The 57,066-nt window shown below is 45.2% G+C and carries 52 protein-coding genes (1 of these 52 running past the window's edge); 11 read left to right on the forward strand and 41 right to left on the reverse strand.

Annotated features, from left to right (window positions below; genetic code table 11):
• The 3 genes in view from BM210_RS00975 to BM210_RS00985 are tightly spaced (at most 38 nt apart) and all read left to right on the forward strand, a layout consistent with a single transcriptional unit that may run on beyond the window.
• Positions 1–1,001: the 3' portion of an ROK family protein gene (locus BM210_RS00975; protein WP_091164638.1), read on the forward strand. 211 nt of this gene lie to the left of the window's left edge; 1,001 of the gene's 1,212 nt are visible here — the last part of the coding sequence; its start codon lies off the left edge, out of view; it ends in the stop codon at positions 999–1,001.
• A gap of 33 nt (positions 1,002–1,034) precedes the next feature.
• Complete coding sequence (locus BM210_RS00980) at positions 1,035–2,069, forward strand: formylglycine-generating enzyme family protein (RefSeq protein WP_091163644.1); 1,035 nt, start codon at positions 1,035–1,037, stop codon at positions 2,067–2,069.
• Positions 2,070–2,107: 38 nt separating this feature from the next.
• Entirely contained in the window at positions 2,108–4,138 is a 2,031-nt protein-coding gene (locus tag BM210_RS00985) for a Na+/H+ antiporter (protein ID WP_091163645.1), read from the forward strand.
• Positions 4,139–4,401: 263 nt separating this feature from the next.
• Here the strand turns inward: BM210_RS00985 and BM210_RS00990 are convergent, their stop codons facing one another.
• The 4 genes from BM210_RS00990 to BM210_RS01005 all read right to left on the reverse strand — a co-directional run bounded on the left by BM210_RS00990 (position 4,402) and on the right by BM210_RS01005 (position 8,738).
• Positions 4,402–5,574, reverse strand: coding sequence for a DNA sulfur modification protein DndB (locus BM210_RS00990; protein WP_091163647.1), 1,173 nt, complete (start codon positions 5,572–5,574; stop codon positions 4,402–4,404).
• Positions 5,574–6,731 (reverse strand): DGQHR domain-containing protein, encoded by a 1,158-nt coding sequence (locus BM210_RS00995; RefSeq protein ID WP_091163649.1) that lies wholly within the window; start codon positions 6,729–6,731, stop codon positions 5,574–5,576. The genes BM210_RS00990 and BM210_RS00995 overlap by 1 nt, the downstream gene beginning before the upstream one ends.
• Positions 6,732–6,958: 227 nt before the next feature.
• Positions 6,959–7,846: a non-homologous end-joining DNA ligase gene (ligD, locus tag BM210_RS01000; RefSeq protein ID WP_091163650.1), complete on the reverse strand. Its 888-nt coding sequence runs from the start codon at positions 7,844–7,846 to the stop codon at positions 6,959–6,961.
• 61 nt (positions 7,847–7,907) lie between these two features.
• Positions 7,908–8,738, reverse strand: coding sequence for a non-homologous end joining protein Ku (locus BM210_RS01005; protein WP_091163651.1), 831 nt, complete (start codon positions 8,736–8,738; stop codon positions 7,908–7,910).
• A 175-nt stretch (positions 8,739–8,913) separates the two neighbouring features.
• Here BM210_RS01005 and BM210_RS01010 point away from each other — a divergent pair, with 175 nt between their 5' ends.
• Positions 8,914–9,855: an ATP-dependent DNA ligase gene (locus BM210_RS01010; RefSeq protein ID WP_091163652.1), complete on the forward strand. Its 942-nt coding sequence runs from the start codon at positions 8,914–8,916 to the stop codon at positions 9,853–9,855.
• A gap of 12 nt (positions 9,856–9,867) precedes the next feature.
• Positions 9,868–10,695, forward strand: a complete 828-nt coding sequence (locus tag BM210_RS01015; protein WP_091163654.1) for a deoxyribonuclease IV — start codon at positions 9,868–9,870, stop codon at positions 10,693–10,695.
• 98 nt (positions 10,696–10,793) lie between these two features.
• Here the strand turns inward: BM210_RS01015 and BM210_RS35520 are convergent, their stop codons facing one another.
• The 4 genes from BM210_RS35520 to BM210_RS01035 all read right to left on the reverse strand — a co-directional run bounded on the left by BM210_RS35520 (position 10,794) and on the right by BM210_RS01035 (position 14,799).
• The gene (locus tag BM210_RS35520) at positions 10,794–11,057 is read right to left on the reverse strand and encodes a hypothetical protein (protein WP_091163656.1); all 264 of its coding nucleotides are present in this window, start codon (positions 11,055–11,057) and stop codon (positions 10,794–10,796) included.
• Between the two features lie 111 nt (positions 11,058–11,168).
• The gene (locus BM210_RS01025) at positions 11,169–13,301 is read right to left on the reverse strand and encodes a TIM-barrel domain-containing protein (RefSeq protein ID WP_091163657.1); all 2,133 of its coding nucleotides are present in this window, start codon (positions 13,299–13,301) and stop codon (positions 11,169–11,171) included.
• Positions 13,302–13,335: 34 nt separating this feature from the next.
• A complete protein-coding gene (locus BM210_RS01030) occupies positions 13,336–14,298 on the reverse strand; it encodes a Gfo/Idh/MocA family protein (protein ID WP_091163659.1) in 963 nt (320 codons plus the stop codon).
• A 141-nt stretch (positions 14,299–14,439) separates the two neighbouring features.
• Positions 14,440–14,799, reverse strand: a complete 360-nt coding sequence (locus BM210_RS01035; protein ID WP_091163660.1) for a cupin domain-containing protein — start codon at positions 14,797–14,799, stop codon at positions 14,440–14,442.
• 451 nt (positions 14,800–15,250) lie between these two features.
• Here BM210_RS01035 and BM210_RS01040 point away from each other — a divergent pair, with 451 nt between their 5' ends.
• Together BM210_RS01040 and BM210_RS01045 are read left to right on the forward strand one after the other, a co-directional pair.
• Positions 15,251–15,430, forward strand: a complete 180-nt coding sequence (locus tag BM210_RS01040) for an H-type small acid-soluble spore protein (protein WP_091164640.1) — start codon at positions 15,251–15,253, stop codon at positions 15,428–15,430.
• A gap of 260 nt (positions 15,431–15,690) precedes the next feature.
• Positions 15,691–16,131, forward strand: a complete 441-nt coding sequence (locus tag BM210_RS01045; protein ID WP_177237569.1) for a GNAT family N-acetyltransferase — start codon at positions 15,691–15,693, stop codon at positions 16,129–16,131.
• Between the two features lie 102 nt (positions 16,132–16,233).
• Here BM210_RS01045 and BM210_RS01050 read toward each other — a convergent pair whose 3' ends face one another.
• Genes BM210_RS01050 through BM210_RS01060 form a run of 3 tightly spaced genes read right to left on the reverse strand, consistent with a single transcriptional unit; the run spans position 16,234 to position 18,691 of the window.
• Positions 16,234–16,440 carry a twin-arginine translocase TatA/TatE family subunit gene (locus BM210_RS01050; protein ID WP_091163663.1) on the reverse strand — a complete coding sequence of 69 codons (207 nt, stop codon included), beginning with the start codon at positions 16,438–16,440 and terminating at the stop codon, positions 16,234–16,236.
• 32 nt (positions 16,441–16,472) lie between these two features.
• A complete protein-coding gene (locus BM210_RS01055; RefSeq protein ID WP_091163665.1) occupies positions 16,473–17,033 on the reverse strand; it encodes a RidA family protein in 561 nt (186 codons plus the stop codon).
• 50 nt (positions 17,034–17,083) lie between these two features.
• Positions 17,084–18,691 (reverse strand): flavin monoamine oxidase family protein, encoded by a 1,608-nt coding sequence (locus tag BM210_RS01060; RefSeq protein WP_091163666.1) that lies wholly within the window; start codon positions 18,689–18,691, stop codon positions 17,084–17,086.
• Positions 18,692–18,959: 268 nt separating this feature from the next.
• On the opposite strand from BM210_RS01060, the gene BM210_RS01065 reads away from it, so the two are divergent.
• Positions 18,960–19,211, forward strand: coding sequence for a MerR family transcriptional regulator (locus BM210_RS01065; protein WP_091163668.1), 252 nt, complete (start codon positions 18,960–18,962; stop codon positions 19,209–19,211).
• Between the two features lie 14 nt (positions 19,212–19,225).
• Complete coding sequence (gene tatC / locus BM210_RS01070) at positions 19,226–19,960, forward strand: twin-arginine translocase subunit TatC (protein ID WP_091163669.1); 735 nt, start codon at positions 19,226–19,228, stop codon at positions 19,958–19,960.
• Between the two features lie 208 nt (positions 19,961–20,168).
• Here the strand turns inward: tatC and BM210_RS01075 are convergent, their stop codons facing one another.
• The 29 genes from BM210_RS01075 to BM210_RS01215 all read right to left on the reverse strand — a co-directional run bounded on the left by BM210_RS01075 (position 20,169) and on the right by BM210_RS01215 (position 53,811).
• Entirely contained in the window at positions 20,169–20,393 is a 225-nt protein-coding gene (locus BM210_RS01075) for a helix-turn-helix domain-containing protein (protein ID WP_076236846.1), read from the reverse strand.
• A gap of 326 nt (positions 20,394–20,719) precedes the next feature.
• Entirely contained in the window at positions 20,720–21,436 is a 717-nt protein-coding gene (locus tag BM210_RS01080) for a glycerophosphodiester phosphodiesterase (RefSeq protein WP_091163671.1), read from the reverse strand.
• Positions 21,437–21,498: 62 nt separating this feature from the next.
• On the reverse strand, positions 21,499–22,545 hold the full coding sequence (locus BM210_RS01085) for a LacI family DNA-binding transcriptional regulator (RefSeq protein WP_091163672.1): 1,047 nt from the start codon (positions 22,543–22,545) through the stop codon (positions 21,499–21,501).
• 408 nt (positions 22,546–22,953) lie between these two features.
• Complete coding sequence (locus BM210_RS01090; protein WP_091163674.1) at positions 22,954–24,249, reverse strand: hypothetical protein; 1,296 nt, start codon at positions 24,247–24,249, stop codon at positions 22,954–22,956.
• Entirely contained in the window at positions 24,246–24,785 is a 540-nt protein-coding gene (locus tag BM210_RS01095) for an RNA polymerase sigma factor (RefSeq protein WP_177237618.1), read from the reverse strand. Before BM210_RS01095 ends, BM210_RS01090 begins: the two co-directional genes overlap by 4 nt.
• Before the next feature lie 128 nt (positions 24,786–24,913).
• Positions 24,914–25,888, reverse strand: coding sequence for a polysaccharide deacetylase family protein (locus BM210_RS01100; protein WP_091163677.1), 975 nt, complete (start codon positions 25,886–25,888; stop codon positions 24,914–24,916).
• A gap of 215 nt (positions 25,889–26,103) precedes the next feature.
• A complete protein-coding gene (locus BM210_RS01105; RefSeq protein ID WP_091163679.1) occupies positions 26,104–27,237 on the reverse strand; it encodes an alginate lyase family protein in 1,134 nt (377 codons plus the stop codon).
• Positions 27,238–27,266: 29 nt separating this feature from the next.
• Entirely contained in the window at positions 27,267–28,304 is a 1,038-nt protein-coding gene (locus BM210_RS01110) for a zinc-dependent alcohol dehydrogenase (protein ID WP_091163680.1), read from the reverse strand.
• Positions 28,305–28,457: 153 nt separating this feature from the next.
• Positions 28,458–29,324: an AraC family transcriptional regulator gene (locus tag BM210_RS01115; RefSeq protein WP_091163682.1), complete on the reverse strand. Its 867-nt coding sequence runs from the start codon at positions 29,322–29,324 to the stop codon at positions 28,458–28,460.
• A gap of 63 nt (positions 29,325–29,387) precedes the next feature.
• Positions 29,388–29,864, reverse strand: coding sequence for a large-conductance mechanosensitive channel protein MscL (gene mscL, locus BM210_RS01120; RefSeq protein WP_177237619.1), 477 nt, complete (start codon positions 29,862–29,864; stop codon positions 29,388–29,390).
• Between the two features lie 380 nt (positions 29,865–30,244).
• Positions 30,245–30,898 (reverse strand): YcnI family copper-binding membrane protein, encoded by a 654-nt coding sequence (locus BM210_RS01125; RefSeq protein WP_091164643.1) that lies wholly within the window; start codon positions 30,896–30,898, stop codon positions 30,245–30,247.
• 82 nt (positions 30,899–30,980) lie between these two features.
• Positions 30,981–31,652 (reverse strand): response regulator, encoded by a 672-nt coding sequence (locus tag BM210_RS01130; RefSeq protein ID WP_091163686.1) that lies wholly within the window; start codon positions 31,650–31,652, stop codon positions 30,981–30,983.
• A complete protein-coding gene (locus tag BM210_RS01135) occupies positions 31,649–32,488 on the reverse strand; it encodes a sensor histidine kinase (protein WP_091163687.1) in 840 nt (279 codons plus the stop codon). The genes BM210_RS01130 and BM210_RS01135 overlap by 4 nt, the downstream gene beginning before the upstream one ends.
• Before the next feature lie 88 nt (positions 32,489–32,576).
• A complete protein-coding gene (locus BM210_RS01140; protein WP_177237570.1) occupies positions 32,577–34,559 on the reverse strand; it encodes an adenylate/guanylate cyclase domain-containing protein in 1,983 nt (660 codons plus the stop codon).
• 122 nt (positions 34,560–34,681) lie between these two features.
• Positions 34,682–38,737, reverse strand: coding sequence for a glycoside hydrolase family 78 protein (locus BM210_RS01145; protein ID WP_091163690.1), 4,056 nt, complete (start codon positions 38,735–38,737; stop codon positions 34,682–34,684).
• Positions 38,738–38,795: 58 nt separating this feature from the next.
• Entirely contained in the window at positions 38,796–41,483 is a 2,688-nt protein-coding gene (locus tag BM210_RS01150) for a CARDB domain-containing protein (protein ID WP_091163692.1), read from the reverse strand.
• Positions 41,480–42,724 carry an S-layer homology domain-containing protein gene (locus BM210_RS01155; protein WP_091163694.1) on the reverse strand — a complete coding sequence of 415 codons (1,245 nt, stop codon included), beginning with the start codon at positions 42,722–42,724 and terminating at the stop codon, positions 41,480–41,482. Before BM210_RS01155 ends, BM210_RS01150 begins: the two co-directional genes overlap by 4 nt.
• Positions 42,725–42,787: 63 nt before the next feature.
• Positions 42,788–43,843 carry an S-layer homology domain-containing protein gene (locus tag BM210_RS01160; protein ID WP_091163696.1) on the reverse strand — a complete coding sequence of 352 codons (1,056 nt, stop codon included), beginning with the start codon at positions 43,841–43,843 and terminating at the stop codon, positions 42,788–42,790.
• 196 nt (positions 43,844–44,039) lie between these two features.
• Entirely contained in the window at positions 44,040–44,444 is a 405-nt protein-coding gene (locus BM210_RS01165; protein WP_143100971.1) for a hypothetical protein, read from the reverse strand.
• A gap of 19 nt (positions 44,445–44,463) precedes the next feature.
• Positions 44,464–44,829 (reverse strand): hypothetical protein, encoded by a 366-nt coding sequence (locus BM210_RS01170; RefSeq protein WP_091163700.1) that lies wholly within the window; start codon positions 44,827–44,829, stop codon positions 44,464–44,466.
• The gene (locus BM210_RS01175) at positions 44,826–45,176 is read right to left on the reverse strand and encodes an alpha-helical endospore appendage domain-containing protein (protein ID WP_091163702.1); all 351 of its coding nucleotides are present in this window, start codon (positions 45,174–45,176) and stop codon (positions 44,826–44,828) included. The genes BM210_RS01170 and BM210_RS01175 overlap by 4 nt, the downstream gene beginning before the upstream one ends.
• Positions 45,177–45,226: 50 nt before the next feature.
• On the reverse strand, positions 45,227–45,517 hold the full coding sequence (locus BM210_RS01180; protein ID WP_091164646.1) for a hypothetical protein: 291 nt from the start codon (positions 45,515–45,517) through the stop codon (positions 45,227–45,229).
• A gap of 223 nt (positions 45,518–45,740) precedes the next feature.
• On the reverse strand, positions 45,741–47,309 hold the full coding sequence (locus BM210_RS01185; protein ID WP_091163704.1) for a glycosyltransferase family 2 protein: 1,569 nt from the start codon (positions 47,307–47,309) through the stop codon (positions 45,741–45,743).
• Between the two features lie 87 nt (positions 47,310–47,396).
• Entirely contained in the window at positions 47,397–48,557 is a 1,161-nt protein-coding gene (locus tag BM210_RS01190; protein WP_256223191.1) for a GT-D fold domain-containing protein, read from the reverse strand.
• A gap of 40 nt (positions 48,558–48,597) precedes the next feature.
• Positions 48,598–49,698: a CgeB family protein gene (locus BM210_RS01195; protein WP_091163705.1), complete on the reverse strand. Its 1,101-nt coding sequence runs from the start codon at positions 49,696–49,698 to the stop codon at positions 48,598–48,600.
• A 155-nt stretch (positions 49,699–49,853) separates the two neighbouring features.
• Complete coding sequence (locus BM210_RS01200; protein ID WP_256223192.1) at positions 49,854–51,140, reverse strand: CgeB family protein; 1,287 nt, start codon at positions 51,138–51,140, stop codon at positions 49,854–49,856.
• On the reverse strand, positions 51,137–51,886 hold the full coding sequence (locus BM210_RS01205; protein WP_091163707.1) for a glycosyltransferase family 2 protein: 750 nt from the start codon (positions 51,884–51,886) through the stop codon (positions 51,137–51,139). The genes BM210_RS01200 and BM210_RS01205 overlap by 4 nt, the downstream gene beginning before the upstream one ends.
• 18 nt (positions 51,887–51,904) lie before the next feature.
• Positions 51,905–53,035, reverse strand: coding sequence for a glycosyltransferase family 2 protein (locus BM210_RS01210; RefSeq protein ID WP_143100972.1), 1,131 nt, complete (start codon positions 53,033–53,035; stop codon positions 51,905–51,907).
• Positions 53,036–53,040: 5 nt separating this feature from the next.
• Positions 53,041–53,811, reverse strand: coding sequence for a glycosyltransferase family 2 protein (locus BM210_RS01215; protein ID WP_091163710.1), 771 nt, complete (start codon positions 53,809–53,811; stop codon positions 53,041–53,043).
• A 528-nt stretch (positions 53,812–54,339) separates the two neighbouring features.
• Here BM210_RS01215 and BM210_RS01220 point away from each other — a divergent pair.
• Together BM210_RS01220 and BM210_RS01225 are read left to right on the forward strand one after the other, a co-directional pair.
• Positions 54,340–55,644: a glycosyltransferase family 4 protein gene (locus BM210_RS01220; RefSeq protein WP_256223193.1), complete on the forward strand. Its 1,305-nt coding sequence runs from the start codon at positions 54,340–54,342 to the stop codon at positions 55,642–55,644.
• A 98-nt stretch (positions 55,645–55,742) separates the two neighbouring features.
• Positions 55,743–56,117 carry a hypothetical protein gene (locus tag BM210_RS01225; RefSeq protein ID WP_091163712.1) on the forward strand — a complete coding sequence of 125 codons (375 nt, stop codon included), beginning with the start codon at positions 55,743–55,745 and terminating at the stop codon, positions 56,115–56,117.
• A 152-nt stretch (positions 56,118–56,269) separates the two neighbouring features.
• On the opposite strand, the gene BM210_RS01230 is transcribed toward BM210_RS01225, so the two are convergent.
• Positions 56,270–57,066, reverse strand: a 797-nt coding sequence (locus BM210_RS01230; RefSeq protein WP_218184882.1) for an exosporium glycoprotein BclB-related protein, incomplete at its 5' end; no start/stop codon positions are given.

Genomic DNA, 57,066 nt, shown 5'->3' on the forward strand with positions numbered 1-57,066 from the left:
CGATCCTCTATCAGACCAATTCAACCGCAGGATATGTGTTTGGCCTCGATATTTCAAGAATGATCTCCAAATTAATTTTGTGTGACCTTCATATGAACAAGCTTGACAGCAGTAGCTGGACGATGGATGAAACCATGACCCCCGAGCATCTGTTAAATCAAATTGTCAGTTCCGCTTCGGCCATGCTGCATAAGCAGAATATCCCCCCTTCCTCTGTTCTGGGTATGGGCGTTGGCGCAGTAGGCCCCTTGGACCGGTTTTCCGGTTCTATACTGGAACCATTGTATTTTCCGGCTCAGGGCTGGCAGGATGTGCAGGTCAGCAGCTTTTTGCAGGCACGGCTTGGATTCCCTGTCAGGCTGGATAATGGGGCCAATATGGCTATCATCGGTGAATCGTGGTCAGACCGCAATCGAGACTATCGTCATTTGCTGTATGTTCATTTGGGAGTCGGCATTCGCTCTGCGATGATGTCTAACGGTAAAGTCGTGTACGGGGCTGTTGATATGGAAGGATCCATCGGTCAAATGATTATTCAAACCGACGGTCCAAGGCTCGGATCGCGAGGGAATTATGGATCTTTGGAAACCTTCGCTTCCATTCATGCTTTAGAACAGCAAGCACAATCACGTTTAAAGCAAGGTCGGGAAAGCATTTTACGTAAGCTTGTGCCCGATCCGGAAGCCATCAATTTTACTCACTTAGCACAAGCCTTACAGGAACAGGACCCATTAAGCGTGGAAATATTCTCACAGTCAGCGACTTATTTTGGGATCGGCTTATCCAATTTACTTAATATTTTGCATCCCGAAAAAGTCATTCTGGGTGGTTCGCTGATCAGCATTCATCCCAGCTTTTTTCATACGGCAACTCGGGTCGCTATTCAAAATACATATCATTATCCAACGTATCAGGTCGTATTTAGCCAAGGCTATCTCGGTGAGGAAGCTATCGTCACAGGTGCGGCTATATCCGTGATTAACCAATTGACAGAAACCTGATCCACCACATTGATTTCTAGGAGGACATTACCTATGAATGATGAACTAAAGAAACCATCCTGCTGCTCAACCTGCCGATCAGATGGAGAAACAAATCTTGCCTCAAGCGTCACGTCCCAGCCGATCAGCCCGGCAGTCTCCTCCACGCGACCTGAATCTCAAAAGGAAAATACCGGAGTCAGCAACAGCAGCCCTTATGAATCTATGGTGTATTTGCCTGGAGGTGAGTTTTTGATGGGTACAGATGATCATGAAGGCTTTCCTAACGATGGCGAGGGTCCTGTTCGCGCTGTTACCATTCAACCCTTTTACATCGATCCTTATGCAGTAACGAACGCCGAATTCGGCGAATTTGTACGCTCAACTGGTTACAGGACTGAAGCCGAGCAGTTTGGTTGGTCTTTCGTATTTCATTTGTTCGTGTCTCATGAAACGGCGGCTAACGTGAAGCATGTCGTGCAGCAGACACCATGGTGGTGGAACGTAGAAGGTTCATATTGGGCGCGTCCCGAGGGACCCGATTCATCGATTGAAGATCGGCTGGACCATCCGGCCATTCATATTTCTTGGAATGATGCAGCCGCTTACTGCCGCTGGGCAGGCAAGCGACTTCCTACCGAAGCGGAATGGGAATATGCAGCCCGTGGAGGTTTGGTTCAAAAACGGTATCCATGGGGAGATCTGCTGAAGCCTGGCAGTGAGCATCTATGCAATATTTGGCAAGGTAAATTCCCTGACAAAAATAACTGCAGCGACGGGTATGCCGGCACAGCGCCTGTGCACGCTTATCAGCCAAACGGTTTTGGACTCTACAATGTATCGGGCAATGTCTGGGAATGGTGTGGTGATTGGTTCAGTCCAACCTGGCACTTGACGGGCACACGAGTAAATCCAAAAGGGCCGCAGCAAGGGGCAAGGCGTGTGATGAGAGGGGGCTCCTATCTATGCCACAAGTCTTACTGCAACCGTTACCGTGTCGCCGCGCGCAGCTCCAATACACCTGACAGCTCAAGCGGTAATATGGGCTTCCGTTGTGCTGTCGATGCGCCGTCCGTTTACTCTAAGTAAAATGGGGTAATCTATACGGTAGGAGGGATCTGAGCCCTATGGAGCTTTTTCTAATTGTTTTGCTGTTGCTTGTTTTAATTGGCCTGTCCATGATACTTAATCGTTTTGTACCTTTTATACCCGTACCGTTATTCCAAGTAGCTCTCGGTATGCTGGCAGCTGTTATTCCATGGGGAATCCATATCCCCCTTAGTCCTGAGTTGTTTTTCGTGTTATTCGTTGCTCCACTGCTGTTTAATGACGGAAAACGGATACCCCGCGAGGAACTTTGGAACCTGCGTGCTCCAATATTATTGCTGTCTCTCGGACTTGTATTTGCAACGGTGTTCGTTGGCGGCTATGTGATTCATTGGTTATTACCAGCGATCCCTCTATCCGCCGCATTTGCCTTGGCAGCCATCCTATCACCGACAGATGCCGTTGCGGTTGGTGCCTTGTCCGGCAAAATCCGTATGCCCAAGAAAATAACCCATCTCCTTGAAGGCGAAGCATTAATGAATGATGCGTCTGGACTTGTAGCCTTCAAGTTTGCGGTAGCAGCTACTGTCAGCGGTTTATTTTCATTTCCCGAAGCGACCGCAAGTTTCTTCTTGATTTCAATTGGCGGGCTTTTAGTCGGTTGCCTTCTATCTTTTCTCATTATTCGTCTGCGTGTATTTATTCGTCAATTAGGCATGGAAGATACGACCATACATATGCTGATCCAGATTTTAACCCCTTTCCTGATCTACTTGGTTGCTGAGGAATTTGGTGTGTCAGGCATTCTGGCCGCTGTAACGGGTGGGATCATCCATGCCATTGAACGGGATCGTTCCGAATCGAATTTGATGGAATTAAAAATTGTTTCGGTCAGCACCTGGACCATGATCCTATTTATTTTGAATGGACTGGTCTTTCTCATCCTTGGACTGCAAATTCCGAATGTTGCGGAAGTAGTTATCAAGGACTTAACCATCAGCAATGTCCAGATGCTTGTCTACATCATTCTTATTTCAATAACGCTAATCGCTCTTCGATTTGTTTGGGTATATGGTTTTTGGCGAGCGGAATCGTCATTCAGCAAAAAGGAGCACATCGGTAAACCGCAGCTGCGACCTGCTCTACTGATAGCTATTTCGGGTGTCAGAGGAACTATTACCTTGGCGGGAGCTTTTTCGATTCCATTGTTCCTGCAGGACGGAACTCCCTTTCCTGAACGTAATGTAATTATTTTTCTGGCAGCAGGTGTTATTCTAATCTCACTCGTTACCGCAAGCGTCCTGCTTCCTCTACTTTCAGATAAGCCGGATAAAGGAAAGGAACGCGATAAGCAGCGTCTGGAGCAGGATGCCAAGATTCAACTATTAGAAGCAAGCATACTTATGGTAAAAGAAGAAATGAACGAGGAGAATCAAGATGCTGCTTTATCGCTCATCTCCGATTACAACAAGCATATTCAGCAAATTCGCAGCGATGGGCTAGTAAGCGAAATTCATTTCCGCAAAATAGAGCGTGAAATTCGGTTGTTCGCCTTGAGTGCCGAGCGGCGGGAAGTCAAACGTTTGGTGGACGAAGGTTCTCTTAACCAAGTAGATGCTTTTACACTAACTCAGCTTCTTAACCGTTCGGAAATGCTTGTTACCCGCCGCCTGCAATATATGCTCAGATTGGCCCTATTTATGCTGAAACGATTGGCCTGGAAGGTATTTATAGGTGGTAGAAAAATGTCCCGCCCCCTTCCCGTAGAGCAATTTGAAGTACTCAAAGCCGCCAAACTCTTAACTTCGAAAGCGGCCATCACCGCGATAAAAAATCACATCAATCCTGAAAATAAAAACGCGGCTCAAGAGGTCATTTCTAATTATAGACAATCCATGCAAAAATTGAATAGTATTTTCAAACCAGCTCCTTCTTACGAGGAATTTAAAAAACATAAAAAGGAGCTTCAGTACAAGGCGATTCAGTTGAACCGCAATAGTATCCAAAGCTTGTTTCAAAATGGAGAAATTAACCGTGGTCTTGCCAATCAGCTTCGACAGTTTGTCAGTTTTCTTGAGGTTTCCATATTGGTTGATGAAGAGATTGGATGAAGGTTATGTGCGATAAATAAGTGCTGCTGCAAGGCCGAGGTATTCCTCCGATTGCTGTTGTTCCTGGCGCGCTTCGCTTCTGCAGAATACCTCGGCTGCTTCCCTCATGATTCATCGCAAAGTAGAGGATTAGAAACAAGCAAAAAGCCTGTTACATAAACGCGTAACAGGCTTTTTGTTGTTCACTTTCACACTCGTAACACTTCAAAAATACATAAACAATCCATGTATGGAATCCAATATTAATTCATTCATTTAACGACTTAAGCGGTCGATGCTTCATCATCCTTAACATCCCCATGCAGTTCCTGAAACAGCTGAACAAATTTCGTATGTTTACGCAAAGATTTTTCATGAATCAGGTTCAGCTTGCCATTGTCCAATTGACCAAAACGCTCAATGAGTTCCTCATTGTCCTGAGACCAATCGAAGCCATCGAATACACGCAGACATGTAGTCCAGTTCTTCACATACTTGCCCTCTTGGAATAAATATCCATTTGCATACAATGCGATACTTTCCTGCATAGCTCGACTGGAAGAGCTGTATTGCGGTAAACCTGGCTGCTCCGGCATTAGCGGAAGCAGTGTGGTGTAGAATTGGTGCAGAATCTCGACATAAGTGGTCGGATCTTGACGAATTTTACGGGCCAACTCATATGAAGGCTGCATTTTACCAGTCAACAGCATCGTTGCTGTGGAATAGAGCCAGCTGAAGGAAGTGAAATTTTTATTATAGGAAGTCAAATTAGCACGACGCTCCACACCTGCACCCTTCAAGAACACATTATGATCCACAACCTGCTGAATGACCAAGTTCAAAGGATCGATACTGTCAAACGAATGACCCAATTCCTTGCTTACCAGCTGTACCTTGGAGTTAATGTCACCAAACAGCTGTTTCTCCTCTTCTTCACTCAAACCAATATAGATTTGAACGGCAAGCTCGCTTTCCAGCAATTCTAATCTACGACGTTCAAGCTGCTCGACAAGACCCTGCTGCTGTTCCAAATCCAAAGTAATCTCTTCGTTGTCTGGGTTACGGCGCTGTTTAATGCGAAGGGCAGCAATTTTTCTTTCATGACTGCGCACTTCCTTGGTCATTTGCTCATTTACGTATCCAAGAGCAAGAATCCTGTGCTGTCCGTCTAATATGCTCAGCTTGGAGCCAGGGCGTAGATAAAGTCCATTATCCGCCTTAGCCAGCGAGCTGACCTCACGCAATGACAATGTCACAGGGCCAAAAAAAACACGATCCAAATCTCTTTCCTGCAAATAATTCGCTATCTTCCTCCGTTGTCCCGCACTCAGCTTTCGCTGGACCATAGGGTCAATTGAAGTATAGTTCAATATATCTTGTACCTGTATTGCAACCGTAGCGAGTCCAAAGTTCTCACAGAACGGAAAAATCGTCATATTCAAGCACAAACCATCCATTACATTGCATCCTCCTTAGCTTTATCCAGCAGCTCATCCTCACGGATCAGAAACAAATGATGCTCCTGATAAAAGTCTTTAATGTATTGGTAAGCCTTCATAATACGTGAACGTCTTGGCAATCGGTCTTTCTCATCGCCTACAAAAATAGCGTTCCAATCAATATGAGGCAATATTTTCATCGCGTACTCCAATGCATAACGATTAAAGCTGCCTGTCTTGGTCGCCTCACTATGGAATACCATTGCCATCGCAATCTGCATATTTTCCGTCCAGCACAGCTCACCTTTTTCAGGTTCCGGTAAATAGCGAAGCAAAGCATCAAAATAATACGAAGCCAGCTTTTGCAGTTCCTCGACGTCCTTAGGTTGAAAGTAATAGCCATTGTTACGTGCTGATGATTTCAAACGACCTTCAAATAAGCCTACCAAAATTTCGACAAGCAAGTGATACGAGAACAAAAACTCTGGACCCTTACCACGTTCTGTAAACATATCAACCGAAATTCGTTTCATTGCAGGCTCTTGCTCAGCAATTTGAGTAGCCAGCACATGATAGAATCGACGCTGCTCTCTTAGAACAGCCAAATTACCACCAATTTTACGCGGAAGCTTGTTAATATCGGAGAAAAGTTGACGCTCCTGACGCGCATTGATGTCGAGATAAATCATCGTTGACATCGGGAACGAATACAATTTACTAAGCTTTTCGGAAATTTCCTCCATACGATCATATTCACGACGATCCTTCGCACGAGTCATGTTGCTTTGCAGGGTTTCCATTAACCGACGAAATGCAGCCAACCGATGCTGCCCGTCTACCACATACAGCTTTTCAATCGCTTGTAAGCGGTATACTTTATTATCAGCATCATATTCTCCTGCACCTCTCGCAGAAAGAATAATACCAGGAAAATAAATTCCCTGTTTGTGCTCCAAAAAGAGCATGATATAGTCAATAAGCTTTGACAAGTTTTGAGGAACCAGCGAACGTTGAACCTCCAAATCTACTTCATATATGGAAAACAGCTTGCTCATCGGTAATGTCGTAGTTAGCGTAGTTTGACCAAATGTCCTCGATGCTGCACCGGGTATTTCGATATACGAGGACGCCCGTTGCCCTGCCAAAAGCTCTGACAGAGATGAAATCGTATCCATTCTTTTTCCTCCTTATGATCACCATTATGGTTGTTAGTATTTTACTATAAAACACTGATATAAGTACATTATACACTGAAAAATCACCAAACATTCAACTTTTGATAGAAAATTACCGCATAGATACTGGTTTTTATGATTTTTTTAGCCAAATCGACTATTTAGTTCCAATATTCACGAATTTGAGATGTAAAAATAATGGATAAACAATAAAATCACGTAAAAAACTAATCAAGTATTGCAAGTACAGGTTCGAGAGACTGTGGCTCCATCCGTTGAATAAGATCACCATATTGCCCCAACCGCTTCTCTATTGTGAGTAGTGTGAAATCTTCAATGCGGCAATTATTGCGCAGTTCCTCCCATTTGAGAGGTGTTGAAACTGTTGCCATTGAACGAGCTCGAGGCGTGTACGGTGCAGACATCGTTTTTCCATGCCAGTGCTGTAGGTAATCGATGTAAATTAAATCCCCGCGATTTTTCTTCAATCGCTCAATCGTAAACAAGTCAGGGTACTTCTTCGTTAAATAGCTGCCCAAAAAACGTCCGACCAGTCTTAGCTGTTCAAAGGTGTAACGTCCGTGCTGAATGGGAATGATCAGTTGAATACCGGTGGCCCCTGAGGTTTTGGGTATGGATTCAATGCCCATCGTTTCAAGCGCCTCACCTACCAGAAGTGCTGCCTGCATGATGCGGGGCTCCACTTCTTGGGAAGGATCGAGATCCACGATCCATTCTGCAGGCAATTCATCATTAATATAATGAAATGACGGATGAAATTCAAGACAAGCCAAATTACCGAGCCAAATGAGGGTCGGTAAAGAGTCCAGATTAACGTAATTAATTCCCTGAAAGGTGGCAGTTTTTACGAAGGAGGGAGTCGGTTTGGGAACTGCTTTTTGGTAAAAGGATTTATCATCAACACCGTTAGGAAAACGAATTGTTGTGAGGTAACGGTTTTGGCAATAATGAAGCAAATAAGGAGCTAAGATGATCAGTTTTTGTAAATACTCCAGCTTGGTAATGCCTGCATTTGGCCACAGCACCTTCTCTGGATTCGTCACTGTAATTTCGTGTCCTTCGATCTGCACCGTGCCTTTGATTGACGTCCCCACCTTAACACTCCTCTCCTATATGCGCAGCCATCGCATCATTCAGCGAATTTTTACTTGGATATCAAGTCAACACTTTAACCTTTTTCTTCGACTTTTTGTCTGTTTTCCCCTCGTCATCAGGATGTGTCTTAACTGCCTCCAGGCTGGCTTGCAGTGCAGACATCAGATCAATAACATTGGTACGCTGCTGCTCCGGCGCAATTTTCACTTCTTCACCAGCGATTTTATGCTGAATAGCATCCATTAAGGCAGCACGATAATCATCCTTATACTTTTCCGGTTCAAAAGGTGAGGTTAACTGTTCAATCAGCATTTTGGCCATAGTTAACTCTTTATCGTTGACTTGAATTTGGTCAGGCAAATTAGGAACCTGCTCGATAGTTCGAATCTCATCGGGATAAAAAATAGTTTCCATGACTAAACATCGGTCAATTACACGTATGCAGGATAAGCTGCTTTTTGAGCGAATGGATACTTTTGCGATCGCAATTTTCCCTGTTTGTCGAAGCGACTCCAGCAGCAGGTTATATGCGTTAGTTCCTGTCTCACCAGGGGATAAATAATATGTTTTTTGAAAATAGATCGGGTCGATTTCATGAAGACCCACAAAATCCAAAATTTTGATTTCCTTATTGATTTCGCCATTCAGACTGTCGAGCTCATCTTTTTCAAACAACACAAACCGGCCCGATTCGTATTCATAACCACGAGCAATTTCTTCCCATTCCACTTCTTTATCGCATGTTGGGCATTTACGCACATAAGCAAGAGGCGTGGAGCATGTCTTGTGTATGTAACGCATGGATATGGATTTATCTTCTGTGGCGGTAAACATTTTAACAGGTACATTCACGAGTCCGAAACTTATGGATCCTTTCCACAACGTTTGCATGGCGGTCCCTCCTCTGTCTACTTACCTGTAGTATGCGTTCCATTCCATTCAAATATGAACTCTATCCTGGAAAACAGGATTCATGAAACCATAGAACATCGGAGATAATTGTAAGGAATGACCTTCAAAAGCTATTTGCTGCCGTTAACGACTTGCACGCATACGGAGGAATATGATGATCATCACACCTGTTGTTCCGTTTGAACCGATATCGAACGATGAGATTCCTAAGGGCGAACCATGGATTGCACAAATCAAATGGGACGGGGTACGTATGCTCACCTACTTTAATGGGCTGCAGGTAAAGCTATATAATCGCAAACTTAACGAACGAACGTTGCAATATCCCGAGCTACTGACGATTTCAGCTTATTGCAATGCACAATCCGTCATACTGGATGGGGAAATTATTGCCTTTGATCATAGCAAACCATCCTTCCATGAAATCATGAAAAGAGATCAATTACGTAAAGCAAGCCGCATCGATTCCATTCAAGCCCAAGTACCAATCGTTTATATGATATTTGATGTCCTTTTTTTAAATGGCGAATGGGTGACAGGAAAAACTTTACAGGAGAGGCAGCAAATTTTATCAAGTATCATTGTACAAAATGATCATGTCCAGTTAGTGCAAAATTTTACCGATACACAAGAGTTGTTTAAGGTTGCCAAAGCTCATGATCTGGAGGGCATTGTATGTAAAGACTTAAGCAGTGCTTATACGCTAGATGGCAAAGACCAAAGATGGCAGAAAAAAAAGAACTATAAAGACGTGATTGCTGTCGTTGGCGGTGTAACCTTACGGTCTGGAGTCGTCAACTCGTTGCTGCTCGGTTTATTTAATGAACAGAAGCTTGTCTATATCGGTCATGCAGGGGCTGGCAGATTGTCCAACAAAGAATGGCTTCAATTTACTAAGTTAATTCAATCTCTTATTCAGACTGAACGTCCTTTTAGCAATGAGCCTGAACGAAGTCATGAGGCGGTTTGGATTAAACCAGTAATTACTGTAAAAATTCAATTTATGGAATGGACCCATCATTTGATTTTAAGGCAGCCGAGTATTCAAACCTTTGTGGAAGCAAAACCTGAGGAATGCACGTTTGAATCGGAATGAGGGAAAACAAACATGGTCAATGTTGGCTGTCATGTCAGTATACAGAGGGGGTATTTGCAAGCAGCCAAAATGGCGTTTCAAATTGGAGCGTCATCCTTTCAATATTTCCCTAAAAATCCAAGAAATCTTACAATCAAATCCTTCAATTTACACGAAGCCGAGGCATGTGCCCGGTTCTGCGAAGAGAAAGGTTTGCTTTCTATGGGTCATGCTCCCTATCCATTAAACCTGGCAGTCGAAGAGGATTTGAGCGACATTATGCTGCAGGCGATTCTCAACGGACTGGACATTACGGACGCTTGCGGTTCCGTAGGGTTAGTCGTGCATTTTGGAAAATACCGTGGAAAAGATCCCTTACAAGGTTATAAAAATATCATTTATTTGCTCAATAAGGCACTGCGGCAATGGCATGGAAAAGCTTGCATTCTGCTAGAGAACCAAGCCGGCGAAGGCACTCGAATGGGCACAACACTAGAAGAGCTAGTGAAGATCAGGAATCTTTCGGATTACCCGGATAAAATCGGTTTTTGTCTCGACACCTGTCACGCATTTGCAAGTGGTCTATGGACTGGAGACAACTGGAATGAGGTTCAGCAAAAAGGGACGGAGCTTGGCTATTTTGATCATTTAAAAGCTGTTCATCTTAACGATTCCATGTATGCTTCTGGTTCAAGGCGTGATCGGCACAGCTGTATAGGCAAGGGTCATATTGGTGAAGCGCCGATCAAACAGCTATTACGTTCCTCTGTCGTTAAAGGGCTGCCAGTCGTACTGGAAACGCCGTCACAAGGCGGCTCTCATCAGTCAGAAATTGCCTATGTTCAATCACTCCTGGACTAAAAGCATTTGAAAAAGCCCTCGGATAAGAGGGCATTCATAGGATTATGTGCAGCTTTGCGTTGTTATCATCTCGTGATTGTATCTGTCGGGCAGGGATATCAATGATGCCCTTGATATCCTTGATATCCTTGATATCCTTGATGTCCTTGATGTCCTTGATGTCCATAATTTCCTTGATGCCCATAATTTCCATAATGTGATGTTCCAGCCATTAGCCCGTGGAAATGTTTTGCTCTTTCCAAATGGTGGGCTTTTTGCTGGTCGTGGTAATGATGCATTTTCATGTGCCAATCATACATTTGTTTATGATAGGTACCGTGATCATGAGTATACATAGGCATTTGATCATGAGAAAAAGACATTTCGACAACCACTCCTCAGATTGTTGTTTAGTTTACGAAATCAGTCTATGGGGATTTACCTAAAGGCAGCACGGCTATTGCCTATAGATGGAAAAAAACATAGTACGACAGTTATCCAGATACTTCTAAACGGGTTTGGGCAAAACGCCAAGTGACAGAGTTATAGGAAGGCAATTCCTCGTCAGCCCCAGTGAGCTCCCCACTGAATTCGCCATCCGAGTTCTGAGTAACAGCTGCTTTCCACCAACCACATTCGCCTTTCTCGTAATTGAAGGTTTCACCGTCATCGTCATACAACATCCCTTCACCAGGCTCGCTGCCAAAATGGACGAGTTCAAGCGCAACACGAGTACCTGCTTGTGGAACATGCGGCAGCGCTGGCATCATCGGAATGATCGAGCCGCTTTTTACAAATACCGGAATTTGCTCCAAGCCTGCTTGAATCCGGATGACACGCCCGCCTGTATAACGCTCTCCCGTCTCCAACCCATACCAGATTCCCGATGGGAGAAGAACATCCCTTTCCCATTCTCCTTCAACGAGTGGAGCCACCAGCATGGCATCACCAACCATAAACTGATCATCCCACTCTCTCACTTTTTTCTTGCCGTACGCAGCATCTATCGTATTCAGGATAGAATGATCAGCATCAGGTCCGCCCGCTTCTGCTTGAGCAATCTCAGCAGCAGATAGGACAAACGGCATTGCGCGGAAAGGTGGTATTCCCTGCTCACGATAAAGGGCGAAATTTGAATACAAATAAGGCAGCAGCCTCATTCTCAGCTTGATATAATGACGTATAATTCCTTCCACTTCAGGATAGGACCACGGCTTCGTCCCGTCTCCCCACGCATTCAGCATGGCCAGAGAAGAGAAACATACCGTTTGCATCCGTCTGACCCAGTCCTCTGCATTTCGAGCTTTACGAACCTCCGGTGTCCATAGCAGCCCGCTGAAGGAGGAATTGCAAAGCGCCCGTATAAATTGCTTATGATCATATAGATCCGAATAGAGTACATATGGCATCGTTGAAGCTGCTCCATTGGAAGCTCGTACAAGCCCATAGGTTCTCCGATTGTTGCTATGGTAAAGGTCGTAAGTCATTTTTTGAAACATTAAGCCGTATATTTGCCTCATCTGTTCGCCATCCAGACCGGAAGGAAACTTAGCGTGTCCAGGGAACATCCATGAATTGTTGGTTAATTCGCTTCCATCGCATTCGTCCAGCTTATAGCCGGCAACACCGATCTGAACATGACGCTCTTCATGTTGATTTTTATACAGCTGTTGGGCTTCTGGCAATGAGTAGTCCGGCGCGAGCCCGCCCCAAACCGTATGACTGCCTGAAAGAGGCTGCAGCTTCTCGTAAAGCTCTGTTTCCGGTGATACGAAGGGGTGCTCCCACAGGTTTACGCGAAAGCCATTATGCTCGAGTGCTTTGACGAACGGCTCCGGCTCGGGAAACCTCGATTTCTCCCATTCATAAGTCACCGGATAGCTGTGGCTATGCCAGCCGGGTTCAAGACCTATCACATCACAGGGAATATCGTGCTCTCGGAATTGCCGTGCCTCCTCAAGTACTTCCTCCCCGCTAAACAGTGTAGGGACACGGTGCCAGAAACCAAGGCCCCACTTAGGAGGGAGCGCGCCCCCTCCGCAAAACAGGTTATATCTGGATACAACATCTGATAATGTCGGGCCGCCAAACACATAAACATCGGCTCCATCAGCGGGAATTTGAATCTCCACCCGCGAAGCGATCGGCGTAGCTTTCCAGCCCTTGTCCGTGTTGCGGTTACGGATCTCTGAAATTTGCGTGTCCTCCTGCTTTAAGGTAGAGCCGCAATGGATCGTTACGATCCGCGAAGTATCCACCCACACGCCATATCCCAGATCACTGACATAAAAAGGGACTGGTGCATGCGTTTCGCCTGTATCTTGTTTGGGGTCACTGTTGACGCGCAGATAACGAGTTCTTCCCCGCAGATTCATTCTTAATAATTGAAGCCCCGCACCATACAGCTTCTCAGTTGGATCAAGTGGAAATGATAGGATATGTGCCCCTCTTGCTGCTTCAAGCTGGATGCTTTCCCATTCAAATGGCGGATTAACGCTTGGTTTCTGACTCAATGCATCCACCTTAGGTGAAACTCCCATCCAGGAAAATGGTGTAATCGCTTGCGGATTCCCAATTGTAAGGCGCCATACGCCTGGTGCCGTTTCATTCCAAGCTTGTGTAGACATTCGAATTCCCCGTTCTACTTAATTTGAACAACTTTTATATTATTGGAACCTTAATGGTAATAGGAGTGCCTTTTTCACTGGCCAGCTTCGCATAATGGACAAGAGCCTGGGTTTTTAAATAATCGATTCCGCTCGTTTCTGCTTCACGTCCCTGGTGCAGTGATGCCACAAATTCAGTCAATATATCTGTTTCATCGATTCCGCTGAGATCTTCAGTTAAATGGGTTTCTCCATCTCGGAAAATCCTGATTTCCTTGTTGGTCAATTCCATGGCACCTTCGGTTCCTTCAATCCGCCAATTGCCCCACCATGAGGTTTCTGTCCCTCTCGCAGCTATGGAGGCGTTATAGGTCGCAATAATACCGCCCTCCAATTCGAGTATGGCATACGTATTAAGGACAGCTCCTTCTTCTTTCCAGCCGCCAATCGGATTGAACAGTCTGGCAAACACCGAGATACCTTCTCGTCCGCTAAAATAACGAAGCATATCAAAGTGATGCACGCCGATATCATCCAGCACACTGACCGTGTATTTCCGCTGCACTTGATGAAACCGATGAAACTGCACATCCATGGTGGAAAGGCTTCCGATGACGCCATCATCGAGAAGACGCTTCATTTTTCGAATAAAAGGAAATCTGCGGTAATTTTCTGCGATCATGAACGGAATGTTTTCCCTCGCCGCACGAGTTACTACTTCAATGGATTCTTCATAATCAAAAGAAATCGGTTTTTCGCATAAAACAGCAAGCTTGCGGTCAAAAGCCGCATGGTTCACCTGCGTGTGGATCATCGGCGAAGTGACATTAACCAGAAAATCCACCTGCTCCTTATCCAAGGCTTCCTCTAAAGAAGTGTAGAACGGAAACGGATCATCGTTCATCTTCTCTTTCATGGCTGGATCGACCTCAACAACCGCCGCCAATAATCCCTGATCTCTAAGCCGCTTATACCAACTGAATCCTGCTGCTCCCAAACCGACCAATATAGCTCTCATCGTTTCCCAATACCTCCTAATTCTTCAATGAAATAACCTTGCTTCAGGTTCTTATGGTGTTGCAAAAATCCTCACGAATCTGCGGAAAACACACCGCACCATTGAGTTGGTTTTCATCTCTTACCCTGCATCGCCCGAAATTCATTGCTGATTTAAGTGACGACTCGAACCCGCATGGCACCATACAGTTACAATCGGATCGTCCTCACTTGAATTCAGATGATGATCCTCACCAGGCTCAACAATCACGATATCTCCGGTAGCAACAGGAATATGCTCTCCATTGATCTCCATCGTTCCGCTTCCTTGCAAAATAACAAACGCTTCACAGTCTCCATGAACATGATAGTCCTTTCCATCCGGACCGTCATTCGTATGGCTTCGATCTCCCCTCGTCGAGAATGCAAGTCCTCCTGAAGACAAATAAGCACCCGGCAGCACATCCTGCAAAATATGCCCGTTTCCGATATCCCGTAAATCGCTTAAACGTAACTTTTTCACCCAATCCCTCCCTTTCTCAATCCGTAAAGAAAATTAATCCAATTAAACCCATTTATGTAAATATGAAATAATAAATTTGGAAACATATTAAAGAAGCCTACAATAAGGAAAACATCCTTGCATAAGGCAATCCGCATTGAATAACTTCTTCATTGAACGACCAATATCAAACTGAACAGCAAGAATTGTGCTGCCGCGCGGTTGGTTTGTTTGACCTATTATCGCTATGCCCTATTATAAGGGTCATTATGGTGATACGGGATGGCAAAACTTTCGAGGTGTTGTGTTTTTTTATCCTCCATTCATAACTGACCCTATTCGATAAGGGCGATACCAAATCCTGCTGTGGAAATCCTCGTTCTCCGATCCCTGGTTAGGTTCTTTCGGAATAGCTTTAGACTTTTGTGTAATAATATAATGCTGTTACACAATAATGTGGAGGTTGGTTAACATTAATACTCAAAGAGCACAAGAAATCATAGCTTCACCCACTATGATTAACGTGACCTACCAAGGGGCACAAATCTATATTCAAAACGTTGATGAACACACGGAAATGGCGAGGATCTATACCCTTGACGAGCCTGAGAAGGAATGCACTGTCCCTCTGCACAGTTTAAGTGAACAATAAGAAGCACCAAAAAAGTCGTCTCCGCTGCGGGGCGACTTTTTTCGCTCAAATCTTGTAGTAACCCGAATTGTAGGGTCTGAATGGTTATCACACAATCTACTTTTCACATTTATGAAATGAAGAAAAGGCAGCCCTTTGGATGATTGGGAGTTTCTATTAAAAACTGAATGCCACCATGCCATATATAGCATATGCACAGAACCAATGATACAATATAAGGTAGTCCGGCTGCGCCGCGGCCACAACAGGAGGCATTGCACATGGAAATCACAAAAGTAGATTCATATTCACAATTAGCCCAGTGTCTTGCAATTCGAAATCAAGTATTTGTCGAAGAGCAAGGCGTTCCACAGGAACTGGAAAATGATGCATACGATACATCACCAGATGCTTGTGTCCATGTATTATTGACTTATAACGGAGTTCCTGCAGGGACGGGACGTTGGATATCCTATAATAAACAGACCGCCAAAATCCAACGTGTCGCTATATTATCCGAATTTCGCGGCAAAGGGCTTGGCAAAATATTGATTCAAGGACTGGAACAGCATGCGATCTCGGGAGGATATACTTCCTGCATATTGGACAGTCAATGTCATGCAGAGGCCTTTTATTCCCAGCTTGGATACAATACGATTTCGGAGCAGCCCTTTGAAGACGCAGGTATCCTGCACGTTCGTATGCAAAAAAAGATTGGATAGATATCCAATCTTTAGCTTTGCTGGGTAGTGTGAAGCTTTACCAAGAGGAATGACACTCTTTTCGTTCGAGATGTAACAGGGTAACCACTTTATTCGTACAGACTATGACGGCTTAGCCGACAGATCTTTCTCTGCTTTTGGCTCGGGATTTTCTTTAGTTTCAGATACCAACTCTCTGGCAGATGCTTTAAATTCGTGCAGCGTGCGACCGACAGCCCGGCCCAGCTCTGGCAATTTGGAAGGTCCGAATAAAATAAGGATGACTACAAGAATCATGATGAGTCCAGGAATTCCGATATTTTGCAGCATGTTACATCAACACTCCTTCTATTAAAGATAGATTAGTCTTGAATATGTTTTTTAGGATATACAGCAACTGCCTCAACTTCAATTAACCAATCGTCATTAACAAGGCTGGCAACACCGACGGTTGAACGTGCGGTTTTCACCGGATTGTCCGCGGTATTGAAGAATTGGGCATACGCCTCATTCCAGCCGGCATAATCAAACTTGTTATCCTTGCTCTTATCAGCAGTTAAATAAGCGCGAAGGTAGATAACATCGTTCATGGTCAAGCCTTTCTCCGCAAGCTGCTTCTCGAAATTCTTGAATATCCCAATTGCTTGTGTCTTCGTATCGCCATAGCGCTCATATACGGTTGCGCCATCTTTATTCAATAAAGGAGGAACGGTGCCACTCGTATAAAGATAGGCAGCTCCCGCAGGTACTGAAACTCCACTGGAAATCGTCGAAGTTGCACTTCCATAAAATTCAGACTCATAAATCGGCTCAGCTATTATTTTATTCGGTTTGTCCGGTTCGTCTGCGGCAAAAGCTGTAATACCAATAGCAGTTGACATGACAGCAAGCAGCAGGATGGATTTCATATTTTTCTTTAGCATAGTCCATTGATCTCCTCTTCTGTTTTGATTTCTGTTTTGATAATTGTCTATTAACCTTTCAACACACGCTGATGGAGCTCAGTAACTACTTTACGTGCCGATTCAATTCCTCCGGCCATCCAAGCCGTAATGTAGCTCATGTGCTCCCCAGCCAAGTATATCCGGCCGTCTGGCTTGCACAACGTTTGATAGGAGGTTTTCCGATCTTCTTCCGTATATGCAGCCCATCCACCCAAATTGTACTTGATATTTTTCCAATGTACGGAGAACGAAGTTTCGAATTCTTTATAAAATTGCGGATGAATTTTGGCACCTGTGCTTAGTGCGTACTGCTCGCGCTGAGCAAGAGTCATAGCACCTAACCGATCTGCAGCAGCTCCGTTTGCATAGTAGGCAAGCATGATTCCCTTCTGAGCGTTGTATCCGGTTGGAGGATAATAGATCGAAGCCAAATCGGTATTGGTTACCGTAGTGCCCCCGTACAACTGCTCGTCTGTTTCCCAGAAGCGGCGTTTGAACTGAATTCCGAGTTTGCCTGCTGATGCATAATTGATGCTGGAGATCGCTTTCTGCATTTCGGGTGAGAAGTCAGCCGGAATGCTGCGAAGAACCGACAATGGAATCGTACAAATGCAGAAATCACCAGTGATTTCCTTTACTGCCCCAGTATCTCTGTTTTTGTAAACAACCCGGACTCCACTATCGTCCTGACGGATTTCATTAACCTCGGCATGGAACACCATGTTGTGGCCGACGCGCTTCTCGAATGCTTGCGGAATTTTGTCCATGCCGCCAACCGGATGGAACATCATCATTTGTTGGTCATAGCCATACTCGCTGGAGAAGAAGTTGCCAAATCCAGAGTTAATGATCGACTTCACATCGAATGGATCCCGAACGACTCCGGCATCGAGCTTGCCGCCTGGTTCTGATTGATAACCTCCGCGGGAAGAGCCTTTGTAGAAGAGGTCTGCGTTGAGATCGCCTTCGCGTTTCAGGTAGGCAACCAGCTTCTCTTTTTCCTCAGCATTCAACGGCAAATCGAGCGCGTTCTGATTTACTGCTTTGGCCAGCATTTCGGAGACATATCCTCTAACGTCTGCTTTAACTGCACGCTTTCTGATTTTTTGCCCAGATAGTGCGCCAACATTTTCGCTATAGTAATAACCATGATCGTTAACATTGTTGAATGGTTCAATGGGAATTCCAAATTTACGTATATACTCCATCGTTACATGGAACTGAGGGATACGCATAGGTCCTGCATTTAGGTACATATGCTCTCCACTATCAAAACGTGCAACCTGCTTCACACCGCCATTCTCTGTAACCGTTGTGCCTTTCCTTACAGACCAGATTCTTCCACCGGAACGGGAACGCGCTTCTAGAATCGTAACATCGTACCCAGCCTCCTCTAGCTCATAAGCTGCTGTCATCCCTGCAATCCCGCCACCAAGAATAATAACCCGCTTGCCATTACGATTGGTTAAGGATAAATCGTTTCTGCTTGGAGGTGTGTACTCCGCTGCTTTCATCGTTTCTGGAGAAAATAACCCCATGGTGCCCATTACACTGAATAAGGCAGCTGATCCACCAATTTTACCAACAGTCGTTAAAAACTGCCTTCTTGTAATTTCATTTGGTTCCTTACTTTCCATTTCAACAACCTCCTGATCAGCTATCATAGAATCTGAAGTAACCATACCAAATTTTAAATCTCATGTATCGATTTATGTAAGTAAATCTGACATAGTTTTTATTTTCGGAATAAAAAATAGGTAGTTTTCATCATGAAAAATGAATTTTAACTTGATATCATGTTAGAAATGATGTAAGTTTATTGCCAACGCAGCCTTTATAATAAAAAATTCACAAATAAGTAACGTTAATGTGACATTAAATTAACAAAGAATGGAGGTTGGAAGTATGAATGAAAAAGTGATGGGAATTGGAATGGTATGTGAATTAACCGGACTTTCTGAACGACAAATTCGGTATTATGAAGAAAGGCAGCTGATTAGCCCAGATCGAACTCAGGGACGCACCAGAAAGTACTCATTCGAGGATGTGGAGAGGATCAAGGAAATTCAACAGAAGATGAATGAAGGGTTTAATACTTTCGAAATCAGGCAGTTGGCTGCCAAAGGCCGATTGACCATCAAATATAGCTGTACATGAAAGGAAGATATCTTATGACCGAACCTAACGCAATGACATTCATTGGACATGTAGGAGAACTGCGCAAACGCATCATTCTTGTATTAGCTGTGGTATTTATAGCGATGATTGCAGGCTTATTCATAGCCCCGCTCATATTTCATTATTTAAAAAGCATGCCCCCGGCTTCCGACATGGTATGGAATGTGTTCTCTCCATGGGACAGCGCAAAAATTTATATGAGTGTAGCACTAGCCTTCTCCATTGTCATTTCATTGCCTTATATCCTTTATCAGATATGGGCTTTCGTCAAAAAGGGATTAAAACCTGTCGAGCAGGATGCGGCTTTTCTGTACATACCTTTTGCTTTTATCTCCTTTCTCATAGGGCTTTGCTTTTCCTATTTTATCGTATTTCCGATGAGCCTTGCATTCACCACCAGCATCACCAAAAACCTAGGACTCTCTGAAACATATGGGGTCGCTCAATATTTCTCTTTTATGTTTAATATTATAATACCAATTTCCCTCGCATTTGAGCTTCCAATCATTGTGATGTTTTTGACTAAGCTGGGCGTGTTAACTCCTAAACGGCTAAACGCTTTACGCCGGCACGCCTATCTGATTCTAGTTATTACCGCCAGCTTGATTTCACCTCCGGAAATTATCTCTCATCTTATGGTCTTTATTCCACTCGTTTTACTGTATGAGATCAGTATTGTGCTCTCACGTGTGGTTTACCATCGCAAGAATCAAGCCGCTTTTACTTAAACAGAATTAAATTTCGTATAGTTCCCCACTATGCACGCCGCGATCAATCCATCGCTTGCTACATAAGTCGTGTTTGCGCACGGCTTCTTTGTTATTAAATAAAGATGGAGATAAACCAAAGAGCCCTCTCTGGCTCATTCCACTAAAGGAAAAAAGCATAAGAAGGCTTTACAGGATAAGACCGTGTGAATCCTAAACGACAAGTTGATCAAATCGTGATTTCCCCAAGCTTGATCAGCTCAACTACTGCTTGTGAACGACCTTTTACATTTAGTTTTTGCATGACGTTGGATATATGATTACGCACCGTTTTCTCGCTAATAAACAGCTGCTGCGCGATATCCTTAGTTGTTTTGTCCTGCACTAACAGTTCGAAAACTTCGCGTTCACGATTGGTTAGCAAAAATTTACTTTTGTGGTCGCTGCCCTTCAAAGTGTCACCCCTCCTTGCTTGGGTTTTTGTATCATTACAAGGTGTAGGGATACAGTCAAGTTAGTTTATGAAGAGCAGCAATTAATGGTGCAGTGGCGCAGAAAAATGGGCTTACCATTGTTGGTAAGGTTATCATCTCTTACATAGAATGAGTAGGCACTTAACCTGGTTATCGCATTGTGCCTGTCGGGACAAGAGGGCTGGGAACTAAAAAAAGGACATACGGCTTGTAAGCAACCGATAGTCCAGAATTCATTCAATACAGCATACAAACGCGTTAGCACAATCAAAATCTGCGGAACCTGGCTTATAGGTAGGAATTCAGCTTACTTTTGCAGCTTTATCAGCTCAGTAACCTCTTTGGTGGTAATGGCATCCACCCCAATCTGGATAAACCTCCGCATAGCCTCAGAATCATTAACCGTATACACCCATACTGCAAGACCAGATGCATGGGCAAGCTCTACGATTTCTTGACGGCATGTTGCATAATCCATATTCAAACCATAATAAGAATTGAGCACGGCTTCTTCGCATACTTTAGCCGCATACAACGAGTAGTTGTCTCTCTCTTCGGGCGTAAATTCTTTTGGCGTATTGAACACAACCCGAATATCTTGGTGACGGTTAGTAATGTTTTCGCTGCATCCTGTAATAAAAACCTGATCCATCACGTTGAATTGTTTCACCAACTGAATGGTAGGTTCAATTGTTTCCAGAGTTTTTATATCCAAATTTAATTTTATATCATACTGCTTGACGATTTGCAGGATATCCGTCAACTTTACAATTTCATAGTTCTCATACAAAGAGCTGAGCTTCGTCCTGACTTCATATTGATTCAGCTGCTCATAAGTACATTCGTGAAGATACGGGGAATCGTCGTGAAGCAAAACGACAGTACCGTCTCCTGCCACTCTCAAATCTACCTCAACAATATCCGCTCCCAAATGAATCCCTTCCATAAAGGACTCCATAGTATTGTCCGGTGTATTCCCGCACCCTGTATGTGCAGCAATTTTCGGAAACGACAGTTTCTCCATCTTCAATCCCTCCATTACTTAAAATAGAACAGTCGTATGCTTCAGCTGCATAGATTCCTTCCTCAATATAAGGTGCTAGAGGCCCCTCTGACCGGACCTGTAGTCCCACGAATAATCAGCTTCGGCTCATATTCCACTTTCATAGGTTTAAGCTCTGATTTTTGAATCAAGCGGTTCAGCATGGAAACGGCATCTTGACCCATCTTTTCTTTATCCGTATGAACCGTAGTTAAGGACGGATTTGAAAGACAGGCAAAATCGATATTATCCGATCCAATGACCGATACGTCCTGCGGTATTCTAAGTTCCTTTTCCATAATAATTCGCATAGCACCCAAAGCCAGCATATCGTTTGTAGCAAAGATTGCGGTGGGAAATTCTATATCGTGTGCGTGGGAGCGTTCCCATATTGATAAGCAGCCATTGTAACCATCATTAAATAAAGATGTCGGTGAAACATACATATGTTCCTTACGAAGCTCACAACCAAGTTCGAGCAAGCGTTGATAAAAGCCCTCATATCTAAGATGATGACTCCGATGCTCCTGCGGCCCGGCTATAACACCGATCTGTCTATGTCCTAACTCGTATAAATGATCTGCGGCGAGCCTCCCGCCTTTTCGATCATCATTGACGATTTGAGTAACTTTATTGTTTTCTGCTGTACCGTTCACCATCAGATAAGGAATATGAAAGCTGTCTATGTAACCGATCATTTCCTGACTGAGCCGACTGACTAATATAAGACCATCCACTCTCTTTTCCAGCATGTAATCAGCGGAACGCCGTGACATTTCTTTATCAGTCGAGACGAATACAGAATAATTCAAGCTTTCTGCAGCTGCCAAAATGGCATCTAGTATTTTTCCGTAAATAGGGTGGGATACAATAGGATAATCATTACGATAAATGATAACGCCAATATTATAGGTTCGATGCGATACCATGGCCCTAGCCACCGCGTTTGGTTTGTACTTCAATTTTTGAATGGCATTTAGCACTTTCTCCCGAGTTTCGGGACTCGTATAGCCTTTAGCTGAAATTACACGAGAAACGGTAGATTTAGAAACGTTGGCCATTTGGGCAACATCAATAATTGTATAGCTCATTGCTCACCTCCATTGGTTTTATTGTTGGAAAGCGCTTCCTATATAAGATCAACAAAAGAAACACACAGCCCGAGAGGAGAAAGCGGACCCTTCTGGAGAAACGAAGTGTTCGCCTTTGCAGACGGATTCTTACCCCTTTGGGGCTAAGTTTCGAAAGAATCTGGCTGCAACAGCGATTGAAAGAGGAGTCTGCTTTCGCTGCGACTCTTTGCTGTCATGATGTTTAGTTCATCTTAAAATAGCCGTTAATCTCTTACTTTTTTCAGAGTAATTATACTTTACGAGCTACTATTTAACAACTTCTTTATTCCTTTTGTCCCTGCTGTTATACGGTCACTTCGTTTGCTAGATTCCAATTTTGATGGACGCTGCCCTTCTTATTATCGTCTTGAAGAGCAGCAAACAGCATTAATTTTCTCCAAGCAGCAGCTTGCCCTTCTGTTTCCATTGTTCAATATAAGGTTCATTAACTGCCCATTGAAGCATAACGATTGACTCGTCCGAAGCAAGCTTGATTGTCAACAGTGGCTTTGGAATCAATTTGCCATCATATGGATACATGTTAATACTATCGTTCGATATTACGCCTACGATTTCCTTATTAGGTGAAGCGAACGCATCCTTGGCATTTGGCTGAAGCTTGCGAATCTCTTCCCAGCTCAAGGGAAGTAAGTCGTAGCTAACGACTGATTCCGGCAGCCTGTACGAAAGAGGCTTCAACTGATATTCATAGCCATTATCTGCGGCACGCTCAGTGTATGATGCGACCTGGGGAGTCCATTCGCCGTTTTTGCGAACAATTGTCCAGCTTTCCCCGTTATCGTCCTCTTGTTCAGTAGATGAAGTACGAGGACCTGGGTTTTGTGGAGCTCTGGTATTGAGCAATTTTAGTGAAGGCTGAATCGATTCTCCATATAGTCGCTTCAAGGTCGTATGCGGATCTTGCAAAGGGCGGATGATCCCAGTGCTATTTATTTTGGATGAAGTTAATTCATCTACTTCCTTAACCCAAGCGTATTCATATACAGAAGGTTTACCCTGATCCAACTGCCGGATGGATTGCGACAAAGCCACATAACGATTGCCTGCAAAAAGAAGCTTCTCCGCTACTTTCAACGATTTGGTATTGGATGGGTATGCTTGCACTTGGGGCAATACCCTGTCAGCAGCAGCCATGACCTGAAGCGTATGGGATTCCTCGTTGGCGGCGTTCAGCTGACTGTCAGGCGCAATTCTGACAAAACCCATTTTGTAGGGCATCAGTATCCCATCTCCCTCAGCGGCCGTCCGCAGCTTCCCTCCCTCCGGCGCAAGCAGCAGTGTACGATATGTGCTATGAGCGGGACTGCTCCCTGCTGTAGGATGGTCCTCACGAAGCCCGACCAGTACCGCAGAACGGACCCCGTATACAGACTGATCTTTGGTAGTCGGCAGTGCAGCTTCCGTCTCAAAGGCTGTCATCTCGCGTTGATGTACAACGATTTCATCGTGTCCAACAGACGGCACCCCGTCCACCATAAAGAAAATGGATGCAGCAATAAGCATAGTGCTCACACAGCCGAATACCAGCATCGATTTTCTCGTATTGTTATGCTTCTGCTCCAAACGATCCTCAATACGCTTTTTCAACTTCTCGGAGAACCCATTCCTGATGAGCGGTCCGTTAGCCAAGCTTTTTTTCAACTCGTCATCCATCGGATTCATGGCTCAAAAGTCTCCTTTAACTTGGATATTTTATTGCGGGCATGAAACAATCTTGACTTTACCGTTCCTTCGCTGACACCGAGAATATGCGCCATTTCTTTCATGGAAAGCTGGTAATGGGCAAATAGGAGCAGTACCTCACGGTACTTCGCTGGAAGTGTAAGCACCAGCTTCCACATATCACTAGTCGCCAGCTTGTCAATAACGATCTGTTCCGTGGAAGGCTGCTCGCCCTTCGTTGGAATAAACTCCATCAACGTCACTTTACGATAAAACGCAGCTCTCCTAAAATCCAAAGTCATATTGCGGGTAATCGTCAATATCCACGTTTTCACAGAAGACTCACTTCGAAATGTACACAAATTACGGTATACCTTGATAAATACTTCCTGTGTGATATCGTCTGCTTGGTCCCATTGCTTGGTCATACTGAAAGCATAGTTCCATACATCTTTGCCATATGCCGTCATAAGTTCTTCCAATATCTCTTTTTTATCCGAGCTTTCGGACAAATATCTTAAGTATTCGAAATTCATTTTGGAATCCACTACTGCCACCTCAATTATTAGACGATCCGCTATCACTTTTCGTTTCCAGTGAAGTATCCCGACGTCCACTCTTATTATCAGTTTACAGTTTTGTGGGCAAATGGAAAAGGATTTCTTCAACGAGCCTCGTTCAGCTGCGGAACAGTGACCATCTGGTAGCCATCCAGCTTCAATTGGGCGATCATTTCCGGAAGAGCTTCGACAGTATTGTCCAAATTACCGTTTTTGCCCCCGAAGCTGTGCATTAACACAATCGCACCTGGTTTCGTATGTGATTTTACATTTTGCAGGATACCTGCTGCACTCGTTCCAGCCCAATCCCGCGGATCGATGCTCCAGCCAACTAACGGTCGATTGGATTGTGCCAGCAGTTTTTTCAGCTTATCCGATACGGCCCCATAGGGTGCTCTTACCATTGTCGGTTTGATCCCGATAGTCTTTTCGATTAGAACATCCGTATCCTTGATCTCCTGCTGAATACGCTCCAAAGAGATCTTGGATAGATCGGCATGGTCCCAGGAATGATTGCCAATCGCATGACCTTCTTCGTGAATACGTTTGAGAATTTGCGGATATTTGGCCGATTGAATACCTACGACAAAAAAAGTCGCTTTGATTTGATTCTCCTTCAAAATATCGAGAATACGTGGCGTGTACACTTCATCAGGTCCATCGTCAAAAGTCAGTGCTATCCGCTTGGAAGAGACCGGATCCGTTTTGGGAGCTGCGGCTGCAGCAGGCTCAGGTTTGATTTCTGGCTGCTGCTGGATAGCAGGAAGCGGACGCTTCGATTCTGTCGGTAACGGCTGATCATTGGCAGGTAATGTCGATTGAATGGGTGGTGAGGGTTCAGCAATGGATACTGCTGGCTGAACGTCAGCGGCTTTCGGTTGATCGTTGGATACTGACGGCTGCGGCGCCTTCAAACGAGCCTCGGACGCCTCCTCCACCTGTTCCATTTTGTGTTTCTCGGGCAGCGGAAGCACACTGCCAGTTACGGTAAAATTAATAAGAGCCATACTGACCATACTGCAAAAAGATATGCCCATAATCCACTGCTGCTTGCGTTCTTTAAAAATCGACACTGCCATTCGACTAAACCTTCCTTCAACCGTTCACCGGCCATAATGAGATCCCTACATATGACGAATGAACTCGAAAAAAAGTTTATATTTTCTGCTGCAAATAATAAATTTGTCAAAAAAAAGCGAACCCTGAGCCGTAGCGGCTGCAAGGATCGCGATGAGTGCATATTTGAAGCTTAAAAGTACTGATTTGTCGGCAAGATACATGACTACCTATCATCTCATATTAACCATAGCAGCGGCTGTCGGATTGCAATATTACGACGCACCTCCGCGTCAGTCGGGTCGGGATCAAGTCGGTCCCACAGCTGAACATACGCTGGCTCATGAAGGGCAAGTCCGGCAAACAAGAGTGACGGAACCTTGGCTGGCCATCCTTCGAAATGCTCGATATCGGGAGGATACGGCCAGGATGCCTTGTTGTTCAGATAGGGGTATAAGTAGGATAATCCTTTGCTGATACCACGTCCGTCTGGCAGCGTGTAGGTCCATAGATTATCCTCCGGTGTAGAAAGGATATGACATAAAGTAACGAGATTATCCAACACAAATATCGCATATCCATAAGGCTTTGTCCTGGCCAATTCACGTGGAAAGCTGCCATCCGAAGCCATCTGATCGGGCAGCAGCGATTCCTTGAAGCGTTGTCTGCAAAAGCGCAGCATTTCCTCATTGCGAGTAAACCACGCGAAAGCTGCCGCCTGCACAAACCAGCAAACCCCGTGATTATTATCCGCAATCATTTCCTGTTTCCCGTACTCATGTGTGCTCATCCAGGTCAAATAATCCGCGAACCACTGCTTCAAACCGTTGTAGATGGAGGAAGTCATCGCGGGTGAAGCTTTCAAAGCTTCGATCGCAGGAGGAATATCGATGATATGCAGGGTATCAATAATTCCGACTCCTCTGCCCGAACAAATTCCAGGTATCGCCTGCGCATACAAAAGATGCGGGTTCATACGAGTAGCTTCGTCGAGAAAAAACTCCTTAAGAAATTGAACGGCTTTTTCTGCATAAGCCTCATTGCCCGTAACTGCATAAGCTGCGGCCAAATTGGCTGTATGAGTTCTCATTTGACGAAGGAACAACCGATGTGTGTCAAAATTACTTGGGTTGCTCTCTCCATCACGGCGAATGTAAGGAAGGTTATCTGCAGTCTCTGGGTTTGGCCACCAATAGTCGCCATTTGAGTAATAATCATGGATGCTGCCCTCACTCTTCTCGGCAACAGCATCTGTAAGATGAATCGTGTCAGCCTGTAAGGATTGATCGGCATGCCGCTTAATCCATGCAAGCTCAAACAATGAGAGACGCTCACTGCGTGTGTCTGCGGAAGCACGTAAACGATTGTTCATCAAGCGGTCATTCACTCCTTATTTCGTTATTAATGCGAAGCGGTTTCACAATCGATCATCACATGAATCGTATCGCCCTTATGCTCATTGCGCAGCTTGAAAGCCTCCGCTATATGTTCCAGCTTCACAACATGTGTGATCATTTCCTCGGTGTTCACCAATCCATCCAGCACCAGCTGAAGACCTCTGTCAAAATAATTTCGGTTATCGATATCCCGCTTAGGCTCGGTTGAAAGAATGTCCAGTCGCTTCTTATGGACCTTGAAAAAGTCGACCGGCTTATGGCACGTACCGATACAGCCATACATTACGATACGTCCATTTTGAGCTGCAGCGTTAATGGCATCCACCATACCATCACCCTCCAGCAGGCAAGGAATAACCACATCAAAGCCGTCAGGGAAATCTTTGCCGACAATATCCATCGTATTTGCATCCGATGAAGGAATTCGATACGTGTGAGTCGCTCCATATTTGCGAGCGAGCTCCAGCTTTTCGTCAAACAAATCGGTTACGACCAAATTTCGAGGACTGTATAAGCTAATGATTTGTGTCATCACCAAACCGCTTACGCCTTGACCGGTGATCAATACGTTTTTGTGCGGGGAAATATCTCCAAGCTCTGCTGCATGGATGATGCCTGGCAGTACTTCGATCAACGACCCTTCGATCAAAGGAAGCTCTTTGGGTAACGACTTTACTGAAAACGGCGTGCAGCACACATATTCTGCAAAAGCACCCCAGATATAGCGCAGCGCGACATGATCACCAACCTTAAGACCAATTACATTAGGTCCCACTTTATCAATTACGCCTGCAACCTCATGTCCGAGGCGTGTTGGATACGAAATAAATTCCGGCTCACGAGCTCCGCGGAACACCTCCACATCGCTGCCGCAAATCCCGACCCACTTCACCTTAACCCTTACTTCCCCCTCCCCAGGCTCAGGGATCAACGCTCTCTTTAACGTAATATTACCGATTTCCTCAACAACAGCACACAGCTGTGTGCCCTCACCATCGTGATCGACCAGCTTCATCGGTGGAACCGTCATTTTTCTGACCATATGCCCATTCTCCTTTTGCTTTCAAATTCACCTCTTCTTCTTTTACCAATTATAGGGCAATCACTTGAAAGCGAATATGGCCTATCCTCAGCAGTTTTTTTACAATCCTCACTTTTCGCCAAAAATCCCTCCGTCTCCAGACGGAAGGATCTCTTATGGATATTCAACACGCCAAATATTTTCAAAATCCGGCTCCAGAACAATATCCCTGCCTACCTCATTAATCAAAGACTTGCGGTATTGAGAGGGTGTCAGCCCGATACGTTCTTTAATCATTTTACTGAAATAAGGCAGCGACCAGCCGACTTTCTCGGCAATTTCCGTTATCGGCAGTGCTGTGAACTCCAAATATTCCGTCGCTTTCTCAAGACGAATTTCCTGTAAATATTGAATAGGGGTAAGCCCTGTTTTTCCGCTGAATACCCGTATTAAATAATTGGGATTGTAGCCAAAACGTCGTGATAGCTGGTCAAGCGTTATTTTGTGGGCCAGGTTCAACCGTAAATAAGCAGCTATCGGTTCATCATCATCGATATTTGAAAGGACAGTGGAATCATGAAGAGAGGCTGCTGCGTTTCCCAAAAATAGCGACACCAGTGTGCTTTTGAAACCAGCCTCAATCCGCAAAGGCATTACCGAATTTGGATATTTGAGCCGCTGAAGCGACAGTTTATACCATTGCTTGATCTCTGATAAATGTACTCCCTGGCATAAGCAGCTTGCTTGTACGTTCGATAATGCATCGATAACAGCTCCGTCCAGCAGCCTGAACTTAAAATCCAGAGTAACGGTTTCATCCGTGAATTGAAAGCTGTGTGAAACACTCCGCCGAAACAAGAAGGCCAAGCCTTCCTTTATCTCGCAGCTTTCAGCGCCTGAATGAATCCATCCCGCTCCTGAGAGAACAATAAACAATTGTTCAAAATCCGCATGCTGATGAGCCTCCACCCAACTGCCTTCAGCATAATCGATCCGCGCCGTCCACAGCAATTGCAGCTGAGAATCTCTTAAACTTATCATTTTGCGCTCTCCTCATGTAGGAACTGAATTCAACAGGGATCGCAATGACCTAACCATGGGGTATCAGTTGGTAAGCTCCGGTCTCCTATCGGACATATGTACTTCCTGTTTGGCTGTACAATACTTACAACGAATCGCTTTTTCCGGGATTTCCGATAAGCATTCTGGGCAATCCTTGGTCTGTGGTTTAGGAGCGGACGGAGTTTCCTGCTTTTTGCGAAAACGGTTCAACTGCTTCACAGCAATGAAGATCACAATAGCCACGATCAGAAAATCAAGAATATTGTTAATAAACAGACCGTAATTCAGTGTGGGCGCACTTACCGCTTTGGCTTTGGCCAAGTTTTCATAGTGAGTACCATTCAAGCTGATAAACAATTCGCTAAAGTTAACTTTGCCAAGCAAGAGTCCTATAGGCGGCATCACAATATCGTTGACAATAGAAGTCACAACCTTGCCAAAAGCCCCTCCGATAATAACCCCAATTGCCAGCTCGATCATATTGCCTTTCATAGCGAATTCTTTAAATTCCTTAATAATTTTGGATGCCATTTGCGCGTTCCTCATTCCAACACATTTTTCTTTATCATAACTGATTTATCGCGGAAGGTCGAGCAATCGTTGATCGTAAACGTTAATCGTAGGAGTTCCAAGGTGGTTTAACAAACACCCCATTCAACTGAATGCCTCCTGCTTCAATCGTAGTTTTAGTGTGTAATTGAATAGGATCTAAAAGTCATTTTCTGACTTTCGTGCTGCTACTTTGATCTTAAATCTATGGCAAAAAAGAAGAACCTTCCGATCCACTTCACAGTGGCTCTCGAAAGGTTCCTTTGCTTGTCATTGTCATTAGTGACAACAGATTCATTCGTGTTTATTTTAGAGATAACGCAGGTGTAAATTAGCTTATTTGCAGGTAACTAAGCTTTTCTTTTGGATACGGCAAGGATCAAGGCTACAAGCCCAAGCACAAGTGCTGCGATAGATAAATACAGTGGTGCTTGTGAAGCACCCGCGGCCGGGCTAGCAGCAGCTGGAGCCGCTGTGCTGTTCGCTGCAGGAGCTGCCGCCGTATTACCGTGGCTATCTACCGCTGCTCCGGACGGTTTAGCAGTAACCTTGGTGATGGAAGCCGGTTTGTCGGCACCTTCAGCGCCTATCCATTCAACAACTGTACCGTTTTTGTAGGTTTGATAAGCTTTCCACACGATCTGTGTCGCATTGTCAGCTACCTTACCCTGCATATAAAAATCACTGAATTCGGTTGGAGATAATCCATCACCGGTTGCTGTCCAGGTTACACCCGTAATTTTGCCTGAAGCATCCTTAGCCAGCTCATATTTCCAGCCCGGCTTCGGCTCAAATCGCGAAATCGAAACCGAATCTACTGCAAACTTGACTTCAACCTTGGTAGTCGGTGATTCTTTATCCTCGGACGGTACCCGTACAGCAAACTTTTCATAGCTGCCCTGCACTGCTGTCGGTGGTTGTACGGTTACATGAGCGCTTGCTATTCCGCCTCCCAGCATCGAGATTAATAATCCGGTTAACAGCATTACATTCCATTTTTTCATCATTTATATCGTCCCCTCAGGCATCATTTGTCTTAGTATCAATGTAATCTAATTACGATGTCCTGGGTATGACTCAACTGGGCTATTTGTCATCACTTCTTTGGCTAAAGTGTGTCAGTCCATGCCTGATCGCATAAGCCGTTAGCTGTACCCGATTGTCCAGCTCCAGCTTGGCTAATATATTTTTGATATGATTTTTGACTGTATTTTCTGTGATAATGAGCTGCTCGGCTATTTGCCGATTACTTTGCCCGCTCGATACGCATGATAATATTTCCACTTCCCGAGGAGAAAGACCACTAGGCTTGGCCATAGATTCCGACTGCCTTGTAGAAGAACGAAACAATTGAAATAAACGATCCGCCATACCGCGTGAAATTTCACTATTGTCATCCAACAGACCCTTCAAATAAACCATCCACTCATCAGGGTCCATATTTTTTAATAAATAGCCCTGCGCACCATTCTGGATTGCCGTGAACAGGTCTGCCACATCATCCGATACGGAGAGCATCACAACCCTTGTATGCGGGTACATCTGTTTGATTTTACGAGTTGCTTCCAAACCGCTCATCACGGGCATTCGAATATCCATCAGCACCAGATCTGGCTGCAGCTCGCGGCACAGTTCAATTGCTTGTTCTCCGTCAAGTGCTTCGGCTACTATCTCAAAGTCTGCTTCCTGCTCCAACAGCAATCGAATCGCTTTCCGCGCCAACGGATGGTCGTCGGCAATAACTACACGATAGTTCATTCAGCTTTACCCCCACTTCTTGGAGGACTGGTGACACTTAGCCCCGTTCCTCCCTGCTCTGACTTGCTTACGCTCAATTCGGCGTTAAGCTCTGCGGCGTGCTTGCGCATAAGGCTAATCCCATATCGATTTGGCTCCTGCAGTTTACTCTCCATATCGCCGTAATGTTGGCTGATTCCGATCCCATTGTCGTGGATTTCCAGCCTCCAGCTTTGCCCGCGACCCGTCATTCGCAAATGAATCACCGCATGGTCAGCCTGCGAATGCTTGCGGATATTCGTGAACGCTTCACGGATGATCGCAAATAGCTGAACTTCCGCGGAGGGGGAGACACTTTGCTCCTGTATATCTATGTGCTGCTCGACGTCGATACTGCTCAGAGCACTCCATTCTTCAAGCCATGCGCTTAAACGCAGACTGAAGGTAGCACCATCCTCCGGTGCAGTACGAAGATTGTAAATAGCCTGACGCAGATGCTGATCGATTTCCGTGACGGCTGACCGTGCCTCCTGGACATTGCCTTGCTTCAGCTGTACGTTCAGAAAAAATAATATTTGTGCAATATTATCATGCAGTTCTTCAGCAAGCCGCTCACGCTCTTCGTACACAGCCCGCCGCGACTGCTCGGAAGCCAGCCGCTCATTCGTGAGGTCAATCCGATTAAACATCCATGTGGCGAACAGGTAGGATAACAGCAGTGTCAGGAACGTGATATATAGGTTGCCCGCTTCCATTGACAATTCGGACAATAAAAAATCATGACGAATATATTCAAAGCTGCCAATAATTAAGGGTGGTACAATAATCGCCAACAGCTTTAGCTTACCAAATGACATAAGGTTCAACTCACTTTTCGCGCATTATCTCAATATGAAGTCTTCACGCATATACAATCATCTCACTGCAAACGATACTTTAGTGCTACTAGACTGCCAATGTGTTTCCTGCAATGATTTGCACGCGCGTGAGCTGGATGACTTCATCAATTCCTTTTAGCCTCTGCTCAAACTGCTCGATTTGCACCTCATATGAAGCTAGTAACGCTTGCACGCCTGGTCGCTCCGAGCATTCCTTACTGATGACGACATCATGCCCTACACTCAAGCCTTGCATTCTAGCAGCCAAATTGACCGTTCGACCAAAGTAATCGAGAAGCTGATTAGAGTTCACAACAATTGCCGGACCTTGAAACAAGCCCATCTTGATGACTATCGGTGTATTTGACGGGTATTTTCTGTTGAATTCGTCCACATGCGACTGTACATCCAGTGCTGTCTTGACAGCATTCTCTGGATATTCGAAAACAGCCATTACCGCATCACCAATGGTTTTTACGAGGGTTCCCTTGTTCGCATTGACCCAGCTAATCAAAAAGTTAAAATGATTCCTGACCTGCCCATATGCATGCGCATCCCCCACTTGCTCATAAAATGCGGTTGAGCCCAGCAGGTCACTAAACAATATCGTTACATTTTCAATCCCGACTTGCTGCCCAGGAGCCAACACCTCCGATGAAAACATACTACGGAATTCGTGCATAGTCGTCACTTTGGATGCTGTTACGGTGATATCCTCCCAATCATCTTTCTCCAACGCGACGATCACATTTTCGCGGCTGTGGTTCACAAGCTTAATAAGGGTTCCAGGCAGGGGCTCTTCCACCACTGGTATCGACCAACCGTGCCCGTCATATTGGATATCCAATTGCCCCGAATGAATATGACCATCCTCTATACGAGCAGCAGCCGCTTGACGAATAGCCAAGCTTGCCTGGGACTTCATATCATTTGCTTGAGACTCCAACAATGTACTGTTCTGTATTCTGGACTGCAAACCCGCTTGCTGACGAACTATGGATACCGTTTGATTGGAGCGTAAGACTCGCAGCCTTAGCTGCTCTGGTACTTTTGGATATTCGAACTCGGCCTCATTCCCTGCAGCAATTTCCAACTGCACATAAATATGAGGTGTAATGGCCGGACCACCCACACAAAATATTTGTTTATACGCTCGACGCAAATGAGGATGCACCGAGAAACACAGCTCCACATACTTGTCAAAATTAACCTCATAATTGATTCCACAAAAATCACAATGATATTGCGGTTTGAGTCCCGACATCGTTTCCGCACCGCTTTTGGATACACGGCAATTCGGGCAGATCAAGTGCCAGCTTAAATTAGTGATGCCAAGCTTCGTCGCATAGAGAAACATTCGCAGCAGCACTTCCCTGTCCATATCCCAGATCTTCGCCAGCTCGTAGGGACGCATATCTATGACCTGATCGTCTCCACTAACCATCAAATGCTCTCGAAGGCGTTCAGTCATTTTTACATCCCCCGATACCCTCTGAAGCTCTTCGAGCAGACGATGGAGTTCATCCGTATTCACCTTATAGCTTATCTCGGTCTGGGGCAGCAAATGCTCCTTTTCTTGTTCTTTTAACTGCAAGTAGGTTTGTAAGTATTTCAATGTTTTGCGCATCGAGCTGACTCCTACAATCGGTATAGCAACAAGTCCAAGCGCATTTGCAGGTGTAAATTCAGCAAACAGCTTCACTTTGGTAGCTCTTGAGCCATCAGACAGTATAGTATCCGTATCCTCCAGCTCAATACCGCCCCAAAAACGTTTTAGCGGGCCACCGCGATATTCTCGAACCACATCATAACGAACATTTTTCACCCATTGAAAAGGATGCTCCTTCCAGCGCATAGGGACAACCCCCACTACCTTCGCTGACAACTCCTGAAAGAAATTGGTATTTTGAAAATGAAAAGAGGTGGAACGGATCGGAAAGAGTCCAATGACACGATTTAAGTGGTCCGTGTTGCTCAGCAGCTCCCATACCTTGTCCCGCGACAAAGCATATTCTTGTTCGTATACGTGTTTTTGAGCTGGCAATGGCATGTTGTTTCCCTCCGTCAATAGCGCTTTTTCCATTATACACCTATCTGGAGCCAAGCTTCATCTTATAATATGGAATAACGTGACAATTCGACTTTTGGACTACTAACATAAATTATTTTCTATTATTCTTTCCTCACACTGCTCGTGAAATCCGTCCATGGATTGATCACCCTAATTGTACAAGCTGCTGTTTCCACATGCCCGTTGGGCCAAACCGCCCGAAATTGAAACGTGTATTCCTGATCCGGTAAGTTTTCAAAATCGCTGCGGTACATTTGTGCTGTCCAATCTGTTAAATTACCCGAGGTCAATAAACTTTGCAGCTCTGTATAGGACATGGACGCGTGAACCTGCGCTGCTTCCTCATTCGTCTTGGCTGTCAGTACAAAAGCCTCTCCTGACCAAAAGACTTCAACAGGCCGCGGACGCTCGTCCTCTCCTGACTTCATTCTGTTATAAGCTTTACGATTCAACTCCCATTGCACAGTATGCTGAACGAAACCTTCTACTGTCAAATCGCCTACACGCACAATTTTATTCACCGTATCGGCAGCGCCATACGGGTCAGTCGCAGTCAACGTAACCTTATAATCGCCGGGATGATAATCTGTAACAGCTGCTGGAATGAGCCCATTTGTCGTGTCTTGTATGGATTGATACGCCGGGCCTTCGATTTGCCAACGATAGCTAAGCGGATCACCATCAGGATCAAACGATTGGTTGAGCAATGTAACTGTATCTCCTTCAAAAGCTGGCTTAGGCATCCAATCGAAATCTGCTTGAGGCGGCCGATTAATCATCAGCCACGTTTGCGGCGACCACTCCGACTCGGCTCCATACTGGTCCCAGACCTTAACTCGAACTGTCATTTTTTGACCCGTAGGCAAATCAATTGGAACCGTCATATGACCAGTTGTTGATGTTGTATTTTGCCAACTTTTCCCGGAATCGAAAATCATTAAATTGTTCGCTTCATTCATAATTTGAATCTGATACCAGTACAAGACATAGCCGATATCCGGGTCTGACTGATGCCAAGTTAGCTCGGGTCGCAGCGTGTTTACGATATTGGGGGATGCTTGCGTTCCGTAAGGAAAAGTCATATAGGCAATGGGTGGACTGTTCGTTGTCATCCAGCCAATGTTGCTCCAATCTGACCACGATTCCCCATCACTGACTTGAACTTGTGCGGAATATTTTTGTCCCATCGACAATACATGTTCCATTGTCCACGCCCAGCTCGTTGCTGTCGTTTCCATCACCTGATTAGTTACGCATTCTACTGGATGATTGGATACATTTCTGATGCACAGATTAAATGTGGAAAATATAGTACCCGGATCGATATCCGCCTGATTCCAGGTGATCGTCGGCTGCAAGGATACCGGTGAAGGATTGTCATAGCTTCCGCTCGGAAAGGTCAACCATACCGTCGGTGGATGGTTAGGTGCAGCCGGTATGAGCACATCTAATTCTTGCACATACCAGTCTGACCATGCTTTATGCTCATCCTGAACGGCCATCGCTACTGTATAGAGTCCCGTTTCGAGTGGTCTAATTAGCTTGCTGTCCAGCTTGTTCCCAGAAGGAGTTATATAATAAAATTTCTTGGCGAACACCGAGTTATTCGCTGCAAAGGCTAGCTGACAATTGCCATGATTGTAGCAGCGGTCCGGATCATAGCTGTAGTCATTCCATATCACAGTTCCATCGCTGGATTGTGAGAGCGTAAAGGGAGCAAACGGTTTTCGATGGATAATCAAATATTGAGTATATGCATCCGAATATTTGCTGTAATTCCGGAATTCAGGATTATTGGGCTTAGGATCATCCGGCACTTTGTAATCCACTTTATAAAGCCCTACCGTGTCAAAGCTTAAGATCGGTCCTCCAACGGTAACGACAGCAGGTGGCGGATTAATAGGTCCCTTTCCATCGTTAACATTCAAGAACTTCGTCGTTGATATCAGTTTTTCCGGCAATGCCAATAATTCAGCTTGATTGGTACCGATCTGATCGAATTTCCATAACGTCCCTGCTTCCAGACGAGCATCATTTTCTGGATCTGTATAAGTCGTTTCGTAGGTAACGGGAGTATCTACAATAGCGACGCCAGGTGTGTCGTAAGAATCGTCGTCTGCACTCCACATAAACAGGATCCCCTTAAACTCGGTGTTATCCACAGTGGAATAAGGTCCAAGTGTCCCTCCAGAAAAAGCAGAGTCACTAACATCAATAACTAGACTGCCATTCTCATAAACTTTAAAATGATTCCCTGTGATTTTTATCTTATAGGATACCCACTGCTCATTGATTACGGGTCTGCTTGCAGGATCTAAAGTAGTTTTTCTTCCATTCACTATTTTGACTAATTGGATTTTATTCTTATGTGACTCTAACCGGTACATATTCTTGTGATCCTGAATCCTGAAACTGATACCCGCTGACATGTTGTTGGCCTGTAGACCATGGAATTTTGTGGACCATGAGAGAGTGCCATTCGTTACTTGCTGTGATGACTGGTTAATCAGTTGTCCAAAAGTAAAATATTCGTTGGTGTCGGGCGGCTGCTCCGATTCTGGTGTAAATGAGAATATCTCGCCTTTTACATTATAATACAATCCATCTTTAAAGATTTTCCCGCCACCCTCGAACGTATCATTGTGCATCATTCTACCAGATCCCATATCACCTAAGCCACTGACCGTTGTGCTATAACTTATCATACAACCACAACCGTAAATGGGTTCATAGTCTGGTGGTGGGCCCTCCGTATAGACAGGACTGAAGTATTCGTGTTTTGTAACGATTTTGATATTCCCCCAGCCTGTTGGGCCTACCTCTTGTGCGGCAAATGATATACCTGCAGGTGGCGATAGAGATAAAGATTTGTTTACAGTATCATAATAAGAAAAAGACTCTTCAGAGGGATGATATTGCTCGGCACCGTCATAATATGGCCTAGTATAAGTGAGGCTCTCAACATAACGTCCATCGTTAGAGATCCGATTAGGTAGGAAAGCCTCAATATGAAGTTCCGTTGTGCTTGTCCTGCCAGTAAACCGATCTATTTGAGTAACGTTATTAGTTCCAAAAGACAAATAATCGCCATAAGGATCCGTTATCAACCCTCCTGAAACTCGATAGTAGTCAGAGCCTCCTGGAAACCCTGGCTGATAAGCACCATTAGAAGTAATATAACTTGCTCCGCGAGGTACTTGTGGTCCTGTAACGCCAAGGTTTTCTACCTTATAGGGTACGGTTGAATTGTCTAGCTTGTAAAATGCGTTAATGCCCTTGGTTACATTAAACTCCCTATAGCTATCGAAAAAAGGAATACTTAAAGTTCCAGCGTTTCGAGAATTAAAGTAAGTATTATCAACACCGTCCGAGAATTTGGGGTACGCTCCTGTTTCTCCTGAAGTACAACCGGAACTACAGTACAATACTGAATAAGTACCGCCTCCTTTAGACGTTACGATGCTTTTCAACACATCACTAAGTCGGAACAGGTACCAAGTCGTATCCCAGGCATTTTTGGTATTGGCGTTCCATGCACTGGTAGCTGCTACCATCAGGTCATCAGAAGCCTCCCTAAAAGTAAGGACAGGCTCCACGCCTGAACTCATCAGCTTTACAGGTGCTTCCAGATAACTGGCAATGTAATAATCATCACTGGTGACTCTTCTATCGATAAGTAAAAAACGATCATTTCCAAGGTACCTACTTATTACGCATGAATATTCCAGCACGGTACCCCCATTTATAAAACCGTAGTAACAAGACGAAGGAAATTGGATACTCCCAATCTTGGTTGCTGTAGTTGATGTAACGGATGAAGGGTAAGAAAAAAGATTGATACTTTTATCCCTTGCGCTTGAGATTAAAGTTCCCTCAGGGGAAACTCTCCAAGTATTCAAAATTGATGCTTTGTCCAGACTGGTGCTTATCCAAGTCTTTAATGTATCTGGTGAATAAGCCGCTACATGAATAGGTCCCGGTTCGGTCGCAATGCCAGTAGCCGTAAAAGTCACCTCTGGATTGTCATTGATGGTTTCGCGGTAAAAGAGAGGTAACGTTTCTTGTTTGGGTTTGGCATTCAGCGGTTCAACGAAGCTAGTAAATACCAATGCTGCTATTAAAACCATAACAAATATGCGTTTTACTCGATATATCAAATCGTGTTCTCCTTTGGGATGATGATAATGGGGGAGAGTATGATTCCCTCCACCTGATTTAATATCGTAAATCACTAGGTTGTCCGTACGATTCAATAACCCGCAGTTTGCCTGCAATTTTCCCTACGTTTTGTGCCTTGACTGTGACGATATGGCCACCAAGATTCGTGATCACAAGAGGCTCCGACCCAGACATGTACATATATTCCACGCCTATAACCATGTCGCTTTCCTCTACCTCCTGAGTCCAAGGCTCGTTGAATAATCCATCATTGTTAGAGTCATAGGTAAAGGACCATAATCGTTTATCAATGTTATCTTGGTCCATACTTGCCGCATTTCCAACGTTCGTGTACGTGGCGTATCCCCTGTCACTTGGCTGCCTCGTACCTTTTTCATTGCCAAGCACTTCGCCTATTGGCTTTAAATCCGGATCAACGTCTATAATCGTCGATGTAGAATCCGACAACCCCTCCGTGTCTATAACCATTAGACTAACCTTGTACAGCCCTTGCTTCAAAACCTTCATATCTTTTAGCTTACCGGTGAACGGAGCGATGTAGATGATATCTGCTGCGGTTCCAAGTGTTTGCCCCATTACTGGATCTATGCTCCATGCATAGGTCAATGCAGCGCCTTTGGGACTGCTGCTTTTTGCCCCAGATAGTTGTATTCGCCGATCCTCTTTCAGCCAGCCGCTCACATCAATAATGGCTGTCGGTTCCGGGCCTATAACATATAAGGTCGAACAACCCGTAGCACTCACACCCGATTCGTTGGTTCCTGTTACACAGACTTTATGAGATCCCTTTTCAGCAGCTATAATGTTGGTATACTGCGCCGCATTCAGCGGGTTTGTCCAACCCTTTGCTGCAGGTAATCCTGCTACCCAAGACGATCCGTTATTGAAATTCCAAAGAATAGTGACTTTTTCTTTTCGACTATCTGATACCGTCGGTTTTAAGAAAACATTTGCACCTTGGACGACTTCGATCACCTCTGCGTTAGTGGACGAATCATACCAGGCTAACGATACGGTAGGTGCACCTGCAGTTTTGATGATTTCAAATGGCTTGGGACCGGCATAAGCTGTTTTTCCGCAGCTATCATGGAGAGCGTAATATACTTTGACGTTTCCAACCTCCATATCTCCCGGATACTTCGTCCCATTCCAAGCAAACGATATGTCGTCCGCTATGCCCGTAACAGGTCGATAAGGAAATTGATATTCCTTGTTACCCTGTTCAATAGCAAACCTGCCCTCTACAGGAGTGCAACTGGAGGCTGTGGGATTTTTGATTGTAACCTCAAAGATATCCATGTCCTTCCACTCGATGACTGGAAAACGAATCGTTAAGTCTACGACTAGAGCAGAGGTGCAATCTCCCGTACAAGGTCCAGGATCTCCACCTCCTGAGCAGTCGTTAACAGATGTAAAATTTACGGTTTTACTATTATTATTGTTATTCAATCCTTCATTAATATCGTCATTACTATCTACAAAAACGGTGATACTTTTCATCGTATTTGCCGTAAACTTGTAGTCAAATGCTCCATCGATTGTGGTAATCCCAATTCCAGTGGGAAAATCATGGGTCGCTATCGTAATCCCGTCAACACTAATGGATGTTTTAAATCCGGAAGAAACGGCGATATATTTGTTCTCGATAGTGTATTTGAAGTGAGCTGAAACATTGGATTCGATACATGAAGGGCCTGTTAAGGATTTGACTGTTAGATCTGGATAGGTTCCACCACCTGGATTGGTGATGGTGATGGCGACGGCAACCAGCTTCTGGTGCTCATACACTTTGCCGTAAACGGGTACCTGCCAACTGTCATACCACTCGATGACAATCCCATTCGTATTGTTACTAATCTGTTTATCATAGGGCACCGTAAATAAAATCGTATAATCAAAACGATAAGCAAATGTACTTTGGTTAATCTCTGTTACTACAGGATTATACTTAATATTTTCTATACTTAAGTTATATCCTTGAGAATCAAATTCAAACTTTTCTGGCTTTAAAAAAAATCCCGTAATTTTTTCAGTAGGGATCAGCCGTTTCGAAGATCCATATTTAAAATCTGAGATACTAGCCATATCTAAGTATCCAGAACGCTCTGTGGTCGCTTCATTACAAGGTCTTGAACCCGGGTAGCTTGTAGGCAAAGGACCTATCTGTTCAATCGGTTTTGTTGCATAGGCACACATTCCGGAAGGCGGCTGCGGTTGATTGGATAATGTAGATTTCAAATAGTGCCGATTGACTTGTGTAACTGCTAAAGGGTCTTGCCCAGCAGCAGGTGGTTCCGCATAATCATACATCCAAATCGATCTGTCTCCAGGATCACGAAACCATTGAAAAGGGCCTTGGGATAATGCCAATTTAACATTGCTCTCAACTTCAATTTCCCTCCCTTTGATCGGAGTATTTAAGTGATACATATTACTTGAAGTAGGATTCATTTCTGCTACGAATGCCCCTGTTTTATCTCTCAGTTCGACCCTTAGTATAGGATCAGTCACCGATGTAGTGGATACATCATTAGGGGTGACATATTGCTTTGGAGAAAGGAATTCATTCTGGTTGTCAGCGTTGACATTAATCACTTCTCCGGAAGGGTAACTTAAATCCGGCAGAAAAACCTCCGTTTGGGCCGCATACGCTTGATTGAATAATGGTATCCACAGATTGACTAGAAATATAGATAAGAGTATGAAACTGAGCCATTTATTCATTCAACTTCACCAAAAGATTCGTAATGAGAAGCAAAAATAATTGGGTCTGACTTATCGCCAAGTCCTTGAGCGGATCTTTTGTAAATCGCCACATCGCTATCGTTCTCAATTCTCAGATTCTTTGGAGAAATTTGTCCAGTAATGATACTGACCTCAGAAGTGTTTGGTGCCAATTCTATGATTCCATTTGCATAGTAGTACTCAGTTCCACTATTTAAATAAGGTACATAACTAACGATATTTATTAATTTATTAGCACTATCAACATTATCTCCAGTTTTCAGTTTTACTGGACTCAGATTCAAGTTTGCAAATGCAAAGGAAGGATTCCTCTGACTCGAATCATATCTAACAAAGTGATTAAAAGATAAAAACACATACGTATTATCAGGAACATCAGAACGGACGGTTCGTGTATTACCGACTTTCATATTCCACCTGAAATTTTCCGGAATAAGTTTCCGATTGGGATCTCGCGGATCATCCATGTCAATCACTACATACTTTTCCACCTCGGAATAACCGTTTTCATTCGCGAAACGGGTCCAATCCCATCTAAATTTGGACCCTGTTCTAACCCCATTCCCAAAATATTCAGGTGCCATCGAAAACACATTCGTATGGTGCCAAGCAATCTCAGCTTCGGAAGTTGCGTATTTATCCGCAGGCAACCTGGTTCCCGCCCGTATTTTCAAGATCCGCTCAATGACGGTAATCGCTTCGGCTCTCGTTGTGGGCTTGTCCATACCCAGCTCGCCGCTTTCATTCAGTCCGGTAATGATCCCATTGCTCGTCGCTAAATACATCCATTTGGTATCTTCGTCTGTAGTCGTTCCGGTGCCGCGAACAGCAATTTTTGCCATTTCTTCACGCAATATATTTCGATTCAAATCCTTATCCGTCCCTGTCTCACCACTGGTTATCAATCCATTCGCCTGTGCGGAAGCTAAGAACTGGCTGTGCCAGTATTCACTATTGGATGGATCAGTTTTAAACGCTAATCCTGTTACCAGCATTTTTACAAACTCCGCACGGGTGATCGAATTATTCGGCTTAAAGGTTTCATCCACATAACCATCGACATAACCCTTTTTCGCTGCGATTTGGATATCCGCCTCTGCCCAATGTCCTTGGGTATCTTTAAAGTTAATTTCTGCAGCCGCATGTATCGAGGCAATGGGCACCATAGTTGTAATTGCTGTCATTAGAGTAATGATCTTTAACGATTTTAGTAGTTTCATATAGGGTCTGCCTCCATTAATATATTGATTCTGTATATGTATCAATCATGTGACTCGCACACGCTATCGCTGCGAATAAAATAAAGGAATGTTACTTCCAGCTACCGTATAACTCAAACCGCCGTTCGCTATATATTCATCAAGCTGTTTTTTGGTAAGACTCACACCCAACTCCGTAGTAGTTGTTGCGCTGGATTCCTGATAGGCGGCAATCTCCGGTCCAATTGTTTGAATTGGATTAGATTGACTCTCCGTAATCTGAAAATAATCAGAAATGCGAATGTCCTGCTGCGATTTGCATAAATCCCAACTGAGCTGGAACAGCAGCATGTAACGCTCAGCTTTTTCATCTCCCCATGCAGTTGAAATAGATCGCTTGGAATCGTCCTCGTCCGCATCCACCACCGTAATTTGATTCACCGTAAGTCCTACATCCCCTAACCAATACTCAACAGGAAATTCCTTGAACGCCGGATGACCAAGCACCGTCATAAAATTGGTCCCTGTCATCGATAATTCGGCCAGCTCTACAGCCGTCTTGTCTACCGGTAGGACTCCGCCGTCCTTCAAACGCAAAACTCGTTCGACCACGGACACGGCCTGCGCGCGTGAGGTAGATTCATTTAACCCCAAATGACCTTCGGCAAGCCCTTGAATCAAGCCTTTTTTGGCCGCACTATACACAAGAGCTTTATCATCCACAGTAATCTCAGACTTTTGAAGCTCAGAGTTCGCTGCACGAACAATCAGCCTAATAATTTCCATTCTGCTGATTTCCCCATTGATGTCCTGCGTGAAGTCCGCATATTGATGCACACCGGAATTAACGGATGCTTTGAGATAGGGTTGATACCATTCGCCAGTGCCCAGCACAATTGGGGGGTTAATCGCGGCCACCAGCATTTTAATGAACTCTGCCCGACTCACTGCGGCTTCAGGTTGGAAGTTTCCATTCGGATAGCCCTCCACATATCCATGGTACACAGCTTTTGTAATACTAGCTTCAGCCCAGTGATTATGCGTGTCGTCAAAGTCCGACTTAGCCAATGCTTGACTAAGACTCATACTGGCTCCAGCTAATGACGCAGCAATTGTTACCCAGAGAATTATTGTTTTCATACGCTTTCGCCCCTTTTCTCAGTTTTATAAACAAAAAGAGCACCCCAAACCTAAGGTAAAAACCCTCGAATGGCGGTGCTTCCGACATATTATTATGAAATTATCTCTTAAAACCCATTATTTTCCTACAATAAGTCGATTATACTGGAATTTGGATTATTTATGCAACTATAAAATTTTTTACTGCTAATCTCCCTTACTTGGGATCCAATTCACCATAAGCCTGCTCCAAACCATCCTCCGAGCCCTTGGCGTGGCCCACCTTAAACCCTTCCTCATAGCCGCTGTTGAAGCCCTTATTGTATTCCTCGCTATAGGCTGCGTCACTATGCGGACTGACTTTAGGACTCCTGACTTTGCCTTTGGAAGTAGCGGTTCTGTTCTTTCTCAGTCGAATCCCAGGACGTCTGTGCGCTGATTTTTTTGCAGCGATTGCCTTTCTTGTCAAATGTCTATTGGGAGCTGAGGTTAATTTTCTGGTTGCCTTTTTCCGGTTCGAACCAGCTTTCCTCGTATGGATTTGCTTGCTGACAGTGAGCGTTTTGCGAACGGTTCGACGTTTTTGGGTTACAGACACTCGCGAGTGCACCTCCCTTCTCATCTTGGCTGTTCTCCTGAAGTCACATCTTTTCTTCTATAGCTTGGTGTAATTCGGCTATGTGTTCGTGGTTCAACCATGGTTTGCCGTTATGCCCTCGAACTCGCACTCTGCGCTGAATCGATATTCCTGTTATTTTGGCTGCAAGCTGACGTTGATAATTACTGATTAACTGAATATGATCAACAACGCGCTGTACAGTTTCCTTTGGATTCGAAATGATGCTCTCAGAGCTTATTTGGGCGTCTGCAGATTGCTGGGTAATGTCTGCAACGGCTTCAAGCATTTGGGTAAGCGCACGTTGGCTTCTCGCAAGTGAGGTCAGAATATGTTGTTGAATGCGCTGCTGCTCGTGCACGTATGCCGAAATGTTGGACCGGTCCGTCATTTGAAGCTCCCACCCAGATTGAACAAGTCGCCCATACCACCGCCACCCGAACCGCCGCCCATCATATCTTCCTCTTCTTTTTGATTTAAAATAATGACGAGATTTTTGGCCAGCGCACTTTCCATCTTGGTGAGTCCATCAATGAGCTCAATTAATTGATCGTGTACATCCATAGTTTCTTTTACTTGCTGAGCGTGATCCTCATAGGCAGAGAGGTTGAGACGATTACATATCCAATGGCGCGACTTCACCGCTTCGATTGCCTTCGCTTCCAAAATAATGGCAATATTCAATTGGAACTTGGCTGCCGATGTCATCATCCGATTAAACGATTCCGGTCTGCTCAAAACACGACCTCCCCTTACTGTACAATGTATAATCCAAGAAAATCCGAAATCTATTCGTCAGCAGCCTGGTCTCCCATTTCTTTCATCACACTGCTCAAATTTTCTGCCAAAGCATCCTCTAAATCGGCCAAGCTATTCAAATAGGAGGTAATGCTTTTCGTAATAAGAAGAGAGTGCTCCATCAGCGACTGAATCTCGCCAAGGTTCGGATCTACTGTTGAGACTTGATGATTGAGCAGCGATAAATGAACAACCACGTGCCGCTTGGCCTCAATAATATTAGCCATTTGCTCTTGCGAGTTGGCCATATGATGGATCATCTCTGTGATTTGATTTTGCACCCTTTGCTCCTCCTCAGAGCTTCCGTAGGAAGCTAACTTCGTAAGCATTTTCTTAGAGCTTCCGTAGGAAGCTAACTTCGTAAGCATTTTCTCAGAGCTTCCGTAGGAAGCTGGCTTCGTAAGCATTTTCTCAGAGCTTTCCGTAGAAGCTCATAATTGTAAAGCATCTCCTGTAGCCTATGCCGCAGCATGGAGGAAAGCCACTCATCGCACTGCCCAAATCTTAGATATTGTCTGCTCTCAGTGTAATCGGCGCAATAATCGGGAGTCCTATGGATATACTGCCTAACATAGAGTCATCTACAGAAACAGGTACTTGGCGGTCGAAACCCCATACGGATACTGCAAGCTCGGATATGATCCTTCGCACCCGCCCACCCTCATAAAAGAACAGTTGCCCATCCCGCTTCTGCAGCAGCATCCCTTCCTTCAAACCTAAGCTATGGTCAGCTGCGGCAAGGGTACGTTGACGGACCTCATCAGCATGTATTCCTTCCCCGCGTGTACAGCCTCTCAGCTCCACATGCGATAAGCGTGCTGGGGATACCTGCAGGCCCTCCACTCCCGCCAAAGGACGTCGCACACCAGCATGCAGTTCATAGACAGCACCACGATTCCCCTGCACAACAGCATGATCCGGATAGTATTGAATCATTGAACGCCGTTCTCCATTAGCAGGCAAGCTCTCCATTTCAACGATAAGCTGGTCAACGCTACCCCACTTTTTTGCATAAAAATCGAGATTGCGTCCATAGACCTCTCCCATCTCCGAGCCGAGCGCCTTCATACTCACACTGCCCACATGATGAATGAAAGCATCACCAGCAATGACAAGATCCATACCGAGCAGCCGAACCCTGAGGCAAAAATCATCATCTTCACAATTTCCGATCAAAAAACCTTCATCAAAATAACCAAGCCGCTCAAACAATTCCCTTCGAAAAAGCAGACAAAAGCCGGTGATTCTAGCTGTTTTTTTCCAACGAAGCGGATCGGAGCGATTGAACTCCATAGCAAAATGGTGCATCTCCTCAATCGACGTATACGAGGTGGCTACCAGCTGCTCACCGCTAATATAGTTTGTCATAGGCCCTACCAGCCCAAATCGTGCATTACTATCGAGACAGCGATGCAGGTTATTCAACCAGCCCTGAGTGACTACGGTATCATTATTGAGGAGCAGAAGCTTGGAGCCCCTTGCCATTTTCAAGCCCTGATTCACACCACCTGCGAAGCCCACATTATCCGGATTAATCCGATAGCGAAGCTTACCTGTCATCGAACGCAGATAGTCAGCGGTTCCGTCGGTGGATGCGTTGTCGATAATGATAATTTCGTGGGGCTCGGGTGTAAACTGACCGATGCTTTCGACGCACTGACGCAGCAGCTCACCTTGATTAAAAGTCGGAATAATGATACTCGTACCTTCAAAAGTAACCGTGAAAGAAGCTGCACCCTCAGTAACTCCTGAAGAATAACCGCTCTCGTAGCCTGCCTGATAGCCAGCTTCATAGCCAATCCTGAATCGGTGAGACACTTTAGCAGCATTCAATTTACCAAAGGGGCGTTTCCCTTTTTTATGGATGATTCGCGAAGCTTGGCTTTTACCAGCTTTACTTCGATGAAGAGTTCGCTTGCTACCACTTTTGGATCCATGACGTTGTCCGCTTACTGCGGCTGCTTGCCGCTTATGTGATGAATGTTCTGATTTGCTGATCCTACTGGATGCTTGCCGCCTGTTCGTAGAACGTCTCGGTTTGCTGACCTTAAGAACTGCTTTCCGCCTGCTCATCGTTTGTTTAGGCCTCCTGGTCATCCGGTAGTGTCACCTCCTTCCGGTTTGATGTAGGTTTATAATCATCCTCACGAGGCCGCTGCTTCAGCACAAGGCTTCCTTGCGGCTTGCCAGTTCATCAGCCAAATGGCCAAAATCGATAGCGACTTTGCCCATCTCAGTTGCGATTCGCTGTGCTATCGTGACGGCTGACACCCCCGCAGATATAAGTGCAAGATCGAAATTATGGCGGGATACCTCCCCCATCACACGCGGAATATCCCTGACACCATGTACCGGCGTTACGATTCCGCTAACTGTGATCCCATGCTCAGTCAGAACAGCAGATAACGTTTCTGCCATATTGCCTACAAGCAGCACCCGACTTCCACGTAACAGTCCTGCTAATCGTCCTTCTTTAAAAATGTAATAGTTGACAAGAGAGTGGGTCAGACTCAAGCTATGGTAGTCGATTCCATGCGCGCGCAGCGCTTGAAAAGCCATCGGCTGATAAGTGAAATTGCGTAGTTTCGGAATGCCGACTACTGTCGCCTGCTTCAAGGAGCTAACGAGCTGATCTCTCGCGGCCAAATCTGGCACATCGACTCCTGCATAGCTGAGAAACTTTCCTTCCTTCCTCACCTGATCAATGCTGAGAACAGTTTCCTGCGCCATCGTCAATACTTCGCCATCCCCAATTCGCACCAGTGAAAAAGGGGTTTTTGTATCCAATGCATTCCGCAGACGATTAGTAATTTGCTCCGCATTTTGCAATATAAAAAATTGAGAATGCAGCTGCCCAATCCCCGCTTCAATAATGTGTCTGATTGATATTTCAGGTAAAATCGCATCAAAGGGCAGCAAAGAATCGACAATTCCGTCGCCTCCTGCATACAAGCCATCCTTATGTCCATCTAAGTGTCCTTGATTATAGCTCTGCTCGTGGATCTGCTCGCTGGTCAGGTTGTTGGACATCTTCGACTGCCCATCCTGAAATCCGGACTGATAGCCCTTGGAATGCGATTCATCCAGCATCTGATTGACAATGGATGAGCGGAACCTTTTGGTATTCTTAGCTTTCCCTCGAGTAAAATTTCTTTTCCCCTGTTTATTATCGGGCTTTCTCTTCAGCTTCAGGGGCAACTTATGCAAGACATGGCTTTGTTTGGCTTGCTTGCTGCTGTTGATCTGCTTGCCGTATAGAGATTGGGATGGTTTGCCACCCGCTGACTGCTTACTAACCTTCCGTTTAATCTTTAATTTCATGGTATCAACACCTCGTCATCGTCACATTGTGTGCAGCTGTTCATGACAGAAAAGCAGCATGCAGCAGCTCTTGCAGCCGTGAACTATACGTATGCTCACGCACGGTTCGTGCCAGTCCTTTCAATGCAATTCGTCTGCGCTGCTCCTCATGCTGCAAGTAATACTCGATTTTGTGAGCCAACTCCTCTGGGGAGGCAAAGGTCTCAATCTCTTCACCCGGTGTATAAAATGTCGCCAGCCCTTCTCTTGCATCAACCAACTGAAGGGTGCCTACAGCGCCAATTTCAAACGTGCGGGGATTCGGTGTGAGAGCGGGGATTCTTCGCTGATTCGCATTGATTTCATCATCATCAAAAGCACGATGGCAGTTGATTACGATCTTGGCACCCGCATAGCAATTGACTGTATCCTCACTCGTCAGCCAAGCGGCGTCTCCACGAATAAACGGCTGCAGCAGCGAATATTGCTCCAGCCGTTCCCACCACCTGCCGGCAATTAACGTTTTTTTCGATGCGAGCAGCGGGGCGATTGCATCGAATAAGGCGATACGATTCCGATAGCCGCTTCCCAGAAAACAGATTTCATTATGGAACTCGGATGCAACCCGTTGAGGCTTATAACTATGTGTGGATACGGCCAAAGGGATAAAGTGAACCTTTGGACACCCAAGGCCACGATAATATTCGACACAGCTTAACTCCTGTGTGAACACGATATCGTAGTTCAGAGCAATTCCTCCGGACAGATCAGCGTAATAAGGATCGTCGGTGAACCAGACAGCCGTGCGATGGCCCCGTTGACGAAGCAGTTGGATGGTCTCGGTGGATACATAATCCATACCATTAAATACGAGCACGAGATCAGGCTTCATAGTCTGAGCTATTTCGGCAACATCATCAAATGGCGTGACTACCCGCAGCTCGGCAACAAGCTCATGTAAGCTTAGCAGCAGCCCGCGTTCTATCGTTGCATAAGGATCTCCCTGTCCGGATACGACAAACAAAATCCGCCATTGTCTCGTTGGAAGTGGTTCATTACGCTGGTTACTACGAATGACCGTCTCACAGCTTCCCAAATGATGCCCCTCGGATTGACCAAGCGGATAGCCTGTATGCCAGCCTTGACGAAATCCCTCGGTCATTCTTCGTTCTATTGGCTTCTTTGAATTCCTGTTAATTCTTGTGACTCTTCGATTCCTTGAAGCTCTTGAAATCTTTGAATAGTTTCGTCTATCCCTTCTCTTATCATGTTTACTTTTGCCCGCAACTACCATCGTCGGCTCCCCCCTTTCCGCTATTATGGAAATAATATCTGCAGCATGGTCAGGAGTCTTTGGCTGTACGAATGCTGCTCCAACGTACGGCGTAAACCACGCAGCGCAATGGCTTCACGCTCCTCATCATGCTCCAGATAATAGCTCGCTTTTTCTATAAAATCCGTCGGCGAGTCATAGGTTGCAATCTCTCTTCCGGGCACATATAGCTGCGGCAAATCCGTTCGAGAATCTGTCAGCTGAAAAGCACCACTCGCGCATATTTCATACGTACGAGGGTTGATCGAATGTCCGATAATACCTCTGCTGTTAAAGTTAGCGGGATCCTGATCCGAACGGTGCAGATTGATGACGATCTTCGCTCCGTTATAAAAGCTCGCCGTTTCCTCAGGTGGCATCCAGTTGATATTCGGCTTGATTTTATCCCTGAGCAGTTCGTAATTTCCGAGACGGTCCCACCACCAGCCAGCAATCATCGTCTTTTTTCGAGCTAAAAAAGGGGCTACCTCTTCAATAAACGCGATTCGGTTCCAAAATCCATTAGCTATAAAACAAATATCGGTATGATAAGGAAGCTCTACTTTTCGGGGTGCGTACAGGTGCATCGCTGCAGCAAGCGGAAGGTAATGAACCTGCGCACAACCGAGCTCCCTATACCAGGCAACACAGTTCATCTCATGTGTAAACACGATATCATAACGCGGGGCAAGTATGGCACTGATGTCCGAGTGATACGGATCGTCTACCATCCAAACGACGGTTCGAATACCCTGCGCGCGCAAGGCATCAACCTGTACAGAAGGGAATCGGGTACCGTTCAAGACGACAACCAGATCAGGTCGAAGCTGCTCCGCCATTGATGCAGCATCTTCTCCCTCGTGAAGTGGGGTGACCAACCTGACCCTTCTCTGAAGGGCTGTAATGATCCCATCATCCAGCGAAACAAAACCTTCCTTTACATAGAAAATGTGCACATCCCAATAAGCCTCCGGTTCAGCGGCTCTCCTAGCTACAACCGCCTCACTGCCTCCCAGATGAATACCGTACTGGTTTCCGTGTGTATAACCATCCCGTCGACCTTCTTCATAACCATTGGTTACAGGAGCATGTGGAATGATTGATTTAACCTTCCTCTTGATTTTCCAATGTGTTGTCTGTCCAGCTCTTAGTCCGCCTTTCACTCCCGTTTTCAGCTTTAGCTTATTCACAGCCTGCTGTCTAACGGTCTTCTCGAACCTATGCCCAGCCTTCGGTCCGGCAATCCATTTGGATTTCAAACCTATTTTCCGTACGTTTCGTCTCGTTTTCAAGCAAGTTCACCCCCATCCAATTTCACGAGACTGTGGGGATCAACACCCCATTTCTGCACAAATTTATTGTGATTTTGGTTAATCAAGCTTTGGAGTTCCTTATCGCCTTCTTTATTAAAGTCAGTACTACCCAGATGGTATACCAAACTATCACCTGCAATCAGTAACCGATAACCACTCAATTGCGCCCTGTAGCAATAATCATCCTCAAAGTGACCAAATGAAAACTGTTCGTCGAAAAATCCAATATGTTCCACAAGCTCTCTTTTGATTAGAAAGCAATATCTATCCAGCCGCTTTGCTGACAGCCATTTCGGTAAATCTGGAATGTTTGCCACCTCAGCAGAAGGCGCAGGGAGAATACTTGGCATCTCCCCCATTCCCCTGCCTCTTGCGTGATGGGTCATAGGGCTAACGATTCCGATCTCCTCACTGCTGTAAAGGCAGTGCAGTAGGGTGGTGAGCCAGTCGGGCGATGCCACTACGGCATTGTCCAGCAGCATCAGCGCATCACCGCTGGCTAGATGAAGTCCAAGGTTGCACGCTCTCGAACCCCCCCGGCTGGACGGAGTGGAAATAAAACGTACTTGCTGCTGGCGGCAATACTCGACAGTGCCATCGGTAGAGCCATCATCGACAACGATAATTTCATAAGGGATATCCGTATACTTCTTAATGGATTGGATGCACCTCTGCAGCAGGGGAAGCCCGTTTCTATTGGTAATTATAATACTCGTCTTCTTCATCCTTATGAGCCTCCTCCCCTACACCAGATAAGATCTTTTTCGAATGAGATCGGTAAAAGACAACCTTTCCCCACCCAGCTGCTGTACAGCATGGAGCGCTTCGATATGATCTCCAATGATCATATCGGATACAGAATTGTTCGCCCCTTTGTTATGTTGATTGACCCTATTGGTTGTAATCACATCTACACTCCAGGGAGCGGTAACAACCAATCCTTTGGCAATGGCAAGCGCTTGGGCTTTGGGTGGCACCATCAACTGCTCAATGCCAATCGTATCCAGCGCTTTGCGTGATAAAGCATGAGGCACTGCTGTTAACGAATCCGCACCCAGATCAGGTCGACCCAGCGATACATTAATCAGCTGCTTTACCATACTAACTCCATCCCAGTGGGCAAATGTCCTGAGATAAGGCGAGATGTGATTAAGTGCCACGTCCGCTCCCCGATCGATAGCTGCTATAAAAGGGATTAATTGCTCGGCAGCGATGGTCATATCACCATCTACATAGACGACAATGTCCGAACCCGTGAGCTTTGACCCGATTGCCCGGCCGACATCATAACCCAAAGGCTCTGGGTAATAGACAACTATGGCACTCGATCCTTTTCTAACCCTCTGAAAAGTCGAATCGCCAGAGCCGTTAACGACGACAATAATTTCTTCCAAGGGCATTCGTTGAAGCTGATGCAGCACGTTCATCACCGTTGCTTCCTCATTCATTACGGAAATCACAACGCTCACCGTTCGTTCTGTCGGGAGCAGCATCCATTCCCGAACATTAATTCCCGAAATGAGGCTATAGCCTTCGAGATAACCTTTTACAGCTTCACAATAATGCGGCCAGGACTTTTTGTTAAAAGACTTCTCCTTGATTCTCGCTAGCCATTGATTATTTACCATTTTTTTACTACAACTATCCTCAGGCTTAGGGTGATGCAGCGCATCTTCACGACCTACTTGTTCGCCCCATCCTTTCCAGTTAAACAAAATTCGAGGAGCCGATCGAGATTTAAGCTTTGGCAAGATTTTTTTCCTCTTCAGCCTGATCGTTCCCAGTGGATGTTGTAACCGGCTATTCCGGCTCGAAACAGCTTTATGCCGAAATAGACCACCAGCAAAAGCACCTTTTTTTTTGCGAAGCTTCATACCAATCACCTCACCAGCTCTCTCTTTCTGCCCATATCTGTTTTCCCACACCGTTCACCCTGCTGCAGTGTCAGCCAATAGATCGCCTCCAGATGATCGCCTACTATTAGATCGCCAACGGGATCCAGCTTCCGATATTTGCGGCGCAGCGGATTCAGCTTTAATACGTTAATATAATGAACAGCTTCCATACGCAGCTTGGCCGCCTGTGCTATCACCTGGAATTTAGGTGGCACTGCCAGATTCTCGGCATCAATCTGGTGCAGTGCCTTCCTGCTAATGGCGTGGGGCACCGTTGTCATTGAAGCCCCCTTCAAGTCAGATCTGCCTAAAATTGCATTCAATGCATGCTTGACCGTAACAACCTGATGAACCTCTTTACGATTTGTCAGTCCGGAATAACAATTCAATGCCACATCGACCCCATTGCTAACAGCTTCCACAAAAGGCCGCAGCTCACGTGCAGGAATGACCATGTCTCCGTCCAGGAACAGGATTACATCACCCTTTGCTGCCTTAGCACCGATGCTTCTGCCCACATCATGACCCAACTGCTCTTGGAACTCAATGACAATTGCGCCGAGTTTTCTGGCCAACTGCTTCGTGCCATCCTTGGAGCCATTGCATACAACAATAACCTCACAATCCTTATGAATGGCATAAGCTTGCCGGATAACTCCAGCCAATGTTTTTCTCTCATTGAATACCGGAATGATGATCGAAACCTTAGGCCTCGAAGCATTTCGGACAAGAGTTTTTCGCAGCGGCTTTTTCATGAATTTCCAACTCCTGTTCCAGATCAATAGTCTCTTCTCCTTCTTCATCTTATGTCCATCCGTCTGGTGAAACAGGGCATTCGTTCCATAGGCCTTAAAATCGGGCGAAAAGCCCGTCCAGAGTGAAATCTTAAAGAAGGCCACACTTGGCTTGACCATAGTCAAACGCCGTTTTTTGCTTGTAGGGGGTCAAGGGTCTATAAGTCATTCCAAAAGCCTGCATAGTATATTGCCAAGTGCATATCCACTGCTGCCTTCTATCCGTTCAAGAGTTGGTTTGCGCATATACATTCTTGTTGAATTAGCAGGCGTTCTATAAGAATGCCAACAAATGCTTCCCCGGAAAGGGTGACCACCATGACTTTAGCCATCAAAGCAAGGAAGAAAAAGAGGACCCTGGCAGCAGCCGATAGTTCCCACAAAAAGCTTAGAAGAAAGCTCAGACTAAGAAGAAAAAAACACAGAATCAAAACCAGACTGAAAGGGAAGTTAAAGTTAAGAAAGTTAAAACGAAGAGGCAAGCTGAGATTGAAACGGAGAAACAAGCTCAAACGTAGATCGAAACGCAGAGCTATCAGAAGAAAGAAATGGAAGCTATCCAGAAAAAACAGTAAGTTCAAGAATAAACGAAGAAAGGCTAGAAGAAAAAAACGTTCACCTGTACCTTCTCAGGCGGCTGTTGTAGAAGCAACCCCACCAGCTGCAGCCCCCACTGATGGACCCGGAAATGCACCAGGCATTAACTTGATCGGTTTTATCCACGCGGAAATTGGACTTGGGGAATCCGCACGCTTGGCAGCAAGAGCTATTCAAACCACCGATATCCCATTTGGTATTATTGACTTCCCCCTAAATGTCGCCAATCGTATGGATGACATGACATGGGCTCATAAAGAAATACAGCATCCGGCTTTCAATACGAATATTCTTCATATGAATGGTGATTCCCTTCTGCATGCACAAATGCATTTTGGCGAGGGGTTATTTCAAGGTCGCCACAACATCGGATTCTGGCATTGGGAGCTCCCTGACTTCCCAGACGAGAACCTGCCAGGATTTGATCTGGTCAATGAGGTTTGGGTACCGACCAGCTTTGTACACGAATCCGTATCCAAAAAATCTCCAGTGCCTGTTATCCGCATCCCGCATGGAATTCATGTTGAGGTTTCACCTGAGATTAACCGTAACACATTCGGACTACCGGATAATCAATTCCTCTTCTATATGATGTATGATGTGCAGAGCCATACAGCACGAAAGAATCCGCAAGCCGTCATCGAAGCGTTCAAGCTTGCTTTTGAAATGAATAATCCTAATGTGGGACTTGTCCTAAAAATTAATAATATGAGCTTTCAACCTTCAGATCTAGAGGGACTGCGAGAGCTCGTTAGCGGACACAGCAATATCTATATCATCGACCGTATTTTATCCCGTGTGGAAGTCAATTCCCTTCTTCAATGTACAGATTGCTTCGTTTCCCTGCATCGTTCGGAAGGTTTCGGACTCGGTCTAGCGGAAGCGATGTATTTGGGAAAACCGGTCGTTGCAACGAACTGGTCAGGTAATACTGACTTTATGAATCCAACCAACTCCTGTCCTGTTAATTACCAGCTTGTACAGGTTGGCCAGGACTGGGGACCATATAAAGCTTATCAAACGTGGGCAGAACCGGATGTTCACCATGCCGCCCAGCTCATGCATAATCTCGTCAACAATGCCGAATGGCGCCAATCGATAGCTGCTAACGGTCAACAAACTATTCGTAACGAATATTCTCCGCAAGTGGTAGGAAAAATGATTAAAGAGCGTCTGAGAAATCTCGGATTAATTTAATTACCTAAAAATGTAGGAATACCCTCGGGTAATGCCCGAACATGTCCCCCTCCCGCTGCATTTACTATTATATGCTAAGCGGGAGGAGGTGAATTACCATGGCAGTAACTGTATACTCCACTGGCTCTGTTTCTCACAGATTATTTACAGGTAACCATATTCGTGTAAACATCGATAACAGGACCAACGCCATTCAAACGTTCCGTGCCTTATTGTGGAACACATCGAACGGGCTCAGCCCCAAGGTTCTACTTGCTGAGGAGCTCGCAACTGTTGGAGCCAACGGCGCCGTCAATTTTCGATTGACGGCAAGTGCTCATGCGGACAATGCATTCGAAGTTGAAGTACGTTTGTCTGATATCCACATGACTGTGGTGTTGGATGACGGAACTGGCGGTTTGGATTTTGACGGTAAGCTCCCTATTCTTCCTGGAGAATTCTTCATCCAGTTCGATCCAAACGGAAGCGTGTAAAATGAGATGAATGGCCGCCACATGGCGGTCATTTTTTTGTTCATACAACAAAAAAGAACAAGCAGTGATGCTTGTTCGAAGAAAAACACATTATTCATTTAGCTTTGCATAATAGCTTATATTAGTCCTTACAAAATTTGAATCCTCCGTAGTTAATTGATCGTTAAACCAGCACTTGCATAGCCAGTCAACGTAGCCAAAGCTCCTCCTGTCATGGAAAACACCAGCAATAGACGTGTCTGTGAAGTTACCGGAATGTTCAATCCAGTAGTAATTCCGTTACTAATTTGACCAATAGAGATTAGTGCATTGTAAGGTGGAGCCAGCGTTACAACAGCACCTACAACTGGTGAAAAAATGTTATTAGGTGTAGAAGAACTGTATAATTGTGCCGTGACGGTAGTTGATCCTAGAAGCGTTACGACTACTGAAACGCTGAAAAAAGCGGTAATGGATGTGATCGTACCAGCACGAGGCACTGAAAAAGCAAAGTTATTAAGCGCAGTAACATCAATAGTTCCACCTAAAAGACTAACACTGGTAGCAGAGCTGCCGAATCCAACTACGCTGCCTAAACCTACAAGTCCACCCGCTATAGTGGTCATAACAATTGGAGCACCTGATGCAAATGGAATGATTGCACCAGTTCCTGGAATTCCTGTAGCTCCTTGGGCTCCTGTAGCTCCTTGCGCTCCTGTATCCCCTTGTGCCCCTGTAGCTCCTTGGGCTCCTGTAGCTCCTTGCGCTCCCGTAGCTCCTTGCGCTCCTGTAGCTCCTTGCGCTCCCGTAGTTCCTTGTGGGCCTGCTGCTCCTTGTGCTCCTGCATCCCCTTGAGCTCCTGTAGCACCTTGAGCTCCCGTAGCTCCTTGTGGGCCTGCTGCTCCTTGGGCTCCCGTTGTTCCTTGTGGGCCTGCTGCCCCTTGGGCTCCAGTATCCCCTTGTGCTCCTG

Source organism: Paenibacillus sp. 1_12, from assembly GCF_900114475.1.
In the GTDB taxonomy this organism is placed as follows: Bacteria; Bacillota; Bacilli; order Paenibacillales; family NBRC-103111; genus Paenibacillus_S.

Coding starts and splice junctions, on each gene's coding strand:
- BM210_RS00980 (WP_091163644.1), top strand. CDS start 1,035: ATGAATGATGAACTAAAGAAACCATCCTGCTGCTCAACCTGCCGATCA.
- BM210_RS00985 (WP_091163645.1), top strand. CDS start 2,108: ATGGAGCTTTTTCTAATTGTTTTGCTGTTGCTTGTTTTAATTGGCCTG.
- BM210_RS00990 (WP_091163647.1), bottom strand. CDS start 5,574: ATGGATGGTTTGTGCTTGAATATGACGATTTTTCCGTTCTGTGAGAAC.
- BM210_RS00995 (WP_091163649.1), bottom strand. CDS start 6,731: ATGGATACGATTTCATCTCTGTCAGAGCTTTTGGCAGGGCAACGGGCG.
- BM210_RS01005 (WP_091163651.1), bottom strand. CDS start 8,738: ATGCAAACGTTGTGGAAAGGATCCATAAGTTTCGGACTCGTGAATGTA.
- BM210_RS01010 (WP_091163652.1), top strand. CDS start 8,914: ATGATCATCACACCTGTTGTTCCGTTTGAACCGATATCGAACGATGAG.
- BM210_RS01015 (WP_091163654.1), top strand. CDS start 9,868: ATGGTCAATGTTGGCTGTCATGTCAGTATACAGAGGGGGTATTTGCAA.
- BM210_RS35520 (WP_091163656.1), bottom strand. CDS start 11,057: ATGTCTTTTTCTCATGATCAAATGCCTATGTATACTCATGATCACGGT.
- BM210_RS01025 (WP_091163657.1), bottom strand. CDS start 13,301: ATGTCTACACAAGCTTGGAATGAAACGGCACCAGGCGTATGGCGCCTT.
- BM210_RS01030 (WP_091163659.1), bottom strand. CDS start 14,298: ATGAGAGCTATATTGGTCGGTTTGGGAGCAGCAGGATTCAGTTGGTAT.
- BM210_RS01045 (WP_177237569.1), top strand. CDS start 15,691: ATGGAAATCACAAAAGTAGATTCATATTCACAATTAGCCCAGTGTCTT.
- BM210_RS01050 (WP_091163663.1), bottom strand. CDS start 16,440: ATGCTGCAAAATATCGGAATTCCTGGACTCATCATGATTCTTGTAGTC.
- BM210_RS01055 (WP_091163665.1), bottom strand. CDS start 17,033: ATGCTAAAGAAAAATATGAAATCCATCCTGCTGCTTGCTGTCATGTCA.
- BM210_RS01060 (WP_091163666.1), bottom strand. CDS start 18,691: ATGGAAAGTAAGGAACCAAATGAAATTACAAGAAGGCAGTTTTTAACG.
- BM210_RS01065 (WP_091163668.1), top strand. CDS start 18,960: ATGAATGAAAAAGTGATGGGAATTGGAATGGTATGTGAATTAACCGGA.
- tatC (WP_091163669.1), top strand. CDS start 19,226: ATGACCGAACCTAACGCAATGACATTCATTGGACATGTAGGAGAACTG.
- BM210_RS01080 (WP_091163671.1), bottom strand. CDS start 21,436: ATGGAGAAACTGTCGTTTCCGAAAATTGCTGCACATACAGGGTGCGGG.
- BM210_RS01085 (WP_091163672.1), bottom strand. CDS start 22,545: ATGAGCTATACAATTATTGATGTTGCCCAAATGGCCAACGTTTCTAAA.
- BM210_RS01090 (WP_091163674.1), bottom strand. CDS start 24,249: ATGAATCCGATGGATGACGAGTTGAAAAAAAGCTTGGCTAACGGACCG.
- BM210_RS01095 (WP_177237618.1), bottom strand. CDS start 24,785: ATGAATTTCGAATACTTAAGATATTTGTCCGAAAGCTCGGATAAAAAA.
- BM210_RS01100 (WP_091163677.1), bottom strand. CDS start 25,888: ATGGCAGTGTCGATTTTTAAAGAACGCAAGCAGCAGTGGATTATGGGC.
- BM210_RS01105 (WP_091163679.1), bottom strand. CDS start 27,237: ATGAACAATCGTTTACGTGCTTCCGCAGACACACGCAGTGAGCGTCTC.
- BM210_RS01110 (WP_091163680.1), bottom strand. CDS start 28,304: ATGGTCAGAAAAATGACGGTTCCACCGATGAAGCTGGTCGATCACGAT.
- BM210_RS01115 (WP_091163682.1), bottom strand. CDS start 29,324: ATGATAAGTTTAAGAGATTCTCAGCTGCAATTGCTGTGGACGGCGCGG.
- BM210_RS01125 (WP_091164643.1), bottom strand. CDS start 30,898: ATGAAAAAATGGAATGTAATGCTGTTAACCGGATTATTAATCTCGATG.
- BM210_RS01130 (WP_091163686.1), bottom strand. CDS start 31,652: ATGAACTATCGTGTAGTTATTGCCGACGACCATCCGTTGGCGCGGAAA.
- BM210_RS01135 (WP_091163687.1), bottom strand. CDS start 32,488: ATGTCATTTGGTAAGCTAAAGCTGTTGGCGATTATTGTACCACCCTTA.
- BM210_RS01140 (WP_177237570.1), bottom strand. CDS start 34,559: ATGCCATTGCCAGCTCAAAAACACGTATACGAACAAGAATATGCTTTG.
- BM210_RS01150 (WP_091163692.1), bottom strand. CDS start 41,483: ATGAATAAATGGCTCAGTTTCATACTCTTATCTATATTTCTAGTCAAT.
- BM210_RS01155 (WP_091163694.1), bottom strand. CDS start 42,724: ATGAAACTACTAAAATCGTTAAAGATCATTACTCTAATGACAGCAATT.
- BM210_RS01160 (WP_091163696.1), bottom strand. CDS start 43,843: ATGAAAACAATAATTCTCTGGGTAACAATTGCTGCGTCATTAGCTGGA.
- BM210_RS01165 (WP_143100971.1), bottom strand. CDS start 44,444: ATGAGAAGGGAGGTGCACTCGCGAGTGTCTGTAACCCAAAAACGTCGA.
- BM210_RS01170 (WP_091163700.1), bottom strand. CDS start 44,829: ATGACGGACCGGTCCAACATTTCGGCATACGTGCACGAGCAGCAGCGC.
- BM210_RS01185 (WP_091163704.1), bottom strand. CDS start 47,309: ATGAGCAGGCGGAAAGCAGTTCTTAAGGTCAGCAAACCGAGACGTTCT.
- BM210_RS01190 (WP_256223191.1), bottom strand. CDS start 48,557: ATGAAATTAAAGATTAAACGGAAGGTTAGTAAGCAGTCAGCGGGTGGC.
- BM210_RS01195 (WP_091163705.1), bottom strand. CDS start 49,698: ATGACCGAGGGATTTCGTCAAGGCTGGCATACAGGCTATCCGCTTGGT.
- BM210_RS01205 (WP_091163707.1), bottom strand. CDS start 51,886: ATGAAGAAGACGAGTATTATAATTACCAATAGAAACGGGCTTCCCCTG.
- BM210_RS01210 (WP_143100972.1), bottom strand. CDS start 53,035: ATGAAGCTTCGCAAAAAAAAAGGTGCTTTTGCTGGTGGTCTATTTCGG.
- BM210_RS01215 (WP_091163710.1), bottom strand. CDS start 53,811: ATGAAAAAGCCGCTGCGAAAAACTCTTGTCCGAAATGCTTCGAGGCCT.
- BM210_RS01225 (WP_091163712.1), top strand. CDS start 55,743: ATGGCAGTAACTGTATACTCCACTGGCTCTGTTTCTCACAGATTATTT.